The organism is Pedobacter fastidiosus, from assembly GCF_014306625.1.
GTDB lineage: Bacteria > Bacteroidota > Bacteroidia > Sphingobacteriales > Sphingobacteriaceae > Pedobacter > Pedobacter fastidiosus.
The window spans coordinates 204,102-261,772 of record NZ_JACRYL010000007.1; the positions used below are offsets into that span (position 1 = coordinate 204,102).

The 57,671-nt window shown below is 36.4% G+C and carries 51 protein-coding genes (2 of these 51 cut by a window edge); 20 read left to right on the forward strand and 31 right to left on the reverse strand.

Annotated elements, in window-relative coordinates; translation table 11 throughout:
• From H7U22_RS09770 to H7U22_RS09780, 3 genes are all read right to left on the reverse strand, one after another.
• On the reverse strand, nt 1-1,189 hold the 5' portion of the coding sequence (locus H7U22_RS09770; RefSeq protein ID WP_187071173.1) for an alpha-L-fucosidase. 137 nt of this gene lie to the left of the window's left edge; only the first 1,189 of its 1,326 coding nucleotides appear in the window; it begins with the start codon at nt 1,187-1,189; its stop codon lies off the left edge, out of view.
• 27 nt (nt 1,190-1,216) lie between these two features.
• Nucleotides 1,217-2,908, reverse strand: coding sequence for a S41 family peptidase (locus H7U22_RS09775; RefSeq protein ID WP_187071174.1), 1,692 nt, complete (start codon nt 2,906-2,908; stop codon nt 1,217-1,219).
• A 181-nt stretch (nt 2,909-3,089) separates the two neighbouring features.
• A complete protein-coding gene (locus tag H7U22_RS09780) occupies nt 3,090-3,305 on the reverse strand; it encodes a hypothetical protein (protein ID WP_109925480.1) in 216 nt (71 codons plus the stop codon).
• Nucleotides 3,306-3,479: 174 nt separating this feature from the next.
• Between H7U22_RS09780 and H7U22_RS09785 the strand changes: the two genes are divergently transcribed.
• Complete coding sequence (locus H7U22_RS09785) at nt 3,480-4,082, forward strand: porin family protein (protein WP_187071175.1); 603 nt, start codon at nt 3,480-3,482, stop codon at nt 4,080-4,082.
• A gap of 120 nt (nt 4,083-4,202) precedes the next feature.
• On the opposite strand, the gene H7U22_RS09790 is transcribed toward H7U22_RS09785, so the two are convergent.
• Genes H7U22_RS09790 through H7U22_RS09800 form a run of 3 tightly spaced genes read right to left on the reverse strand, consistent with a single transcriptional unit; the run spans nt 4,203 to nt 9,700 of the window.
• On the reverse strand, nt 4,203-4,991 hold the full coding sequence (locus H7U22_RS09790; protein ID WP_187071176.1) for a DUF4397 domain-containing protein: 789 nt from the start codon (nt 4,989-4,991) through the stop codon (nt 4,203-4,205).
• Nucleotides 4,992-5,000: 9 nt separating this feature from the next.
• Nucleotides 5,001-6,584, reverse strand: coding sequence for a SusD/RagB family nutrient-binding outer membrane lipoprotein (locus H7U22_RS09795; protein WP_187071177.1), 1,584 nt, complete (start codon nt 6,582-6,584; stop codon nt 5,001-5,003).
• 14 nt (nt 6,585-6,598) lie between these two features.
• The gene (locus H7U22_RS09800) at nt 6,599-9,700 is read right to left on the reverse strand and encodes a SusC/RagA family TonB-linked outer membrane protein (RefSeq protein ID WP_187071178.1); all 3,102 of its coding nucleotides are present in this window, start codon (nt 9,698-9,700) and stop codon (nt 6,599-6,601) included.
• A gap of 246 nt (nt 9,701-9,946) precedes the next feature.
• On the opposite strand from H7U22_RS09800, the gene H7U22_RS09805 reads away from it, so the two are divergent.
• Entirely contained in the window at nt 9,947-10,693 is a 747-nt protein-coding gene (locus H7U22_RS09805) for a DeoR/GlpR family DNA-binding transcription regulator (RefSeq protein WP_187071179.1), read from the forward strand.
• Between the two features lie 40 nt (nt 10,694-10,733).
• Here H7U22_RS09805 and H7U22_RS09810 read toward each other — a convergent pair whose 3' ends face one another.
• The 3 genes from H7U22_RS09810 to H7U22_RS09820 form a co-directional block, all read right to left on the reverse strand.
• A complete protein-coding gene (locus tag H7U22_RS09810) occupies nt 10,734-12,029 on the reverse strand; it encodes a RagB/SusD family nutrient uptake outer membrane protein (RefSeq protein WP_187071180.1) in 1,296 nt (431 codons plus the stop codon).
• 17 nt (nt 12,030-12,046) lie between these two features.
• A complete protein-coding gene (locus H7U22_RS09815; protein ID WP_187071181.1) occupies nt 12,047-15,169 on the reverse strand; it encodes a SusC/RagA family TonB-linked outer membrane protein in 3,123 nt (1,040 codons plus the stop codon).
• Nucleotides 15,170-15,239: 70 nt separating this feature from the next.
• Nucleotides 15,240-16,436 carry an anhydro-N-acetylmuramic acid kinase gene (locus H7U22_RS09820; protein ID WP_187071182.1) on the reverse strand — a complete coding sequence of 399 codons (1,197 nt, stop codon included), beginning with the start codon at nt 16,434-16,436 and terminating at the stop codon, nt 15,240-15,242.
• 141 nt (nt 16,437-16,577) lie between these two features.
• Between H7U22_RS09820 and nagB the strand changes: the two genes are divergently transcribed.
• The gene (gene nagB, locus H7U22_RS09825; RefSeq protein WP_317172962.1) at nt 16,578-18,509 is read left to right on the forward strand and encodes a glucosamine-6-phosphate deaminase; all 1,932 of its coding nucleotides are present in this window, start codon (nt 16,578-16,580) and stop codon (nt 18,507-18,509) included.
• A 223-nt stretch (nt 18,510-18,732) separates the two neighbouring features.
• Here nagB and H7U22_RS09830 read toward each other — a convergent pair whose 3' ends face one another.
• From H7U22_RS09830 to H7U22_RS09870, 9 genes are all read right to left on the reverse strand, one after another.
• On the reverse strand, nt 18,733-19,179 hold the full coding sequence (locus H7U22_RS09830) for an Hsp20/alpha crystallin family protein (protein ID WP_187071184.1): 447 nt from the start codon (nt 19,177-19,179) through the stop codon (nt 18,733-18,735).
• A 53-nt stretch (nt 19,180-19,232) separates the two neighbouring features.
• Nucleotides 19,233-19,616 carry a glycosyltransferase gene (locus H7U22_RS09835; RefSeq protein WP_187071185.1) on the reverse strand — a complete coding sequence of 128 codons (384 nt, stop codon included), beginning with the start codon at nt 19,614-19,616 and terminating at the stop codon, nt 19,233-19,235.
• A gap of 4 nt (nt 19,617-19,620) precedes the next feature.
• Nucleotides 19,621-19,854 (reverse strand): hypothetical protein, encoded by a 234-nt coding sequence (locus tag H7U22_RS09840; protein WP_187071186.1) that lies wholly within the window; start codon nt 19,852-19,854, stop codon nt 19,621-19,623.
• Between the two features lie 5 nt (nt 19,855-19,859).
• Nucleotides 19,860-20,129 carry a hypothetical protein gene (locus H7U22_RS09845; RefSeq protein WP_187071187.1) on the reverse strand — a complete coding sequence of 90 codons (270 nt, stop codon included), beginning with the start codon at nt 20,127-20,129 and terminating at the stop codon, nt 19,860-19,862.
• A gap of 388 nt (nt 20,130-20,517) precedes the next feature.
• On the reverse strand, nt 20,518-20,865 hold the full coding sequence (locus H7U22_RS09850; RefSeq protein ID WP_187071188.1) for a hypothetical protein: 348 nt from the start codon (nt 20,863-20,865) through the stop codon (nt 20,518-20,520).
• Between the two features lie 11 nt (nt 20,866-20,876).
• Complete coding sequence (locus H7U22_RS09855) at nt 20,877-21,428, reverse strand: RNA polymerase sigma factor (protein WP_187071189.1); 552 nt, start codon at nt 21,426-21,428, stop codon at nt 20,877-20,879.
• Nucleotides 21,429-21,879: 451 nt separating this feature from the next.
• The gene (locus H7U22_RS09860; protein ID WP_187071190.1) at nt 21,880-22,815 is read right to left on the reverse strand and encodes a TolB family protein; all 936 of its coding nucleotides are present in this window, start codon (nt 22,813-22,815) and stop codon (nt 21,880-21,882) included.
• A gap of 222 nt (nt 22,816-23,037) precedes the next feature.
• Nucleotides 23,038-23,802: a DUF4197 domain-containing protein gene (locus H7U22_RS09865; protein ID WP_187071191.1), complete on the reverse strand. Its 765-nt coding sequence runs from the start codon at nt 23,800-23,802 to the stop codon at nt 23,038-23,040.
• Nucleotides 23,789-25,699, reverse strand: a complete 1,911-nt coding sequence (locus tag H7U22_RS09870; RefSeq protein ID WP_187071192.1) for a vWA domain-containing protein — start codon at nt 25,697-25,699, stop codon at nt 23,789-23,791. The genes H7U22_RS09865 and H7U22_RS09870 overlap by 14 nt, the downstream gene beginning before the upstream one ends.
• Nucleotides 25,700-25,804: 105 nt before the next feature.
• Here H7U22_RS09870 and H7U22_RS09875 point away from each other — a divergent pair, with 105 nt between their 5' ends.
• The 3 genes from H7U22_RS09875 to H7U22_RS09885 all read left to right on the forward strand — a co-directional run bounded on the left by H7U22_RS09875 (nt 25,805) and on the right by H7U22_RS09885 (nt 28,773).
• Nucleotides 25,805-26,383, forward strand: a complete 579-nt coding sequence (locus H7U22_RS09875) for an RNA polymerase sigma factor (RefSeq protein WP_187071193.1) — start codon at nt 25,805-25,807, stop codon at nt 26,381-26,383.
• Nucleotides 26,376-28,013: a carboxypeptidase-like regulatory domain-containing protein gene (locus H7U22_RS23395; protein ID WP_187071194.1), complete on the forward strand. Its 1,638-nt coding sequence runs from the start codon at nt 26,376-26,378 to the stop codon at nt 28,011-28,013. Before H7U22_RS09875 ends, H7U22_RS23395 begins: the two co-directional genes overlap by 8 nt.
• 145 nt (nt 28,014-28,158) lie before the next feature.
• Nucleotides 28,159-28,773, forward strand: a complete 615-nt coding sequence (locus H7U22_RS09885) for an FMN-binding negative transcriptional regulator (RefSeq protein WP_187071195.1) — start codon at nt 28,159-28,161, stop codon at nt 28,771-28,773.
• Between the two features lie 436 nt (nt 28,774-29,209).
• On the opposite strand, the gene H7U22_RS09890 is transcribed toward H7U22_RS09885, so the two are convergent.
• From H7U22_RS09890 to H7U22_RS09935, 10 genes are all read right to left on the reverse strand, one after another.
• Complete coding sequence (locus H7U22_RS09890) at nt 29,210-30,220, reverse strand: inorganic phosphate transporter (RefSeq protein WP_187071196.1); 1,011 nt, start codon at nt 30,218-30,220, stop codon at nt 29,210-29,212.
• A gap of 12 nt (nt 30,221-30,232) precedes the next feature.
• Entirely contained in the window at nt 30,233-30,874 is a 642-nt protein-coding gene (locus H7U22_RS09895) for a DUF47 domain-containing protein (protein ID WP_187071197.1), read from the reverse strand.
• A 1,475-nt stretch (nt 30,875-32,349) separates the two neighbouring features.
• Nucleotides 32,350-33,375 (reverse strand): sensor histidine kinase, encoded by a 1,026-nt coding sequence (locus H7U22_RS09900; RefSeq protein WP_187071198.1) that lies wholly within the window; start codon nt 33,373-33,375, stop codon nt 32,350-32,352.
• A 33-nt stretch (nt 33,376-33,408) separates the two neighbouring features.
• A complete protein-coding gene (locus H7U22_RS09905) occupies nt 33,409-34,173 on the reverse strand; it encodes a TIGR03915 family putative DNA repair protein (protein WP_187071199.1) in 765 nt (254 codons plus the stop codon).
• A 127-nt stretch (nt 34,174-34,300) separates the two neighbouring features.
• Nucleotides 34,301-35,557, reverse strand: a complete 1,257-nt coding sequence (locus H7U22_RS09910; protein WP_187071200.1) for a putative DNA modification/repair radical SAM protein — start codon at nt 35,555-35,557, stop codon at nt 34,301-34,303.
• 101 nt (nt 35,558-35,658) lie between these two features.
• A complete protein-coding gene (locus H7U22_RS09915; RefSeq protein ID WP_187071201.1) occupies nt 35,659-36,189 on the reverse strand; it encodes a hypothetical protein in 531 nt (176 codons plus the stop codon).
• A 96-nt stretch (nt 36,190-36,285) separates the two neighbouring features.
• Nucleotides 36,286-36,930: an HD domain-containing protein gene (locus H7U22_RS09920; protein WP_187071202.1), complete on the reverse strand. Its 645-nt coding sequence runs from the start codon at nt 36,928-36,930 to the stop codon at nt 36,286-36,288.
• An 88-nt stretch (nt 36,931-37,018) separates the two neighbouring features.
• The gene (locus tag H7U22_RS09925; protein WP_187071203.1) at nt 37,019-37,297 is read right to left on the reverse strand and encodes a helix-turn-helix domain-containing protein; all 279 of its coding nucleotides are present in this window, start codon (nt 37,295-37,297) and stop codon (nt 37,019-37,021) included.
• A gap of 281 nt (nt 37,298-37,578) precedes the next feature.
• Nucleotides 37,579-38,073 (reverse strand): hypothetical protein, encoded by a 495-nt coding sequence (locus H7U22_RS09930; RefSeq protein ID WP_187071204.1) that lies wholly within the window; start codon nt 38,071-38,073, stop codon nt 37,579-37,581.
• Nucleotides 38,074-38,109: 36 nt separating this feature from the next.
• Complete coding sequence (locus H7U22_RS09935; protein ID WP_187071232.1) at nt 38,110-39,303, reverse strand: THUMP domain-containing class I SAM-dependent RNA methyltransferase; 1,194 nt, start codon at nt 39,301-39,303, stop codon at nt 38,110-38,112.
• A 71-nt stretch (nt 39,304-39,374) separates the two neighbouring features.
• Between H7U22_RS09935 and H7U22_RS09940 the strand changes: the two genes are divergently transcribed.
• The 8 genes from H7U22_RS09940 (at nt 39,375) to H7U22_RS09975 (ending at nt 46,610) form a co-directional block, all read left to right on the forward strand.
• Nucleotides 39,375-39,743: a DUF3127 domain-containing protein gene (locus tag H7U22_RS09940; protein WP_187071205.1), complete on the forward strand. Its 369-nt coding sequence runs from the start codon at nt 39,375-39,377 to the stop codon at nt 39,741-39,743.
• A gap of 204 nt (nt 39,744-39,947) precedes the next feature.
• Entirely contained in the window at nt 39,948-40,430 is a 483-nt protein-coding gene (locus tag H7U22_RS09945) for a hypothetical protein (protein ID WP_187071206.1), read from the forward strand.
• Between the two features lie 106 nt (nt 40,431-40,536).
• Nucleotides 40,537-41,808 carry a cysteine peptidase family C39 domain-containing protein gene (locus H7U22_RS09950; RefSeq protein WP_187071207.1) on the forward strand — a complete coding sequence of 424 codons (1,272 nt, stop codon included), beginning with the start codon at nt 40,537-40,539 and terminating at the stop codon, nt 41,806-41,808.
• 1 nt (nt 41,809) lies between these two features.
• Nucleotides 41,810-42,388 carry a hypothetical protein gene (locus H7U22_RS09955; protein WP_187071208.1) on the forward strand — a complete coding sequence of 193 codons (579 nt, stop codon included), beginning with the start codon at nt 41,810-41,812 and terminating at the stop codon, nt 42,386-42,388.
• Between the two features lie 63 nt (nt 42,389-42,451).
• On the forward strand, nt 42,452-43,063 hold the full coding sequence (locus tag H7U22_RS09960) for a hypothetical protein (RefSeq protein ID WP_187071209.1): 612 nt from the start codon (nt 42,452-42,454) through the stop codon (nt 43,061-43,063).
• A 145-nt stretch (nt 43,064-43,208) separates the two neighbouring features.
• The gene (locus tag H7U22_RS09965) at nt 43,209-43,718 is read left to right on the forward strand and encodes a hypothetical protein (protein WP_187071210.1); all 510 of its coding nucleotides are present in this window, start codon (nt 43,209-43,211) and stop codon (nt 43,716-43,718) included.
• A 194-nt stretch (nt 43,719-43,912) separates the two neighbouring features.
• Nucleotides 43,913-45,745 (forward strand): sensor histidine kinase, encoded by a 1,833-nt coding sequence (locus tag H7U22_RS09970; RefSeq protein WP_187071211.1) that lies wholly within the window; start codon nt 43,913-43,915, stop codon nt 45,743-45,745.
• A 169-nt stretch (nt 45,746-45,914) separates the two neighbouring features.
• The gene (locus H7U22_RS09975; protein WP_187071212.1) at nt 45,915-46,610 is read left to right on the forward strand and encodes a response regulator transcription factor; all 696 of its coding nucleotides are present in this window, start codon (nt 45,915-45,917) and stop codon (nt 46,608-46,610) included.
• Between the two features lie 92 nt (nt 46,611-46,702).
• Here H7U22_RS09975 and H7U22_RS09980 read toward each other — a convergent pair whose 3' ends face one another.
• Together H7U22_RS09980 and mqnB are read right to left on the reverse strand one after the other, a co-directional pair.
• Nucleotides 46,703-47,551: a menaquinone biosynthesis family protein gene (locus H7U22_RS09980; protein ID WP_187071213.1), complete on the reverse strand. Its 849-nt coding sequence runs from the start codon at nt 47,549-47,551 to the stop codon at nt 46,703-46,705.
• A 40-nt stretch (nt 47,552-47,591) separates the two neighbouring features.
• A complete protein-coding gene (mqnB, locus tag H7U22_RS09985) occupies nt 47,592-48,218 on the reverse strand; it encodes a futalosine hydrolase (protein WP_187071214.1) in 627 nt (208 codons plus the stop codon).
• A 100-nt stretch (nt 48,219-48,318) separates the two neighbouring features.
• On the opposite strand from mqnB, the gene H7U22_RS09990 reads away from it, so the two are divergent.
• The 4 genes from H7U22_RS09990 to H7U22_RS10005 all read left to right on the forward strand — a co-directional run bounded on the left by H7U22_RS09990 (nt 48,319) and on the right by H7U22_RS10005 (nt 54,232).
• Nucleotides 48,319-48,729, forward strand: coding sequence for a 6-pyruvoyl trahydropterin synthase family protein (locus H7U22_RS09990; RefSeq protein WP_187071215.1), 411 nt, complete (start codon nt 48,319-48,321; stop codon nt 48,727-48,729).
• A gap of 7 nt (nt 48,730-48,736) precedes the next feature.
• On the forward strand, nt 48,737-49,369 hold the full coding sequence (gene folE, locus H7U22_RS09995; protein WP_187071216.1) for a GTP cyclohydrolase I FolE: 633 nt from the start codon (nt 48,737-48,739) through the stop codon (nt 49,367-49,369).
• Nucleotides 49,370-49,452: 83 nt separating this feature from the next.
• Nucleotides 49,453-50,337: an ACP S-malonyltransferase gene (gene fabD, locus H7U22_RS10000; protein ID WP_187071217.1), complete on the forward strand. Its 885-nt coding sequence runs from the start codon at nt 49,453-49,455 to the stop codon at nt 50,335-50,337.
• Nucleotides 50,338-50,500: 163 nt separating this feature from the next.
• Nucleotides 50,501-54,232, forward strand: coding sequence for a sensor histidine kinase (locus H7U22_RS10005; protein WP_187071218.1), 3,732 nt, complete (start codon nt 50,501-50,503; stop codon nt 54,230-54,232).
• A 17-nt stretch (nt 54,233-54,249) separates the two neighbouring features.
• On the opposite strand, the gene H7U22_RS10010 is transcribed toward H7U22_RS10005, so the two are convergent.
• Nucleotides 54,250-55,152 carry a hypothetical protein gene (locus H7U22_RS10010; RefSeq protein WP_187071219.1) on the reverse strand — a complete coding sequence of 301 codons (903 nt, stop codon included), beginning with the start codon at nt 55,150-55,152 and terminating at the stop codon, nt 54,250-54,252.
• Between the two features lie 211 nt (nt 55,153-55,363).
• Here H7U22_RS10010 and H7U22_RS10015 point away from each other — a divergent pair, with 211 nt between their 5' ends.
• Both H7U22_RS10015 and H7U22_RS10020 read left to right on the forward strand, forming a co-directional pair.
• A complete protein-coding gene (locus H7U22_RS10015) occupies nt 55,364-56,908 on the forward strand; it encodes a glycoside hydrolase family 10 protein (RefSeq protein WP_187071220.1) in 1,545 nt (514 codons plus the stop codon).
• Between the two features lie 128 nt (nt 56,909-57,036).
• Nucleotides 57,037-57,671 carry the 5' portion of a LacI family DNA-binding transcriptional regulator gene (locus H7U22_RS10020; RefSeq protein ID WP_187071221.1) on the forward strand. Its footprint extends 394 nt past the window's final position, so 635 of the gene's 1,029 nt are visible here — the first part of the coding sequence; the start codon lies at nt 57,037-57,039; the stop codon falls past the right edge of the window.

A 57,671-nucleotide genomic window follows, 5' to 3' on the forward strand; every position in this document is an offset into this window, starting at 1 on the left:
AAGGCACAGGCGCATAAGTAATTGCGGTCGTTTTTGGATCTAAAATATGAAGGTATATTTTTTTTCCATTCTGAGTTGAACTCCAAGATTCAGTTGGTTTAGCAAAGCCTGCTTTGGTATTATAAATGCTTTCTCCATAAATTTTAAGCCAATCACCCATCGAGTTTAAGCGAGTTATAAACTCTGGTTGAATTTCTCCATTTGGCATCGGCCCCATGTTAAGCAATAAATTTGCGCCCAAACTACTGGCTTTAACCAGCGTATGGATCAATTCGGTCTTACTTTTATAATTGTTATCGGTTAAATTAAAGCCCCAAGAACCATTCATGGTTACGCAGGCCTCTAATGGCACCTGTGCACTTGCTTCTTGAAAGCTTAAGCCAGATTTATTTTCGCCTGGCAAATCCTGTTCAAACATTTGAAAATCTTCTCCAGGAAATGGCGAAAGGTGATGATTATTGCCAATCATACATTGAGGTTGTAATTTATGAATAAGGCCATAAATTTCGTTGTATTTCCAATCGATACGCGAAGACCGATCTGCAGAACCTTCAGGAGCAGTTTGATCCCAATGGCCGTCGAACCATATCCCTCCAATTTCACCATAATTGGTTAATAATTCTGTTAATTGATTTTTCATAAAAGCGAGATAGCTGGCATAATCGCCATGGCCCTTACGACCGCTAGATTGCCCAGTTTTGCCTGTTTCATGTGGATAATCTTCTCGTCGCCAATCTAGCAAAGAGTAATATAAATAGAGTTTAATTCCTTGTTTATGACATTCATCAGCCATCATTTTTACAATATCCTTTTTGTAAGGTGTATTCATGATGTTAAAATCCGAATATTTGGTATCCCACATACTGAAACCATCGTGATGCCTTGTAATGAGTGTAATATACTTCATACCGGCATTTTTTGCCGTGCTTACCCATTTGGCCGCATCGAAATCGATTGGGTTAAAAAACTTTTCTAAACGGCTGTAACTTTCTACGGTTACTTTTCGCTCATTCATAACCCACTCCCCGCTGCCGGGAATACTAAATGGCCCCCAGTGGATAAAAAGGCCGAAACGAGCATCAGAAAACCATTCTCTTTGTTTTAAATTGGATTCAGTTGGCTTATAATCTTGAGCTTTTAAACATAAATTAAAAAATAGGATAAAGCTTACTAATACTAGTTTTTTCATCAGGAATATTTAGTTTATAGTGAAATGCTAATCTACGGGAGCGGTTTCTTTTGCTGGCTTGCCAATAACTTTATAATTGCCATCGCCTTTTAAAATGGCCAACATTTGGTTTTGATTATTAAACAATGTTTTCGCAGCGGCCAATTCTTTATCGTATTGAAAACTTTGCTCAATTCTGCCCTTTTCGTAAAAATATCTGCTTACAATTTGAGTTTCTAAAACACGCTTAATTTCTGCCTTATGCGTTGCCAAATCAGTTTTTTTAGAAGACGTTAACTTGTATTTTAAGTTTTCTAAATCAGCTTTAACCTCTGTTGATTTATTTTCCTTTTCGGCTTCCAAACGTAAATCAGAAAGTAATCTCTCCGTACGACTTTGGTAAGACAAGTCTTTATCTGCCAAAGAGCTCGCAAAAACAGCGTAATCTGCATCAGAAATTTGAAAGGCCTTTGCAGATGATAAGGTTGGTTTCTCCTTTTTGTACTGATTGGCGTAATTGAAAAACAAGCTTTTGTTAATCATCGAAATCGTAATCGGACTTAGTTTAGCTTGCTCCACTACAACATCTGGGTAAACACCATTACCACTATAAACGTTTCTACCTGCTTTGGTTTGGAACATTGTGATGGTAGAATCTGCGAATTTTTCTGCTACACCCTCGGCGTTTTTATGCGCATAATCTAACTTTTGGATGCATCTACCTGATGGTGTATAATATTTGGCAACGGTTACCTTAACCAAGCTATTGTAAGGAAGATTAAATGTTTGTTGCACCAAGCCCTTGCCATAACTGCGCTGGCCAATTACAATAGCACGATCTAAATCTTGAAGTGAGCCTGCAACAATTTCTGATGCCGAAGCCGAGCCCCCATTTACCAAAACGACTAAAGGAACAGTATTGGAAACGGGCGCAAATTGGGTTTTATAGGCGATTGTTTTTTCTACATTCTTGCCTTTTTGAGTTACAATTAACTGATCCTTATTAACGAAGAGATTTACAATTTTAACCGCTTCCTGAAGAATTCCTCCTCCATTATTTCTTAAATCGAGCACAATACCTTTCGGGTTCTCCTTATTAATTGCAAGCAAGGCATCTTTAACTTCCTGACCAGAGTTTTCTAAAAACTTATCGAGTTTGATGTATCCAATCCCATCACCAACCATTCCCGAATAAGAAACATTTGGTTGTTTTATCTCATCGCGAATTAACTTTTTGGTGAGTTCTTTGCCTTCTCGGAGCACAACCAAATCAACAGGTGTACCTTTTGGGCCACGCAGTAACTGGCTGATTTGAGCTCGGTCTTTTCCTCGAACATCAATCGCGTTAATTTTGATGACCTGATCGCCAGGCTTAATTTCTTGCTTATTCGCCGGATAACCTTCACTTACTTCGTTAACGAATAATTTTCCATCTATAAAAAGTGTACTTGCGCCTATTCCGCCATATTGAGTGCTTACATATTTAAGTCGGTAATCTTCAATCTCCGATTCGGGAACATATTCGGTGTAAGGATCCAAACTATCCAACATGGCGTCGATCCCGGTTTTCATTAACTGTGGAGCATTGGTTTCATCCACATAATTAATATTGATTTCCTTATAAAGCGATGCGAAAATATCGAGGTTTTTAGAAACTAGAAATAAATCTTCTTTAAAAGAGAAAGATAATATGGCGATGCCGAATGCAGCAACCAAAAGACTGTATTTAATTTTCTTCATGCTCCTAATGTTTGTTATTCCTTTTGTTGCCTTTGCATTAAGCACATCTTTTAAAGATTACTTATTGAATAGCACGAAGGTAAATGTACAAAAAGGGATAAAGATTAAAAACAGCTTATGCAAACAGAGCGTAATTAAAGCGTTACTGTATTTAAAAGCAAGGAATTAAGATAAGAAAGGGTTACAGCCTATTTCCTTTGGTATCGGCCAAGGCTTTTTGGATGGTAAATTCGATATAAGTGCGATCGCGTTTTACCAAACGCATTAAATCCTCAATCAGCTGATCTTCTTTACCTGGAGCAAAATCTAAAGGTTCATTAGCAAGATCGCGGTATTTCCTTAAGAATTTTGTTTTTACTTTAAATGCAGTTTCTGCGGTAAGTTGAAAATTAGCCATAGCAAAATTTATTTGTGGCAAAAGTAAAAAATATTTGTGGCAGGTTTATGGCTTTTTAGTGGATATGATAAAAAAAACAGAAATATGTTTATCATCTTAGCATGATAATTGTGTTAAATGTGCGTTATAAAACCTAATTAAGTATTTATACCAAAAAATCAAACCTTAAACACAATGAAAAAACTTATCTTCTCTATTGTTTTCCTAACCATTGGTTGGGCAACATCCCAGGCGCAAACATTTAACCTTGGCATAAAAGCTGGTGTTAACTTAGCCAAAATTAATGCTGATTTTGCCAGTGAAGAAAATCGCTTAGGTTACCAAATTGGTGCTTGGGCACGAATTGGTGGCGCAAGTTTCTATGTACAGCCCGAAGCTTATATTGGCAGCAAGGGAAATAAATTTATCAGCTTTACAAACAACAGCAATACAGAAGTTGCTGCCGAAGGTAAAGTGAAATTTACAACGCTTGATATTCCTGTTTTATTCGGTACTAAGTTCGGCGCCAAGAATTTGAATTTCCGCGTAATGGCCGGTCCGGTAATTTCGTTTATTTTAGATGACAGTTCTACCTTCAGTTCTGCTTATGCACAGGCTACAGATTTTAACAATTACAAAAATCAGGCTTTTGGCATTCAGGCTGGCGCAGGCGTAGATGTTGGCAGCATTTCTGTTGATTTACGTTATGAAGCTGGTTTATCAAACATCAGTAAAAGTGATAAATACAAACAGACCCCGAACTTATTTCAGTTGAGTTTGGGCTTTAAGATTTTGTAAGAGATTAGTTAAAAAAAAACCAAGTCAGAGAACTGACTTGGTTTTAAAACCGAGACAGGTTTTAGTTTGATAGAATAGCTTACATAACAAAAGATCTTTTTTTGATGAATTGCCCTAAATTTATCTATTTGGTGTATTGTCTATAAACGGTCGATTTACGACCGTGCCGGTGTACGGCAGTGTTATGTCTCCTCTTAAGCTAAATGAATAAGTATTCGACTTAATTACACTTACAGCGGTTCTAATTACAATATTTGTGGGCGTTCCAGTGTAGCGTAAAATCAGATCGTAAACCCCTTGTGGAATCTTAGTAAAATTTGAAGCGGTTTTATACGCAACGTTTGTTCCAACTAGAGTTTCTACAGAGGTTGTTGTGTTTTTCATTATCAAATCGAATGCGTTTGCATTGTAGCAGGCATGAACCAACCGAACATAAGCGGTAGAAGAGTCGATTGGAGGAAGGACATCATCAATTATAAATGCATCTGTTTTCTTTGTAGTGGTATTGTATAATCCTGATAAATAAATAGAATAATTTTTACCATCGGCTACTTGTTTATTCAGTGTTGCAATTACCACGTTGGGATCAACCGTAGCTGTGCTTGGCCTTTTAGCCATGAAGTCATAGGTTCCTGCTGGAATAATTGAATATGCATTAGTTGATGGATAAACAGCCGCATAGGCAACACCCGCTGTTGCGCTTTCTACACCAGTTGTAGAAGATGCTGCGGAAACCTTTGTCTCGTTTGCATAAAAATTTATAATTGGAGCGTTAAGCGCAAAATTAAAATATTTAAGTTGTGCACCTCCATTAATTGGTTCAGCTATATTCTGAACAGCATTTTTCTTACAAGAGAAAATTATTGTCGATAGCAGTAGCACTGCTAATAAGATATGTTTTCTTTTCATGTTCTTTATTTAAGGAGTGGTGATCCACATTTCTTTAGTTTGATAATCGGTTGCTAATCCTCCAATTGCATTTAATCCATCTCTATTCCAAATGTATTCAGAATTGTATCTTGGTCTCATTCTCTGTACGACTTTATTTTGATTATCGGGAAACAAAACTAATGGAATTGCAAAACCTAAAAATACTTGATTTCCTGTTACAGGATCTTTATCTATATAATGATATCTCCTTAAATCTGTCCACTGCTCAACATGTGCCCATCCCCATTGTGCGATATATTTCTGACACATAATTTGTGATAATGTTAAAGCCGCTGGTGTTGCTGGTGTAATAGCAGGCAATGCTAAATATGTTGACTTTTCTAGAGCTGTAATTTGAGTTGGTGATTGGCCATCATCGGTATTTCTAGCATTTACGAAATCAAAATGAGCCGAAACACCATTATTATAAGCATTTAAAGCAGTTGTTTTATCACCCTTTTTGTAAGCTGCTTCCGCTTTAATAAATTGTAATTGAGCATAGGTTAAAAAGGGAAATTTACTTTTTCTGGCAAATAAATACCTTGCTGGAGTTGTTATCGCAACATTCGCAGCGGCTTGAGAGGTATATCCCCATAAATTATTTGGTTGTTGGGCAGCTGTTAAAGCACCAATACCGAAATTAGGCTCTAAACCTCTATATAAACCATCGGGTGATGGCGATAGCATTCTACTCAATCTTGGATCAACACCACCTGTAAATAGGGTTCCATCCATTAACGATAAAATAAATTTCGTTTGTCTTAATGTACCAATGTTATTTCTTGTTGCCGATAAGAAATTAGCATCATCATTCGCAGAGCCAACATATTGAATTAATGCATCATCAACATTGCCCACAAAAGAAGCATCGACTGCAGCAATCACAGCATCAGGATTGTATGTGGATTTGTTAGAATAGTGGTTTAATACCATTGCTTTTAATCCATAAGCAAATTTAATCCAAGCAGCTCTTTTTCCCTTATAAACAAAATCAGTTTTGGCAAGATAAGCTTCATTAACACCGCCATCTGTTCTACTTAAATTGGCTATCGCAGCGTCAATCAACCTCAAGGTTTCTTGATAGGCATATTCTTGAGTATCGTATTTAAAAGTGGTTTTACTTGCATCGATTGCTTCTTTAACAATAATTTCGCCATTCGCATCCGTTGCAGTCTCCCAACCCCAAGCCTTTAAAATTTGTGCAACACCTAGTAAATCCCAACGCTCTTCTTGTGTTGCTTTATTAGTCATATCAACAAGATTTTGCCCAAAATCATAATAGGTAGTTTTCCAAATTTGTGCACCTTGATCAGGAGCTGTTCCCCCTTGGTTATGGCCGTGCCTTTCCCAGATATCCGCAGATGAAGTAGATGCCCAGTTCTGTGTATATCTAGCAATGTAAATACCATCATACTGAGGCGCTGTAGCCATCCAATGTAACATTGGAGATAAATATAAATTTGCCTCCACAACCTGAGGTGCATTAGGATTGGTATTAACATCTAAAAATTTCTTACAACCACCCAGAGTTATAAGGCTTCCTAAAATTACTATTATAAATATTTTTTTCATTTTAATTTCTCCTATTATAATCCAATTTTAACACCAAAATTTAACCCTATTGGAATTGGAAAATTGCCGTAATCAATTCCCGATGCACCAGAACCACCAACAGCAGCTGTATTACCATTCACGACCGGATCTAAACCAGAATAGTTGGTTATTAAAAATAAGTCGGTTCCTGTAACGAATACACTTGCGCTTTTAAAGAATCTCTGTTTGCTTAAAAGAGTTTGAGGCAATCTGTATTGAAGCGTTACATCTTTTAATCGAACCCAATTAATATTCTGTTCGATAAATAATTCTTCACTCAAAGATGAGTAATAGGTATTTTGATAAAAAGGTGTTATCGAAATGTTATTAAGTGTTGGGTTGGCTGTATTTTCCTTACCATCCTGTAACACACCGGTAACAATTCTTGGTGTCAATCTATCAAGAGTCATAGTACTTAAACCCTTTTGAGTAAGGTAATTTTGCGTAGCATTCATTACATCGCCACCTTTTCTAATATCTAATAGGAAAGATAATGCGAAGCTCTTATACGTGAATGTATTAGAAATACCAATTGAGAAATCAGGCTGTCTATCGTAACCTTTACCCTGACCTTGGATATACACACTTGACCTTACTGGTAGGCCGCTAGCCGGGTTAATTAAGATATCCCCTCTATCATTTCTCAAATAAAATGTTCCCGTTAATGATCTGGTAGAATAACCGGGTGAGTTTCCGTTCCTAATACTTCCGTATAAGAAAGTATCTGATACGTAAGATTCTGGAAGTGAGTTCGGCAAACTTAAAACTGTTGCTTTAGCGTGTTCGAAGTTTACCAGTACATCCCAATTAAAATCTTTAGTTTTTATAGGCGTACCTCTCATTGTAACTTCTATACCCTCACTTCTTGTTTTAGCTCCATTCAAGTTAAATAAAACATAACCTGTTGCATAACTTCCCCTAATATCATTTACAATTTGATCAGAAGTTTCTTTCCTGTAAACAGCAACATCCAAGCCTAATCTGTTATTAAAAAATGTTAGTTCTGTTCCGAATTCGTAAGAACTTGCAAACTCAGGCTTAAGCGCTAGGTTTGGCCCAGTAAATCCATATCCAAAACCACCGCCTACTGTTGTTTTTGTTTCAAGAGATGGAACGTAAGCATAAGGTCGAGCATCTTTACCCACGTTTGCAAATGCTGCCCTTAATCTACCCGATGTAAATATCTTACTTAAGCTTTCTTTAAATGCTGGAACCTCCGTAAACACAAAACTTCCAGATACTGAAGGATAAAAAAATGAATTTTCACCAAGAGGAATTGTAGAAGTCCAATCGTTTCTTCCCGTAGCCGTGATGTATAAATAATCTTTATAATTTAAAGTTGCTCTTCCGAATAAACTAAATAATCTTCTTTGTGATATTGATGACTTCGCATTCCTAAGCGTTGTCGTGGTATTGTTGATGGATATAAAATTTGGGTCTAAAAACCCTTCCCCGTACTGCGCATCAACGGATGATTTAAGATCTTGAATAGCATTACCTAAAGTTGCATCAAATGAAAGATCTGATGTGATTTTCTGCTTTGTTAAATTGAGCAAATTCTGAATATTGATATTTCTTGTATTATCATTTGCAACATCCATAATACCCTGTTTACTGAAACCCCTTGAACTCTCAGGATGACTCAACAAAAGATTTTTGTTAGCGTAAACATCAAAACCAATATTTGATTTTAGATTCAACCACTTGACTGGCGTGATCGTAAAACCGAAATTTGATGTGATTCTGTTTTGAATGGAGTTAATTTTATTTTTGTTAACGTTAAAGTAAGGATTTTCTACCTCAGAAGTTAAATCTGTTGCAGTAGCAAACTTTCTTCTCGTACCTGCTGATGTTAAGTAATTCCTAGCATCATCTTCCTGAGGCCAAAGTAATAAACCAATTAGTGGCCCACCAGACCCCTTAAATGGCTGATTGTTTACAGCATAAGTATAATTCATAGTTAAATCAACCTTTAACCAATCGTTTACCTTGCCATTTGTAGATCCATTTAATGTAAATCGATCATAATCAGAATTTGGGACAACGCCGTTTTGTGCAGTATAAGAACTTGAAATTCTGTAACTCATATCTTGTCCACCGCCATCGAATGAAATATTATGTTTTTGAGTTAGTGCTGTTTGAAAAAATCCATCAATATTATCATAAAGCACAGTGCCTGGCGCATATGCTGGTCCAAAATATTGTAAAGTTCCGGCAGTAGCTACACCGCCTGTACCTAATCCGTAAACACTTTGAATCTCAGGCTTCGCACTTGTTTTCTCTATTCTAAAACTGTTACTATAATTTATAGATCCCTTACCCGATTTACCTCTCTTTGTTGTGATCACAATTGCTCCATTAGCTGCATCGATACCATATAGTGCGGCAGCTTCTGGACCTTTCAAAACAACAAGACTTTCGATGTCTTCAGGATTTATATCTGCTGCACGATTTGTGAAATCGACCCCTCTATTAGAAAATGCTGTTGTAGAACTATTATCAGAATAAAATGCTGAAGTATTTAAGGTCTTGTTATCAATAGGTAATCCATCTACTACGAATAAAGGTTGGTTACTCCCGCTGATTGAACTTACGCCCCTTATCGTAATTGAAGACGATGCCCCCGGAACACCAGATGAGCTTGTAACTTCAACCCCTGCAATACGTCCTTGAAGAGCATTAATAAAGTTCTCTCTTTGAGTATCTGCAAGGTCTTGTCCCTTAACCTCCTGTTGTGATGTTCCTAATGATTTCTTTACAACTCGCTGTCCTAACGCAGTAACCACAACTTCGTCTAGATTTCCAGCGTCACCCGCCAACGAAACATTAATAGTTGTGTTTGCTCCAATTGGTCTTTCTACGGTTTTATACCCAATGTAAGAGAAAATTAAAACATCGGTTTGCAATGCCTTAATGGAGAAATTGCCATCGCCATTGGTTTGTGCGACAACGGTGGTTCCTTTTACACGAATGGAAACACCTGGTATAGGCCCATCGGTTGAGGAGACCTTACCGGTAACGGTTATTTGCTGCGCTATGGCATGAGCCAGCAACAAAAACGTACCAAGAATAGTTAGTAGTAGTTTTTTTTTCATAAACTGCCTGTTTAGAATGGAATGAATTAGTTAAGTTGATTGTTTGATAGTTGTTTGCTAAAACACGCACAATAACGCATTTTATATATTATTTAGCTAATATCATAAATGTTTTTTAATAAAAAAACAATTTAACAAACTATTTCACAACCCGCAACAAAATTAAATCGCACAAAAACGCAAAAACACGCAAAATTTAAAAAATCACAAAATGTTTTATACATTCGCCTAAACCAAACCTACATTATGCTAAAAAGAGAACGCCATGATTTTATTATGCGCCAGATCAACCTACACAATCGGGTATTAACTTCCGATTTAGTTCAACTGCTAAATGTTTCTGAGGATACCATTAGGAGAGATTTGCAGGAATTGGTTGATGAGGGTTTGCTTTTTAAGGTTCATGGTGGTGCGCTCTCGAAATCTTATCACAGTTCTTTTGATGATAGCACCGTTTATGCCAGAGATAGTAAAATAATTATCGCCAAAAAAGCAACCAACCTAATTAAAGACGGTATGGTGGTTTTAATTGGCGGCGGAACCACTATTCTGGAGTTTGTGAAACAGCTTCCCCAAGGAATTTCTGCCACATTTTTCACAATAAGTCCATTAGTAGCCGTAGAACTGGCAAAATACAACAATGTTGAAGTAATATTGATTGGCGGTTTATTTTCTAAAAATTCGCAAGTTACTTATGGAGGCCACGTCATTTCTCAGCTTTCTGAAATTAAGGCCGATTTATGTTTGATGGGAACCAGTGCGCTCCATCCAGAAGGTGGCTTAACCGATACTGACTGGGAAATTAATCAGCTTAAGAAAGCCATGCTTGCCTGCTCGAAAAAATCTGCAGTGTTGTGTATTTCTGAAAAACTCGATATTACATTAAGGCTCAAGGTTTGCCCAATAGAAAGTATCAGTTATCTGGTTACCGAATTAGATAACAAACATGAGTCTTTGGCTGATTACCAAAGCAAAGAAGTAAATATTTTATAAACAAAAGGCTCGAATTAATCGAGCCTTTTGTTTTGCCTTTCTAAAAAGTTGGATCAGCAGGTGTGTTGGTGTTGTTATCTCTTTCTTGGAAAGGATAAGGGAAAAAGTTTCTTTTCCGATCTGTTAAAGGCTGATTAAACCTTCTCATATCTTCAATTTTTAAACCAGAAGCATACAACTCAATCGAACGGTGCTTGTAAATAAGATCAAGCAGTTGCTGCTGAGTATACGGACCAGTTAATGCTGGAAGTGCCGCTGCAACCCCAAACAAATCTGAAGTTTTGGTAACCACTTTATTCAGTTCAATAAGAGAATTGGTTAAATCTGGCTGTCTTGCATAAACCTCTGCTTTAATTAAGGTGATTTCTCCTGGCAAATAAATTGGAAAAGGCGATGCGGTGGCCGCAGCAAAACCATTCATTCGCAAAGTTGCAGGGCTTCCTACTAATACCGTATAAAAAGGGATTCTTTTATCTGCAGCGTCTGGCACATTTGCGCCTGTAAGCCCCAAATTTGCATTTAATGGCTGAAAAACGTTGTTCGACGAGATAATAGTAAATAGAATATTTGGCGAAGTCGCATCAAATTTAAAGAATGATGTTTTCGTTAAATCTACTGCATTTGCCTCTGTTAATGCCAATGGATAATTTCCTCCAAATAAAGCATATCTAGCTTTTAAGGCATGAAGCGTGTTTACAATATTTACATCAGATGGTACATTACTTGCAAAACTTGCTGAAATTGGGTTAGCAGCAATTACTGAAAGTGCATTATCCAATACCGAAATTGCTTTGGTAAAACCGGCAGCCCTAGTGATAAAGCCTACATTTTTACCTGTTCCATCCGGAATTTTTTCCCAGTATTGAGACATATTGCCAATTGCTAGTGCTTTAAAAATGCTCGAATAAGCAATTAATCCAGAGGCGTAACCTTTATCACCCAAATTATTCGCGTTCGAAATTACCAAGTCTGCATCATAAACAATTTTGTTGGCGCTAGTCCATAAATTAAACAAAATGGTATTTGTTCCATCTACAGAACTTCCGCCGGTACTTAATTGTAGCTCCGGAATGTTACCTGCATTTAATAACGAAAGTTCGTTGGTTACAAAGCCATTTGCTGCAACCGAGTTAAACATAACGCCGGTTCTGCTTAAGGTGTAAACCCGCTGCAAACCAATTGCAACCGCTGTTAAACCTTGTTGTGTGGTTAATGCGACATCTGTTTTTGCTCTCGAGGGATCCTGATATTCTTTTGTACATGAAGATGAAAACAACATCCCAGATAGCGCAAGACAGGTTATATATTTTGAAGTATTATTTCTTAAACTTTTCATAAATTTTCCTTTAACGATTAAAATTTAACTTGTAAACCTAAACTAAAGGTTCTTGGAATTGGAACTGAACCGAAATCGATGTTTCTTAAAATGGTAGATTGTCCGCCAGAATTCAACTCAGGATCATATCCTTTGTAGTTATCCCAAGAAACTAGGTTTCTTCCACTTAAAGTAACTGTCAAATCTCTTAAATACTTAACTTTTCCGATGTTGTAACTCAAAGAAACCTCTCTAAGCTTAACAAAAGAACCATCATCAATTCTCCATTCTTCAGTAGCATAAACGCCAGCAACATATCCTCTTGGCAACTGACCAAGATCTTCTGCTTCGGCTACTTTACCATTACCAACACCTTGGCGAGTTCTCCAATCTGCATTCCAAACATCTCCGCCCTGAACGGCATCTAGCTGAATATGAAGGTTAAATTTTTTATAAGTAAAATCATTCACGAAAGATGCGGTGTAATCTGGATTTGGATTTCCCAAAACTTTACGAAGTGTAGTTCCTGTTGGCAAACCGGTAACAGGATCGCGTTGAGGGGTGTAAGTGGTTGCCGAAGTTTGCGTTCCCTTTTCTAATTGAGGAATGCCCACAGCATTGGTTAACAAACTTCCATCAGGATTGCGAGCGAAGAATGTTCCGTAGAAAACACCAATTGCTTGTCCATCTATAATGGCTACAGGAGCACCAGGATTGGTACTAAAAAGCCTTAATCCACCAACATTAAGAGCCTCATTTCTATTTCTGTTAAATACTATAGTTGTATTCCAGCTAAAATCTTTTGCTTTTAATGGTGTTCCACCCAATACAACTTCAATACCCTTATTTCTTAACGACCCGATATTATCCAAGAAGCTTGAGAAACCAGATGATGGCGCTGTAACACTTGCAATTAACAAATCGCTAACTTTTTTATTGTACCAGTTAAATTGAAGTGATAATCTATTTTTAAAGAACGACATATCCGTTCCTAATTCCAGCTCGCGTTGGCGTTCTGGTTTAACATTTTCATTTGCCAAAGTTGCACTAGAGAATAGCGAAGCTCTTCCCAAAAACGATTGGGTTGAATAAGCGTTAATTCTATCGTAAGCACCAATCCCAGTTAAGTTACCAGATTCACCGTAAGCTGCTCTAATTTTGAAAGTATCCCACCAAGATGAAACGCCAAAATCTTTCCAGTAATCAGCAGATGATAGCACATAACTTGCATTGCCCTTAAAGTAGGTTTGGGTTCTGTTATCAGCTCCAAACACGGTCGATTGATCTACCCTTACCGCTCCTGTTAAAAAGAAATGATCTTTGTATTTAAAAGTCTGCTGTAAATAACCACCGGTAACAGAAAGTTGGGTTCTTCCATCAACACTTGGCAATTGCGTAGCTGCCGCATTAACAGTTTGAATCAATGGCGCAAGTCCGCGACCATTAACCAATTGATATCTTGTTTGTTCATATTGGAAAGAATATCCCAATTGCGTGGTTGAAGAAATTAAATCAGAAATTTTTGCCTGATAAGTTGCGTTAATTTCATTATTAAATTGGAAAGCATTATTGGTTGCCGCACTTGCATAACCATTTAATGTTCCATCTAATGCAGCACCGCCGCCATAAAAATCAGGGTTAACATTGTACGCAAACGGCGGAATGTAAGTTGAGCCATTTGATCCAGAATTATCAGCACCGATTAAGAAATTTAAAGTCAGGTTTTTTACCGGGTACAGTTTTAAATTTGCACTGGCAATAATTCTGTTCGTTTCTTGGCGTTGCTTAATATCTTCAATTACGGAAACCGGATTAACCCTTCCGCGTTCGCCAACAGCTAGCAAATTGCCATTTACGTCTCTTGCAAAAATATCATGAAAATTACCAATAATCGTAACTGCATTCATTGGAGAGAAGAATGAGTTTCCATCAGGTTTCTCATCAGCAGCACTTCTAATGTAATTCATTCCTACACTTAACGAAGCCCAATCAGTAATTTTTTGATCCACGTTGGCTCTTAAGTTGTAACGGCTAAAATCGGTGTTTTTAATGACCCCCTGGTTGGTAAAATAACTTGCCGAAGTATAAAACTTTGTATTGTCCGTTCCGCCACTTACAGAAACTGTGTTATCTGTTCCGTAGCCGGTTTGGAAAATATAATCTTGATAATTATATCGGGTTACTGGAGTTGTATTGGTTAAAGTTGGCGTTAAAATATCCTGAGTTTGTGTATTCACCGAACCTCCAAATTTAATCGGAGCCTGATTTACTTCGATTTGCTTACGCAACTCGCTCATGGTTAAACTGGTACTAAAGCTTACTTGAGCTTTACCACTTACCCCTCTTTTGGTAAAAATCTGAATTACTCCCGAGTTTGCTCTTGAACCGTAAATAGCTGCAGCAGCTGCACCATTTAAAACTTCAATCCGATCAATATCAGCGGGATTAATATCGACCATTCTATTCTGTCCGATACTTCCAACAAAGTTACCGCCATCATAATTTGCAGAAGTATTGGTGACCCGAGTAGTCGAGTTATTTACAATTACTCCATCTATAATGTACAGCGGTTCTGATGATGAATTTACCGAACTAATGCCCCTTAACCTTACCGACATTCCACCGGCAGGATCTCCAGAATTTTGACTAATCTGAGCACCAGCAGTTTTGCCCTGTAAAGATGAAAGTACGTTTCCACTTGGCGCTTTATTTAAATCATCACCTTTAACAGTACTTACATAACTTCCCAATTCTTTTCGGGTTGTACCTGCAGATGTACCAGTTACAATTACTTCATCTAAGCCTACCGCATCGCCAGCCAAAGCTGCGCTCAGTTGAACGGAAGTATCATCGCCCAATGTTATAGATTGTACATTGGCTTTATAACCCACAAAAGAAAATTGAAGCTGATATTTTCCCGGTGCCAAATCTACAGCAAACGAGTAGGTTCCAGTACTGCTTGTGCTTGTAGCCAAGGTTGAATTTAATATTTTAACAACTACGCCTGGGATGGGGTCGTTATTAGAAGCATCGGTTACTTTTCCACTAATGGTATAACGCTTGCTTTGAGCCTGCGCCATTTCTGTAAACAAGAGCAACAGCAATGGCATCATCAAAATAGCTAAAAATTTTGATGACCATTTTAGGTAACATTTTTCCATAAAATTTGGTTTTGTTAGTATTGATTAGGATTTAAACAAAATTAGCAAAATCTGCAACAAAGTAAATTTTTTATTCGGGCAGACTGATCTTTCCCATGCAAACGGAAGGTACACCTTGTCTATTACCAAAGTTTATTGGGCTTCCACATAAGGTTTCGTTCGCAAGAACTGCAAATAGCACTGCTTCTTTTGCATCCGGATTAATATTTAAATCATCTGTTGTTGCAAAGGTAGAATGAGGCAAAGCATCATTTAAAAGTTTAACCAGCAAAGGATTATGCATACCGCCACCACTCATAAAAACCTGTGCTTTGGCATCATTTCCGAAACATTTTTTTATCGCAGCGCTGATGGTTTCAGCTGAAAAGTGGCACAGTGTAGCCATTATATCTTCAGGTTTTAAATTTTCTGTTGATGAAGCTTTTTGCGCTTCGATTAGATAATCGAGATTAAATAATTCTGGCCCAGTTGTTTTAGGAAAATCGAATCCGAAGAAATCACAATCCAGCAAAGCTGATAAAAGATTCTGATTAAAAGTTCCTGTTAGCGCAACAGTTGCATTTTTATCGTAAAATTGATTATAATACTTTTGCATGTATTGATCCATCAAAGTATTCCCCGGACCAACATCGGTAGAAAAAATCTCACTTGCATTTAAGTTTCCTGGCAAATAGGTAAAGTTGGCTATTCCTCCAATATTTAACATCACTCTGTCCTCATCCGCTTTAGAGAACATTAAATAATCTCCATAAACTGCAAGTGGAGCACCTTCGCCACCAGCAGCTAAATGCTTTTGTCTAAAATCTGATAAGGTGATGATTCCCGTTTTTACCGCAATATGGTCCCCATCGCCTATCTGCAGTGTTCCATTAGGATAATCCTCCATTTTATGCAATGATTTTGGCGCATGGAAAATTGTTTGTCCGTGGCTGGCGATAAAATCTACATCTTCATTTTTATAACCCCATTCTTTTAGGGCTTGATTTATTAATTCGGCATGAGTATTGGCAATGTGCTCATTCATTAAGCAAACCAATTGCAAATCGACTTGCTTTTTAGAAAAAACTGCTTTTATCTTCGCTCGGAAATCATCAGTAAAATCTCCCGTTTTAAATTCTAAAACTTCAATATTAGTTTCGGCGCCATTGCCACGAACTCGGCAAAGTGCAATATCCAATCCATCCATCGAAGTGCCACTCATTAAACCGATAATCAATCGCTCATCCTTACTGGCTTTGCTGTATAGTTTTTGTATTTGGCTGTTCATGAGGTTATTTTTTTCAAAACGATCAAACGTTTGTTCTTTACTTTAAGGTGTATTTACAGAAATAGTTGGAATAAAAGTAGATAACCTTTGTTAGAAAGTGAGCATAACTCTCTATATTTACTGCTCCGTACATTAAAATCCATACAAAAAAAAATGGCTAGATTAAATCTACTGGAGGAGACACGCTTCGAAAAACTCCCTGTTAGCGTGTTCGAAAATCCAAAAATTGCTTCTGTTAATGTAGCACATCGCATTGCGAATCTCATTAAAACAAAACAAGCAAACAACGCACCTGCAGTACTGGGCTTAGCAACAGGTGTTACCCCAATTGCAGTTTACGCCGAATTGGTGAGACTGCATAAAGAAGAGGGTTTAAGTTTCAACAACGTAATAACTTTCAATTTGGATGAGTATTATCCAATGCAGCCAACCGCCGCACAGAGTTACGTTACTTTTATGAACGAAAATCTTTTCGATCATATCGACATTAAAAAAGAAAACATCCACATTCCGGATGGGACACTTCCATTAGAAGAGATCCCAGCGTTCTGCTTGGATTACGAAAAGAAAATCGGAGATCTTGGTGGTTTGGATATTCAGATTCTGGGAATTGGCCGTACCGGTCACATTGGTTTTAACGAGCCAGGTTCTGCACCAAATTCTGGAACTCGCTTGGTTACTTTAGATGATTTAACCCGTCGTGATGCAGCTAGAGATTTCGGTGGAAAAACTTTCGTTCCAACCAAAGCCATTACCATGGGAATTGGCACTATTTTTAAAGCGAGAGAAATAATCCTGATGGCTTGGAGCCGTAAAAAAGCTTCAATTATCAAAAAGGCTGTTGAGGGAGAAATTTCTGGAGATGTTCCTGCAACTTACCTGCAATTATCTGAGCATGTTGAGTTTATTTTAGATACGCCTGCTGCTTCAGATCTAACTCGTTTTGATACACCTTGGTTGGTAAAAGATTGTGTTTGGACAGATAGCTTGATTCGTAAAGCAGTAATTTGGTTGGCGAATACATTGAAAAAACCGATTTTAAAGCTTACCGAAGATGATTACAACAATAATGGTATGGCGCAACTGGCAACTGAAAAAGGCCCTGTTTACAACATTAATATTCACATCTTTAACAAATTACAACACACCATTACAGGCTGGCCAGGCGGAAAACCCAATGCAGACGATTCGCAGAGACCTGAACGTGCAGAGCCAGCAAAAAAACGTGTAATTATTTTTTCCCCACATCCAGATGATGATGTAATCTCTATGGGTGGAACATTTATCCGTTTGGTAGATCAGAAACATGATGTTCATGTGGCTTATCAAACCTCTGGAAATACGGCCGTTTGGGATGATGATGCCCTACGTTTTGTTGAATTCAATGTAGATTTTACAGAGAAAATGGGTATGGATAATTCGCATTTGAAGGATCTTTATAACAAGATGAGAACCTTCATCGAGCAGAAAAAACCAAACCAGATTGATACTCCAGAGATACAAACGGTTAAAGGGTTGATTAGAAAAGGTGAAGCCATTGCAGGAGCACGTTATTGCGGACTGGAAGATGATCACATTCATTTTCAAGCACTTCCATTTTACGAGAGTGGAAAGAATCAAAAAAATCCAGTTACCGACAAGGATATAGAGCTTACTATTGATCTTTTACAGAAAGTTAAACCACAGCAGGTTTTCGCTGCTGGAGATTTTGAAGATCCACATGGAACGCATATTGTTTGTTTCAACATTATTCTTGCTGCGCTAACACGCCTTCGTAAAACGGAAAGTTGGGCTCAGGATTGCTGGTTATGGATGTATCGTGGTGCTTGGCATGAGTTTGAAACACACGAAATTGAAATGGCCGTGCCGATTAGCCCTAAGGAATTGGAACGTAAGAAATATGCAATCTTTAAACATCAGAGTCAGAAAGATAGAGCCGTTTTCCCTGGGGATGACTCTAGAGAATTTTGGCAACGTGCTGAAGATCGTAATCGTGAAACCGCAAAAGCTTACGATGAATTAGGCTTAGCAGAATACGAAGCGATGGAAGCCTTTGTGCGCTGGAAATTTTAAATAAAGAGTTTTTTAAAATAGACATTGTACCTCGTAGATTTTTAAAACCTACGAGGTTTTTTATTTAATGATTTTGCTATATAAATTGCAATCTTTAAGACTAAATTTCCACAGCTAAAAGCCTTTGTGTTCCTCGTGTCTTTGTGGTAAAACAGTTTGAGTATACCCAAAAAAGCCCCGACTGCATAACAATCGAGGCTTCAGAAATTATAATAGACGAAACTTAGTTTACTGCAATATCTTTCGCAGGTATATTCGTTTCGGGGTTTTTAGGAAGTGTAACTTTCAAAATTCCATCCGCATATTTAGCTGATATATTTTCGCTAAGTACTTTTCCATTTAAAGCAAAAGCCCTTTCAAAAGCGCCGTTGCTGTATTCTCTTCTGCTAAATTTCTCTGCAGATTCTGCATCCTCTTTTGGCGTGTAAGAAATCGTTAAAACATCATCTTTGGTTACCACTTTCAAATCTTCTTTTACCAAAGCTGGTGCAAAAAGATGAATGATGTAACTTTCATCCGTTTCTTCAATATTTGCAGGCACGCGTCTGAAACCTTTTCCAAACATTTCCTGTGCATGTTGTGCAAATCTTCCACCGTGGTGATGACCACCAAATCTTCCGCCCCAACCTCTATTCATTTTGCCTGTATGGAATCTATTTTCGTTGTACATTTTGTTAATTTATTTGTTTTTAATCTGTTAATTCATCGGCCTAAGCCAATCTTTTAATTGGAAACACCATAATCTGTTTTTGGGATCCCCAATAATTGTGCAATGATATTTGCATATGGATAAGCTGGAGAGAAAACGGCGTAATCGAATTTCAATCCTCTTATTTGCACTACGATATCATCAATAAACTTCATCGGTTCTAATAGCGCCGTAATCAACCCCGATTTAGGTTTTTCGTCATCCTCCGTTGTATTGAAAACATCCAAATCTTTACTGTATGCCTTAAAGTCGGCACCAATATTTTCAATAGGTTGCTTAAATTCATCAGAGCTGAAAAACGTTACCTGCTCGCCACGAGTAATCAATTCACTCGCCAAACTAAGATTTGGGTTAACATCACTTTGTGATGGAACGCTTAAAAATAGAACTTGAGACATCAGCTTATTTATTTAATGTTATGCTATCAATCGGTGTTATCGAAGTATCAATCACTTTTCTATTGTGGTGACTGTAACCTTGGCTTCTATAATGTTCCTGATTGCAATCGTACTCGTGGTAATGTCTGTTTTTGAAATCCAATCTATCGCGGTAACCGTTTTTTACTGCGAATGCGTTTAAGCTATAGAATGTTGCTCCTGCAACAAAAAAGGCTAATAATATTCTAAATGCTTTCATGGCGATTAATAATTTATGTTAACGTTGTGAACCGGACCATCTCCCTGAACCGTTGGTTTGTACCATTGATTATCAATCGGTACTATTGGCGAAAAGTTGTTGCCAAAACCCTCAAATCTGTTCGCAAAATGGCGACGTCCTCCGCCTCTAAAAATCATCTTGAATACAAAACCGATGATCATTACGGCGAAGATAAATTTGAATATAAATGGTATGAAGAAAGCGACTGCACCAAGTACAATCCCGAATCCTATTGATTTTAATATCTGTTTCATTTTTAATTTCTTGTTATTTAATAGAGTAGACGGCGGAAGTTTATTTTTACTTTAAACTTTTTGAAAAATGTTTTTAACCAGCTTAAAAACCTAAGAATATGCGTTATTGGGGCGAATTGGCTAAGCATTTCGTCATGCTGAATTTATTTCAGCATCTTTCATGCTAAACCGCCTTGCTATATAAAAACTCTGAAAGAAGTTCAGCGAGATGACCGTTCCACGTCAAATAATACAAACTAAATCCAATCATTAATTAAACTCAAGTTTATATGAACTTAAATTCCTTATATGGTAAAAAATAAACCATAATAGACATATAAGAAAATATAAGCTCGATGTTCAAACAATAAAAGTTATAAAAAAAGCCAGCTGAAAAGCTGGCTTAAAATTATTCCTTATTCCGATGGCCCCAACCGCCACACCTCCGTTTATACTCCTCCTTAAACTTTGCTCGTTGCTCCTCATTCATACTATGCCACTTCGAGCGCATACCCATCGCCTTTTCACGGAAACGATTATTACCGCCACCACCTTTATTAAAATTGCCAAAAAGCAATCGGCATAAAACCAAAAGCCCAAGTGCCTGCCAGAAATTTAATCTCCCACAGTGCGTAACTTCAGGTAAAATCCAATTCCATAAATACATTACAACAAAGCCCAAAGCTGTAGCAATTAGCGCTACAACCGGGATAAAGAAAATGAATTTTTTGCCTTTACTAAACTTTCTGTTCATCATTTTCAGCTCAATTAATAGTTAATAAATTCTTGATATAAATTTTGTAAACGATTCCGCAAATGTTTCACTGCGTAACCCTTTCTTGATATTAAAGTTTTAATGTTTTCGCCCGTTTCATCGGCAATTTCTTGGAAAGTTCTGTCTTCCAATTCATTCTGAACGAAAATATATCGCTGATTTTCGGGCAATTCTTCCAAGGCTAAAAATAGCTGGTCCCAAAAAAGCTTCTTTAAACTTTCTTCCTCAGGCGAAAAAGATTCTGCCAATAAAATCTCTCTGAAATTGATTTCACCATCTTCATCCTCGTAGCTTAAATCCTCAATAAGCACATCCTTTTGCTTGCGATATTTGTCCGTAATCTTATTCCGAGCTACCCGATACAGCCATCCGCTAATCTGTTCGATGGTTCCAGCCTCAGGCTGATTGCTCAATTGGTACCACACATCCTGCAAAATATCTTCCGCGTCCTCATCCGTATTCACCCGCCCGCGGATGAAACTGAATAAGCGTTTACCATAATTGGCAACCGTAGAAATTATATTTTGGTGTTCGTTTGTCGGCAAAATTTTCGTTTAATAAAGCTGTAAACGGATGAAGCTCAATATTACTTTAAATTTTCTGAAGTTTTTTTATGCCTTGCGAAGTTTGGGTGGAATATGTTGAGGGAAAACTTGGTTAATTTCTTAATTTTTTGAAAATGAAAGGCACGAATTTTTGGCGGAATTTAGCCCTGCTTTTCATTCCAATCTTTTTTAAACTTCTGTCATGCTCCTTTTATCGTCATTGCGAGGAGGAACGACGTGGCAATCTTTTTCGTTACCGACAACAAAAAGTATTTCCACTGCAATCAGGTTTAAATAACAAAAAACAGTATAAGAAACTTGGGTTGCAAATTGCATACTTGGCGCCCAACATTCCCCTCTTGAGGGGTGCCTGCAAGGCGAGGTGGTTTTTTTTCGCATCAGACTTTCGAGGTTACAGCCTCGACTAGCCCTAAAACTTCTAAAGTTAATATTACTTCAAAGTCCCCGTTGGGTTGGTTCCCTTATCTACAACTAGGTTACTATTACCACTTAAATCAGAAACGTAAATCTTATTTTGAATGTAAGGTTTTTCGGAACCGCTATAAAAAATGCGATCATCGGCAGTTACAAAAACATAAGGAACATTCATGCCTTTTGGCGAAATTCTATCTACTTTCTTGCTGGCTAAATCTAAAATATACACTGCTTCACTCGGACCAGTCAATCCATCTAAAACATCTGTATTACCAGCATTAAAAATTAATTTCTGACCATCTTTAGTATAAAAGAAACGATTACTGTTTGCAATGGTAAACTCTTTACCAATTAAGCTAGCAATAGATTTTGCATCAATTAATTTTCCCGAAATATCAAAAGTATAAATGTTTGTCAAATCCTGCCCGATGAGTTCTTTTTCATTTTTCCAAGTTGGTGCATAAACATTAATTTTCGATGCGCTATCCAACATCTCATAGCCCGTATTATCGGTTTTGATAACACCAATCTTCCACAGGTTTTTACCGTTGAAAATATTAAATGCAATTGCATTTCCGCTTGGCGACCAAACCGCTTGGTAATAATTTCCGTTATTTACTTGTAATTGCAACTGACTTTTATTCTCCATATCAGCAACCCAAATGGTTCTATGTCCGGCAGTATCATTTACAGTGTAAGCCAATTTATTACCATCGGGCGAAATGGCTGGGTCGGTTGCGCCACCAAACGAAATCTGTTTCATGGTGTCGATACTTGTTGCCACAATTTTGCTTCCATCCTGATAGGCCAGAGCAAAGTTTTTATTGCTTAAAGAAACGGTATCTAAAACGGCTTTGGGGCTTTCTTCGTCAGATTTATTGTTGCTACAAGAAATAATAAGCGCTAAGCAAGGAATTAGAATAGAAATGATTTTACTGCTGATTTTAGTCATGTACAATTTTACAAATTGTTTTTGTTTTGTACCATTCTAAACATCAGGAAATGGCTATATTTTACTTAATAGAAACTTTGCCAAGGTGTTTTGCATAAAAGCCTTAGCAAGAAGCTAAGACTGACAATAATTTTAAAGACAAATATAAACACCCCGTCCTGCGGACACCCCTCTGGAAGAGGGGAATTGCAAAATGCAGAATTAACATGTCGCTATCAAGACTTAACTCTTTTTCTTATCGGCATAGCCAAACACTTTCTGCAATAAGGTAGAACTGCGAGAACTGAAATTTCCTCTAATTTTAAGTTCCTCTTTTGCTACCTCCAAGAACAAACCATCAATAGCTTTTTGCGTAACGTATTCCGTTAAGTTGGTATTTACAGGCTTAACTAAAGGCAAGCGATTGTACTGCGAAGTTAAATCACTATAGTATTTTGTTGCATTAACTTTATTTAAGCTCGTGGTTACAATCGGACTAAATTTCTGCATCAATTGCGAAGTTGTTACTCTTTTAAAATAGGCTGTTGCCGCATCGTTATTGCCTAAAAGGATGTTTGTGGCATCGGTTAAAGTCATTTGTTTAATTGCCGAAATAAAAATTGGCTTAGCTTCAGTGGCTGCATCTTCAGCAGCACGATTTAAGCTTACGATAACGTTATCACATAGTTTATTCAAGCCGATGCTTCGTAGTGTTTTCTCTACTTTTTGTGCTTCGGGTGGCATTAAAATCTTTACTGCTAAATTGCCTAAAAAGCCATCCTTAACAGATAATCTATCTGCACCAGCAGAAACTCCAATTTGTAAGGCTTCTTTAATGCCTTGTCCAATTTCTAAAGTAGATGGCGTACCTGTTGCGCTTGTTGTAGTTGCGCCTTGTTTTTCGGTGATTTTTTTAAAAATGTTGCTCAATTTTATTTGAGCTTGAACATTTAGGGTTGTAAATAATATTAATGCTAGGGATGCAGATAAAATATTAATTTTCTTCATTCATTATGAGTTTATCTTTTATGCTTAGCAAATCCTTTGCCATTAGTTTGGCCGATTTTACTAAACTTAAAAATTCTGATCGATAACCTTCTTTATCTTTGCCTTTTGCGTTTTCGGCCAAGGTGATTACCTGCTCAAAGGTAGCATTTTGTTTAAAAGAAGACTTCCTCAAAATCATCCCAAATTCTGCAACGGCAGCAGCAAACCTAAAGTTATCGCTAGTGGCGTTAAAACCTAGAGTATTATCATTAATTCCCTTAACCAATAATTTGCTTTTATTGCCAGATGGCTCTTTATAGCGAAGTTTAACTGTTAATATTTCCTCAGAATCTGCAGATTTTACTTTGCTAGTTTTTTGATATTTTAAATCATCAACCGAGCCTGATAAATCGTCTTTTATGCCAATGGGAATAATTTCATAAAGTGCAGTAACTGTATGACCCGATCCAATTTCACCGGCATCTTTTTTATCATCGTTAAAATCTTCCTTATTTAATAAACGATTTTCATATCCAATTAAACGGTACGATTGCACTTTAGCGGGGTTAAACTCTATTTGCAATTTAACATCCTTTGCAACTGTAAATAGAGTCCCTCCAAATTCGTTAACCAAAACTTTTCTGGCTTCTGTTAGATTATCGATATAAGCATAATTTCCATTTCCTTTGTCGGCAAGAATCTCCATTTTACTGTCTTTGTAATTGCCCATTCCATAACCCAGAACGGTTAAAAAAACACCACTTTTCCTTTTCTCCTCAATTAACTTCTGCATCTCCAAATCGCTATTAGCGCCTACATTAAAATCTCCATCTGTTGCTAAAATAACTCGATTATTACCGCCCTTAACAAAGTTCTCGCCAGCAATTTTATAAGCAAGTTCAATCCCTTCGCCACCTGCTGTAGATCCACCTGCGCTTAATTTGTCAAGCGCATCTTTAATTTTGGTTTTTTCATCACCATTGGTTGCGGGCAGAACAACGCCAGAGTTGCCCGCATAAACTACAATCGCAACTTTATCTTTTGCTCTTAATTGATCTGTTAAAAGCTTAAAAGAAGAAACGAGCAAAGGCAACTTATTTGGATTATTCATTGATCCCGAAACATCTATAAGAAAAACTAAGTTGGAGGCCGGCAAATTATCTGTTGGAATTGTTTTTGCCTGCAATCCAATTTGAACAAGTTTATGTTGATTGTTCCAAGGAGCCGGAGCAATTTCTGTAATAATGTTTACCGGGTCGTTACCTTTTGGCTGCTCGTAGTCGTAATCGAAATAATTAATCATTTCCTCAATTCTAACGGCATCAACGGGCGGAAGATTACCACCGTTTATAAACCTTCTTACATTGGTGTACGAGGCAGCATCAACATCTATAGAAAATGTTGAAAGTGGATCGTTTTTGGCTTCATGAAAAGTATTTTCATTAATTGCAGAATAACTTTCATCATTTCGAGTAACAAGGCTTTTGGATCTTTTAGCTCTACCTATAGATAAACCAGGTAAACTCCCTTGCAATGCCGATGAAACTGAAGAAGAGGATACAGAACCCGTCATATCAACCTTTCTTTGTGACCCATACCCTGCCACTATAACTTCAGAAAGCGATTTGGAATCTGGAATTAGATTGATAGAAATTTTATTGCCTTTTCCAATTTTAACAAACTGGTTGACATAGCCAATATAAGAAACCCGAAGTTCGGTATCTTTATTCGTTACAGTAATGCTAAATTCGCCTTTAATATTAGTGGCAACAACTTGTTTGCTATTATTGGTTGCTACTGCAGCCCCAGGCAGAACAGTTGCACCATCTGTAACAATTCCTGTAATTATTCGTGTTGTGGCTGGTTTGAAACTTACTAAAAAAACCAATGCAATTAAGGATAAAAATAACTTTTTCATAATCTTTAATTTTTAAGGATGATGTAGTTAGTCAAGCTTTTCCATATCGATACTCAAAAATATTTTTTATACTTGGGGGATAATTCGAAATAGCTACCCAATTTTTTGAAGTTTATAAAAAATACAGCTGGAAATAACCAGAAAGAAGATGCAGACCTAATTGCCGAGTATAAAAATACTGGCGATTTAGACTCGTTGGGTACGCTGTACAATAAATACATGCATTTGGTTTTTGGGGTTTGCTTAAATTATTTTAAAGATGAGGAGCTGAGCAAAGATGCCGTAATGCAAATTTTCGAGGAGCTGGTAACCAAACTCAAAATACACGAAGTACAAAATTTTAAGAGCTGGTTGCACGTATTAACGCGAAACCATTGTTTAATGGCTTTAAGGAAATCTGCGAAACAAAATAACGTTTCATTAGATGATACTTTTGTGGAAAACAGTGAGTTTGTGCATCTAGATATCGACAACACAAAAGAAACGCAGCTTACCATAATGGAAAAGTGCATGGAAACTTTGCCCGAAGAACAGCGAAAAAGTGTAGATTTATTTTATTTACAAGAGAAATGCTATAAAGAAGTGGCCGATTTAACAGGCTACGACATGCTTAAAGTAAAAAGCTACATCCAAAATGGTAAGCGGAATTTGAAGATTTGTATAGAGAAAAACAATAGTGAATAAGGATTGGTTAGATATTGATGTGCTGGAAGATTACCTAGATGGTAAACTTGATGCCAAAGGTATGCACTTTGTAGAGCGTCAGGCTTTAGATGATCCTTTTGTTGCCGAAGCATTGGAAGGTTTACGCCAATCGCCTAAACGCAAGGAGAATATTTCTATTCTTCAAAAACAATTGCATCAGCGAATTGCAAGTCAGCCCATTAAGCGCAAAATGTGGGGCATTACTACCCAGCGTTTAAGTATTGCAGCTACCGCTACTGTTGCTTTTATTGCCGTAAGCATTTTGTTTTTTATGCGAGAAACCAATCGCAAAAATGCAGAAATCGCTCAGCGTAGAGCAAAAGGTGTAATTGTAAATTTGGATACCAATACGTCAATTGCTTCAAATAAACCTAAGCAAGAAGATACGCAGTTAAATGCAAATGAAAGTATTAAGTCTGCCTTAATCAATAAGGCCGTTGTTGATGCAAAAACAGGCGATTTTGCAAAAAACTCCAAATCTATTCCTCCACCTAGTAATGCAGAATTTAAAGGAAGCGCCTACGCATACAATAGATCATCAGAACCAGAAATAGCTAAAAATCAGGTAGCACCTGTAGTTATGCAGAAGACAGAAGCTTCGAGTACTCTGCGACAAGAAATTGAAGTGCCTGGAGCAATAGCTGCATTAGCTACCCCCACAACAGACAACAAAATTATTAGCGGAAGGGTTGTTTCGGAGATTGATGGACAGCCGTTGCCGGGAGCCAGTATTAAAGTTGCAGGCTTAAATAAAGGAGTTACTTCGGATAAGGATGGATTTTTCAGTCTTGCAATTGACAGCACAAAAGCAAAAAATCTTTCCGTTAATTATCTCGGTTACGAAAATACCATCGCCTCTATTGATCATCAAAAGAATCTTAAAATTGCGCTTAAAGAGGATCAAAATTCCTTAAATGAAGTTGTGGTTACCAATTATGGAAAAGCTAAAAATGCTGCGGCAGCTTCAGCTCCAACCAATGCATCGAATAAAATTGTTTATAGCGGCAATGTTGTGGCTCAAAATGGTGCTCCGGTAAAGGGTGCAATTGTTAAGGTAGCCGGAAGTAAAACCACAACCACAACAGATTCCAAAGGCGCATTTTCTTTGCCGGTTGATAGTAGTTTTAAAAATAAGGATATTCTGGTTAAAGCAGATGGTTACAATGATGTAGCACTTTCTGCAGCCTCAGATCCAAACAGGATTAGAATGGCTTTAACTGGCGATAAATCGATCAATGAGATTGTGGCAGTTATGGGATCTAACGGCCAGAAAAAGGAAAATATCCCTGCGCCTAAAATTGCACTTCGGGCGGTTGAAAATCTCAACGGAAAATCTGCTATCGAAGCTACTAAACCTATTCCTGTTTCTACAATTAACTACGAGCAATATTTAGAAAACAATAATAAATTGTTTAATCCGAAAGGACCAGCGCAGTACGTTAAAATTAGTTTTAGAGTTAAAAAGAACGGACGGCCAACTGAATTTAAAATTGTTAAAAGCCAAAGCAAACAGGCTGATGCTGAAGCAAAAAGATTAATCGAAACTGGCCCAGATTGGGTTTTGCCGAAAAAAGGTACTGATAAGGTTGAGATGAACGTTAAGTTTTAGTTCCTCCATTTAATCAAATCCATTCATAAATTTTTTCATCACTTATAAAATGCTTATCCATTATAAGTTGGTTAAAGCGAAAATTTCCATAAACTAACTGAGATGTCTTTTCAGGCAAATTAGCCACAGTGATTACTTAAATTCCATGTACAAACTACCATATTTTACAACAGATAATCAAGATGAAATTCTTGATTTTATGCATAAAAACACATTCGTAACTTTAGTTGGTTTTGATGGCGAATTTCCTGTTGCTACCCAAGTGCCAATTAAAACAATTGTTGAAGGCGAAACCATAAAACTTATTGGTCACATCATGACAAAAACCAACCATTGCAAAGCTTTTGAACAAAGGCCAAATGTGTTGGCTATTTTCACAGGTGCACATGCTTACATCAGTGCATCTATTTACGAACAACCCGCATCTGCCTCAACTTGGAATTATAAAACCGTTCAAGCAAAAGGGATAATTAGGTTATTATCCTCTGAAGAAACTTATCAGGTTATTAAAGATCTGACTAACAAATATGAAGACCCAGAAACTAGTCCTGCTGCGTTTAATAGAATGGATAAAGCATATATTCAGAAACATTTAAAAGCCATCACAGGATTTGAGATTTTAGTTACGCAAGTGGATCATGTATTTAAGATGAGCCAAAACCATTCAGCTAAAAACAAAAAAAGTATTGTTGAGCATTTGGAGAAAACGGGTGATGTTTTGTCGCAAGAAGTTGCAGAAGACATGAAGCGAAATTTATAGTTCTTTTATACCCTATGATTTAATTTAAAAAAACTTGCGAAGTCTTTCCCACACTTTTTGCCCTTACGATTTCGCGAGTTAAACCAATCGACTTACGAAGTTTTGATGGATTGATGTGTTGGGAAACTTCGTAAGTCTAAACAGTCGATTTTTCTATCAAAAAACAAACCTCGTAGGTTTTTAAAAACCTACGAGGTTTAAAAGTCCTCTGCAACTTCGTAGGTGCACTCGCTAGAAACCAAGCCAAGTTGCACCAAACCGAGTAAAATAAACCAGATAGAATGAATGCCATTTTTCTTGGCAGAAATGATAGCTCCATGGGAGTGCCTTTGGCACGGATGCGAATCTATTGTAAAGCCTTCTGCAACTGCTTTAACAAAAAAAAGACTAAAGCAATCTGCCTTAGTCTTCTGAGTATATTTAAAGGATTTTGTTTTTACTTGAAGTAATAAATGGCTGCATAAATAATCGCAGCTAATGTTGCTGAAACTGGAATAGTTAAAATCCACGCCCAGATTAAGTTGATGGTTACCCCCCAACGCACTGCCGATACACTTTTTACAACCCCCACCCCTACAATCGAACCAGTAATGGTATGCGTAGTAGAAACTGGGATTCCAAAATGCTCTGTAATTCCTAAGGTAATTGCACCAGCACCTTCTGCGGCTACACCTTCCAATGCGGTTACTTTAGTGATTTTTGAGCCCATTGTTTTTACAATTTTCCAGCCACCACTCATGGTACCTAAAGATATTGCCGAATAACAAGATACCGGAACCCACCAAGGCATTGCCTCGAAATTTGGAATAACTTTAGCCGCAATTAAGGCGGTTGCAATAATTCCCATTACTTTTTGAGCATCATTACCCCCGTGGAAGAAACTTAAAGCAGCAGATGATACCAACTGTAATCTTTTAAACCATTTTTCGGCCGTTGAAGGCTTGGCGTTTCGACAAATATTAATGATAATGAGGGTTAAAACAACCGAAATGACCAAACCAATTATTGGCGCAAGGACAATAAATGAGATGATTTTGATTACATAACCCATGTTTACGGCATCCAGCGGACTAGCGCCAGTAATTAAGGCATAAGTCATACCTGCGCCTGCAAAACCCCCAATTAGAGTGTGAGATGAACTAGAAGGAATTCCGTACCACCAGGTTAAAAGGTTCCAAATAATTGCCGCAATTAAACCAGCAAGAATTACCTCTAATGTAATATAGTGTTCTATAACTGTTTTGGCTACCGTGTTAGCCACTTTATGATCGGTAAAATAGAAGTAGGCAGCAAAATTGAAAAGTGCAGCCCACAAAACCGCCTGAAAAGGCGTAAGTACTTTTGTAGAAACAACCGTTGCAATCGAGTTAGCGGCATCGTGAAAGCCGTTAATGTAATCGAAAGCAATGGCCAGAATTACAACAACAACCAATAAGGTAGTTACCATGTTTGTTTTTTATTAAGCGTTTTTAACAAGGATAGTTTCAAGTACATTCGCCACATCTTCACATTTGTCTGTCGCTTTTTCTATCGTTTGTAAAACCTCTTTATGTTTAATTAATTCAATCGCATTTGTTTCATATTCAAATAAACGAGCAACTGCTAAAGTGAAAACGTAATCAGCCTGATTTTCTCCACTGTTAATGCGAATACAAGCATCAGCAATAACTCGGATATTTTTGAAACTGCGTAATTCTTTAATGGCTTTATCAATATCTGTACACATTTCTACCAAAAGCTCTGCAATTTTAACAATTGGCTCACTAATTGTATTCATGTTATACATCTGCATGCGGTTTGCCGTACCGTAAATATAATCGGCAACATCATCAACGGCAGTAGCCAATTGGTGAATGTCCTCTCTATCAAAAGGAGTAATGAAATTCCTACTCAACTCAAGAAAAATCGAATGGGTAATGTCATCTCCAACGTGCTCTAAGCGCTCAATTTCTTTAAAAATTGTTTTTCTGCTTTCTGCATCGCCAGTACTAACCATTTCTAAAAGTGTTTCAGAAATTTTTAGGGCATTGCTACCAGCTTGTTCAAACAGGGGATGAAACTTTTTATCTTGCGGGGTAAAGAACTTAAAAATATTGTTCATGTTAATTTTTAATATGTTGCAAAGCTACAAGCCCAATGTTAAGTTAATGTTAAGTTCTAAATTATATTAAGGCTTTATTTCGGCTTATCGTCATTTTAATCTCTTTTTAGATGATTGAAAATGAACGATTAAGATTTGGAAATTGGCATTCTGTGGCTTTTCGGAAATAGTAGTTCCACCAATAGCCCATAACCCTCCCCCATTCCCCCTCATAGCTTGAAATAACCCGAGCTTAATTTTCCTATATGTCTTATATGGTTCAAAACCTTTGCGCCTAAAGATCTAACCGCAAAGGGCACAAAGCTTTCGCAAAGAAGAATTAAGTAGGAATTACGACCACATGAACTATGAGCTTATATTTTTCTTATATGTCTAAATGGTTCAAAACCTTTCCCCCTAAAGATTTAAGCGCAAAGGACACAAAGCTTTCGCAAAGAAGAATTAAGTAGGAATTACGACCACATGAACTATGAGCTTTTTTTTCCTATATGTCTTATATGGTCGAAAAATTCTTCAAATAAGTTTTTGTTCGGGATGAACCCTCAGGTTTAAGAACGAAGATGGGATATGCTTGTTAAGGTGTTTTGGGGTCATAATCCTCCCCCTGCCCCCTCCAGAGGGGGAAACCCCTCATAGCTGCAAATAAACCAAGCTTATATTTTCTTAAATGTCTCATATGGTTCAAAACCTTTATGCCTAAAGGTTTAACCGCAAAGTACACAAAGCTTTCGCAAAGAAGAATTAAGTAGGGGTAATTACGACCATATGAACTACGAGCTTACATTTTCTATATGTCTAAATGGTTCAAAACCTTGCGCCTAAAGGTTTAACCGCAAAGGACACAAAGCTTTCGCAAAGAAGAATTAAGTAGGGGTAATTACGACCACATGAACTACGAGCTTAATTTTCCTATATGTCTTATATGGTCGAAAAATTCTTCAAATAAGTTTTTGTTCGGTATGAACCCTCAGGTTTAAGAACGAAGATGGGATATGCTTGATAAGGTGTTTTGGGGTCATAATCCTCCCCCCGCCCCCTCCAGAGGGGGAAACCCCTCAGAGCTGCAAATAAACCAAGCTTATATTTTCTTAAATGTCTCATATGGTTCAAAACCTTTGCGCCTAAAGATCTAACCGCAAAGGACACAAAGCTTTCGCAAAGAAGAATTAAGTAGGGTTAATTACAACCGTAGGAACCTATGAGCTTATATTTCCTATATGTCTTATATGGTCGAAAAATTCTTCAAATAAGTTTTTGTTCGATATGAACCCTCAGGTTTAAGAACGAAGATGGGATATGCTTGATAAGGTGTTTTGGGGTCATAATCCTCCCCCTGCCCCCTCCAGAGGGGGAAACCCCTCAGAGCTGGAAATAATCCTAGCTTATATTTTCTTATATGGTTCAAAACCTTTGCGCCTAACTCTACGTGCTTTGTGAATTTCTCCGTGAACTCTGTGGTTAAATTATCAACCTAATTAACTCCCCTTTTGTAAAGTAAAGGCAAATGTAGTCCCGATTCCTGGTGTACTTCGAACAGAAATCGTTTGTTCATGAGCCTCCAAAATATGCTTTACAATAGCCAAGCCCAAACCTGTACCTCCAACTTCTCTAGCTCGGTGATTATCTATTCGGTAAAAACGTTCAAATAACCTAAATAAATGCTTTTCTTCAATCCCGATTCCATTGTCGGTTACTTCGATTAAAAATTGATCATGGAGTTCGAAAATCTTTATTGCAGTTTCCCCGCCATCAATACCGTATTTAATACTGTTTACCATTAAATTGATTAATACTTGGCGAATTTTTTCACGATCGGCCATAACAGCTGTAACAGCAGTATATTTATCTTTAAAAAACAGTTTAATATTTTTGGCCTTCGCTCTGTCTTCCAAATTATCCATTACTTCTTTCGCCAAAGAAACGAAGTCGAATTTTTGGTAATCAATGGGTGCTTCGCCAGTCTCTAGTTTTGCGATGGCATCTAAATCATTAATCAAGTAACTTAAACGCTCCACGTTGCTTTCGGCTTTCTTTAAAAATTTTAAAGCCATTTCTGGGTCATCAATCAAGCAATCCTGTAGTGTTTCTACATAACCTTGAATGGCAAAAAGTGGCGTTTTAAATTCGTGAGAAACGTTAGAAAGAAATTCTCTTCTAAACTGTTCTTGTTTTTTAAGCAGGTCGATTTCTTTTTTCTTAGCGCCAGCCCACTCTTTTACTTCTTGTTCAACATCATTAATCGGATCAGAACTTACGTATTCACCAAGCGCATCTTTTAAATCTTTGCCTAGTTTAAGGTTGTGGATCAGTTTATAAATAAGCTTAATTTTTGTGTAAATATATTTTTCAAGTAAATAATAAAAAACCAAAAAGCTACTCAAAAAGGATACTCCAAATGAAATGGCGAGATAATACCAGCTGTGCTGAAAATAAAAGTTTACCATCCCGATGGAAAGGCCAACCGCCAGAGCAGTAAATAAAACCAGCACACTTAATTTCATGTTGCAATTTAGTGGTTTTATGTTAATCGAACGTTAACTCAATTGCTTTTCAGTTAAATATTTCCAATACCTTCTAGGCACATGCTGAACATGCAATTTAGTATTTTTTCGAGCAACGATGTTGGCGCTTTTAAAATAATCTTTCCATAAAACGGCATAAAGTTCTTCCTTTTCATCCATTACTGATGGAGCAGGTTTTTGTTTATTTATACCTTCAGTAAAACTAATTGTGATTTCCTCAACCGTATTCAGATTATAATGCAGGCCATATTTCCGCTTTAAATCATAGATAATCCATTGTTGATCGGCATAGCGATTTTTAAAATGATTGGAAATTAAAGGCAAAACATTAAAGTCTGGATCTATGCTGGTGTAAAAAATTCCATCAGCTGTATGCTGAAAACGAATAAAGGCTTCCATTCTGTGTTTTTCTCTTTCTACACTTTTGGCAAACTTAGCTAAAGCGATAACATGCTCATTTCCATAATTGCTTTCTGCGCCCTTTTCATTTTGAAAAATATAGAGTGTAAATTGAAAAAGATGATTGTATGCTTCGGGAATTTCTGATAAATAACTACAGTAAAATTTGAGAAGCCAATCTTTCTTTAATTTTTTTTGCAATCCCGCCCAAACTCGATCGGCTTTTTCTGAATTTGTAGTTACGGTAAAACTTTCAGCAAAAGCTTCTGGTTGAAAAATTTCGATGGACTTGAGCACAACTTTTCCAGGCTTTCGTTCAAACCATTCAAAAACTGCAGTCAATAATCCTGGTAAAGAGCCGTCGAAAATGTAAGTCATTAAATATGTATATCAATAATTAATATGCGTTGGTTATTTTGACCGTAGTGGAGAAATGTTTTAAAGTCAAAGATTTCTCCGTTTCGCTATGCTCCAGTCGAAAGGACGGTTTTTGCTAAATATTTATCTAAAACAAAATCATCTGATTGCTATCTGTCTTCAAATATTTACTCTGACTCTCGGCCATAATAAATGCCTTAATCTGAGTTCCTTGATAATCCCTTAACTGATAAGGGCTATCCGCACAGGTAATAAAATGCTTGGCACGATTGTAAGAAACACCAATTTTTTTTAATTGATCTATTCTAAGTTTTCCAAATTTTCTGGCTTGAACAATTTTTTGTGCAGACATTACCCCAATTCCAGGAATTCGTAAAATCATTCTATAATCTGCTTTATTAATATCCACAGGGAAATGTTGCATATTTCGAATGGCCCAACTTAATTTAGGGTCGATATCTACATCCAAGTTTGGGTTTGCATCATTTAAAAGCTCTTGAACTTTAAAGCCGTAAAAACGCATTAACCAATCGGTTTGATACAATCTGTTTTCTCTTAAAAGCGGGGGCTGAGTACCCAAAATAGGCATTCTGCTGTCGTTACTAATCGGCACGTAGCCAGAATAATAAACACGTTTTAAAGCGAAATTTTTATAAAATGCATTTGCCGTGTACATGATATCCTTATCGCTTTCTGGCGTTGCGCCAATTACCATTTGTGTACTTTGGCCAGCTGGTACAAACTTTGGAACGTGCTTAATCAACTTTTTATCCGCAGCAAACTGAACTATGTTTTGCTGAACAAAACCTAAAGGCTTAATCACATCTGCATGGCTTTTTTCTGGCGCCAAAAGTTTCAGTCCAGCTTCTGTAGGCATTTCTAAGTTAATACTCATCCTATCAGCGTATAAACCAGCTTCTTTAATCAATTCATCACTAGCGCCAGGAATTGTTTTTAAATGAATATAACCATTATAACGTTGTTCTAACCGGAGTTTTTTGCAAACCAAAAGCAGGCGTTCCATTGTGAAATCTGCATTTTTAAAAATCCCAGAACTCAAAAATAACCCTTCAATGTAGTTTCGGCGATAGAAATTCATGGTTAATTCTACCACTTCATCAACGGTAAAGGCCGCACGTTTTACATCATTGCTCTTTCTCGAAACGCAAAAAAGGCAATCGTAAATGCAATGGTTAGTGAGTAAAATCTTGAGTAAAGAAACGCATCGACCATCTTCTGTATAGGTATGGCAAATGCCTGATGTATGACTGTCGCCTACACCTTTATTATCATTTTTCCGAGTGCCACCACTTGATGAACATGAAACATCATATTTGGCGGCATCAGCAAGAATATTTAATTTTTCACGAATTCGATCAGACATAGTTAGGAAGATTTACTAACAAAAATAGTAAATTAAAACTAATTAAGTTAGCAAAAACACGCTAAATGATATTCTTTATTGAAGTATTATTAGGTTATGCATTAAACCCAAATATTAGGAGAATATTCTTGTTTCCGTTGTTTCGGTAATTTATTTAAACTATAAGTTTCTTGAAAATATCGAAGTTCGGTGTAAAATTTTTCTGCTTCTTCTTCACCACCATTAAGTGCGTTAAAGTTGGCGTTGAAAGATGGATTTTTAAAACTTACCTGATAGTAATAACTACCGTTTCTGCCATCAAATTTTTCTGTGATGTGATTTACGTTTTCCCAGCCAGCAAAAAAATCCTTTGGTTTATAAAACAAACTAGGCTGATCTATTTTGAGGTTAATTCCTTTATCGTTTACTTTTACAGCACACCTTACAATAAGCTGTGTATTAATCATCCAAAACAAAAATGCAACCATTAAAACCAGAGAGGAACACACCATAATGAGCATTGCCCACTCTGGTAAAGATTGTGGCAGGTTAGATAGAAATGCAAACATGATGGTTGCACAAACAATAGGAAAACCAATCATTGTAATTAGCAACAGACTGTTCTTGTGGTATTTAAGTTTGTAAGATTGCATGGGATGTAGATTTACCACTAATTTACGGGCAAATCACATAAAATCAAATACTTAGAAATCAGTATTCTTCCGTAAGTATTTAATTTAGAAATAACTTTAGTTTCCTTCCCATTCATTATAAAAATGATCAAGATATTGGAGCATAAAATTGTGTCTTTCCAAAGCGATGGCTCTTCCAGCATCTGTATTCATCATATCTTTAAGCAACAAAAGTTTTTCGTAAAAATGATTGATGGTTGGCGCAGTTGTATTTTTGTAACTCTCTTTGGTTAGATGTTGCTCTGGCTTAATTGCAGGGTCGTAAAGCACTCGGTTTTTATAACCACCATATGTAAACGCTCTAGCAATGCCGATTGCACCAATGGCATCTAAACGATCGGCATCTTGCACAATTTGCATTTCTTTTGAGGTGAAACCTGAACTATCAAAGCTATTTTTGAACGACATATTTTGAATAATGAGTTTAACGTGAGCAATTACGTCTTCATTAATCGAAATTGATGTCAAGAAATCTTCTGCTACTTTAGGGCCAAGTTCTTCATTGCCATTGTTAAATTTTGGATCGGCAATGTCATGTAACAACGCTGCAAAAATTACAACCTGCTCATGCCCTTTTTCTTTTTCATTAATATTTAATGCCGTTTTATAAACGCGTTCTATGTGAAACCAATCGTGGCCTGCTTCAGCATTTTCCAGCGTTTTTTTAACGAAGGCAATGGTACTATTGATGGAATTTTGCATAACTATTTCTTTCAACCCAAAGGTATTCGAAAATACTTTAGGCCGAAAAAAATGTTAATACTTTTAATTTAATTTTTGGCAATCTGAATTATCCAACTGCCACTGATTTATCATCTGGAGTGATGATTTTAATCAGATCTGTATGGTCAAGTGTCAATAAATGAGTCACTTCAACCTCTAAGATGGATGCGATTTGAAATAAACGCTCAATAGTTAACTTGCTGTAACCAAGTTCTATTTTACTATAAGCATTTTGAGAAATCTTTAATTTTGCTGCAAGATAATCTTGAGTGTAATCTCTATATTCTCTAATTTTTCTAATATTTCCCGCAACATTCTTCGTCTTTAAAGCAAATAGATCTTCCATAGGGATAGGATAATTTTATTAAATGTTCACTATTATAAACGAAACTAAGTGGCAATTGGATTTTTACAAATTTTTCTCTTGTGTATTAAAGGTACACGCGTGAACGTACTACTTCGAATCTTAGTACATACAATTTAACAACCAAATTGTTTAACATATTCTGTTTAGTTGTTCAAAATCAGAGGTTTGTAGTAACAATTAATAAAAATTATTCGAAGGATTTAATTTAACAGATTGAGGGACATTATTTTTGGAAATGATAATGGCCTAAGTCCGGAAGCTTAAAATAAACCCCAATCATCTTCAAATTCATCTTTTTCAAAGTGCTTAACCCATTCGATAAATAGCAGGCGGAATTTGTTTATTTCGGCTAAAACAATCTCTTTATATTCTGGATTGCAGATTTCGAAAAGTTCAGCAGCCTTAACCTGGGTTTCCATTTCTCTACAATTTGTTCTAATAATCGAGGCATTTTCCATACGTAAAGAATACAGATCTGCTCCCTCTGCGCCAACAATTTTCGGACAAAGCATTAATGCATTTTGCATAATTAAACTGCTCGTTAATTCGGCCATTTCACCTTTTAGAGTTTCGCAAAATAGAGCAGCGTATTTGTAAACTGCTCTAGCTTGGTTGTATAAAGCTTTCGCACGAACAACTTTTAATCTATCTTTTTCTGTATTTAACGAGAATTGGTTTTTATCTTCAGCATCATTTAGCCTATGCCGGGTAAAGTAATCCCAGTCTGGCATGTGGTCCATATCATCAAATTCCATAGTAAAGGCCTACGTTTACAAAAAAAGATTAGGTTGTTATTCGCTTTCTGGTTGAGTTTCGGTTTGTGGAAGTCTGCGAGAACCATCATACAACTCATACTCCAGCATTCGGCAATCTAATTTACCATTGTAAAACTCGATTTTTTTCGAAGCTTTTAAGCCGATTTTCTTAGCCAAATCAGGATTTCCGGTAAAAATATAACCTGTATAGCCCTTGCATTTGCTCTTCATAAAATCGCCCATTCGTTTATAGGTGGTTTCTAATTTACTGTGAACCCCTAAACGCTCGCCATATTCTGGATTGAAAACCACAACACCTTTTGCATCTTCCGGAACTGGAGTAAGTTCGAAATCGCAAACTTCAAATTCTATAATCGTATCAACACCAGCAGTTTTTGCGTTTCTACGAGTTACCTCAACGGCATCTTCAGAAATATCGGAAGCAATAATTTTTAAATCGACATTTTTAATTACCTGGTCCTTCAAGATTCTGCGCTCTGCAAAAAACTCTTCTTCATTATAGCCCAAAATGTGCATAAAAGCATAATTCATTCGGTATAAACCTGGCGCACGATTGGTTGCAATTAATGCTGCCTCAATGGCTAAAGTACCAGAACCACACATTGGGTTAATAAAGGGTGATTTTTTATCCCATTGGGTAGCGTAAATTACACCAGAAGCTAGAGCCTCCAACATTGGTGCTTTCCCAGGTATTTTACGGTAACCATGTTTGGCTAGTGTTTCGCCAGATGTATCTATAAAAATATCTGCTTCAGCATCTTTCCAATATAAATGTACTACAGCTTTATTGGCATCAGAACCAGAATTTGGGCGAATGCCCTTTTTTTCTTTCATGCGATCAACAATGGCATCTTTTACCTTTAAATTGGCAAAAAGTGGCGTTGTAATATTTGGGTTATCCACATTAGAAGTTACTGAGAAATAACCTGCAAAATCAATCAATTCTTCCCACTCAATTTCCTTTACCTCGTTGTATAAATCATCGGGCGTAATGGCCTTGAAACTTTTTATCGAATACAAAATCTGACTGGCGCAACGCAAGTTCAAATTAAGCTTAATACACTCTGTAAGGGTGATATTTAGCTCAACACCCGTTTGAAATGATCTTTCGATTGTATAACCTAGTGCGGTAACCTCATCTTGTAAATACGGAGAAAGGCGCTTGTTGCAGGTAATAATTACCTTGCTTTTATTGTGGAAAACTTGCATCATAATATATGCGAAGTTATCAATAAAATTATTGAGATTTGATGTTTATAGTACATTAAGTAGTATTAGATATGGAAATTAAAGGAAAAGTACACGAAGTAGGTGCCACTCAGCAAGTAAGTGAAACGTTTAAAAAACGTGATTTAATAGTAGAATACGCAGAAAATCCAACATACCCGGAATATATCCGTTTTGAGGCATTACAAGATAAAGCTGCATTATTAGATACATTTAAAGCAGGCGATGAGGTTGAAGTTTTCTTTAATTTACGTGGTCGCCCTTGGACAGACAAAGCGGGTAAAACATCATATTTTAACAGTTTGGTTATTTGGCGTATCAATGCTGTTGCAGCAGGTGCACCAGCAGCAAACACCCCAGCTTATGCAGCTCCGGTTGATGTGAGCAGCACACCAGGAGAAGATGATGATTTGCCTTTCTAAATAAAGAATCTTTTTTAAAGCAAACAATTTTGAACCATGCCGGAATTTTTATTCCGGCATTTTTTTTGCCCTTTTTTCTTTAAAATAATGTCGTTCATGACACCACGTCTGTCGTTCATGACATTTCAACCATTATAAATATTTTATTTCCTATATTGTGATTTCATCATCCCTAAAATAACTGCAAAATTATTTTAAACCTATATGATGAATCCGTTAGCAATCTCAAAAGGCAAGGCTTTGGCTTTCCTTATTTTCTTATCTCTTTTTATTGTGCAGGGATGCCGAAAAGATATAATCCAGCCAAATTCTGGCGTACTTAAAAACTCGCTATCCATTGCGGAAGCCAAAGCTTATTTTGATGCAAACTTGAGGCAGGGCACAAAGCCAGAAAAGCTGATGTCGACCAGCGAAGTAGGCAACGGAGTAACTGCAGATAACTATTTAACCAATAAACAGCCGATTTGGAACCAGACATATCAAAAAATGCTTGCTAACGGTAATTCGGTAAAGATGCCGATCGACTTCGGGAATGCTTATGCTGTAGTTAACGAAGCCAAAAATGAACTAATGCCATTGAGTGCACTCAACTATCTTTTTATGTATAAAGACAGTTTGCAGGTTATTCATGCTGAATGGGTAATGCTATTGCCGGACTCCGCCTTGGCTTCACGGAAGCAGAAATAATTATTCAGGCCGTATCATAGTAAAGGATTGGTCGGGTAAAACGATTAGGAAACTTGTATATAATCCGATTGGATCGCCAAATACATCATCTATTATTAAGAGCAGAATGTTAAGTTCGGATGGGAAAATGCAAAATTCTAGTTTGGACGGTGAGGACCAGATTGGCGGTGCGATAGGTTTCTGTACGAGATGGCCAAATGGAAAGTGTCCAAAAACAGGTGACTGCAGTATTAAATGTGATCTGTGCCTAACGGTCTGTGCAACGTTGTCCTGTACTTTTTTCGATTGCAGACCTGTTTGTGATCTACCTTCAGAACCGGGAACTGGTGGAGGAGGTGGTGGTGGCGGTGGAGGCGGCAATCCCGCAGCACCAGGTGGAGGTGGAGCATATCCACCAGATGATTGCGGAGGAAACGGCCAGATACCAAGGGCTCCAAAAACAAATGGCGATCCGGGAGCAGATGCTAATTCTGTTCCAGTACCTCCATGCATCCCTAAGCCAATCCAGCTGAAATTGGATGTGATCGCCAATTTCTTGGCCATAACCGATGCCGACAAACAAAATTTCCTGTTGGCACACAATAATATTTATGATGCCTTGGTAACCTATTTGGTAATACATGGTGATACCCCAGAAAATAAGGAGTTTGTAGATTGGGCGGTGGGATATCTGATGATTAATCCAGCAATAAATTTCAATGATTTCAAAAGTCAATTTTTACCCACAACAGAAGTAATATCCAATCCAGATGAAGATAATTGGACAGATCCCGATGATGTTGTATTAACAGATCCTGACCAAACTGTATATCAACAATATCAAGATAATCAGCCATGGCCTATTATAAAACAAGTTATAAAATTTGATGATTTTGTTCCTAACCGCTATGTTGCAGGATCAACTACTGAAACAGTAAATTGCTTAATTTTGGCAAAAGAGCAAATGGCAAAGAAAGGTTATACAGTTTCAGGCTTTTATGTTGGATCGCCTCAGATTTTTCAAACTTATACTGAAACTGGAGAAGTGAATTTGACAAAAACAAAGCAAGCTATTAGTTATATGATTGAAAAACTGAATAATGGAATCCCGGTTTTAGTTGGAATTGATGCTAAAGCTGGTGCTCCATTGGCAAATAAAGATCATTCAACAGATCATTTTATTGTTATAATTGGAACAGGTACCGACATAAAAGGAAAATATTTTCAATTTATGGACAGTTCTACTAATTGGCCATCATTAGGCGCTAGTCAAAATAATAAATTATATTTTGATTCAGTAACAGGAAAAATAACAGGCAAAACAATGAGCCAATATGGAATTAGAAGTGGCCGACATGATTTTATTGTAACCCAAGTTAGAAAAAGTATAAAAAAATAATATGAAAAGGTTTCCATTTTATGTTTTAATGTTTACCATTAATTTTTGTTCAGCACAAGTTAAATTATCTCAAGAGAGCACAATAAAAAATAGGATTGTGAATTTTTTAGCTTGGCATAAAAAAGGTGGTGAAAATATTCAGGGTCCAGCATATTTTGTACCCAGATATGACGAATTAGATTCAACGAAAACTTACTTCGATATAGATAGCTTAGAAAGATATTATAATGTTTTTCGTAAAAGTAAATTTGTATCTGAGCAGTATATCAATCAACTAAAAGATTATTTTAATTATTACGGAAAATTTATTGGCCCAAAAAGAAAACCGAATGAAATTATTAAAATTGATGGCCTCGATCAGGATATTATTCTCAATACATTCGAACCTGAGCTTATTCTAGATAATTTAACTAGAGTAACAATTACTAAATCTTTGATAATTTATAACAAAGCTCTAATAGGAATGAATTTTACCAAAGGTGTTGATATGATTTTTATTTTGACAAAGCAAAATGATGATTGGGAGATAGATTATATTGGCCCGAATAATTCAAGTATGCAAAGTCTATTTAGGCAATAGTTTTGGTAAGGTTTTATGCTGATATTATTACTCAAGTTCGTAAAAGCATAAAAAAATAATATTATGAATAAGTTAATATTAATACTCATTTTTTCATTATTTTTTAGTCAAGGTTATGGACAAAAAAAAGAAAATGGAGAGATAGTAAAAATTAAAGGAACAATTATAAATTTTTTAAAATGGTATCGCTTGGATCAAATTGTTGATACAGCCAAACAAGTTGACTCAGGTATAAAATATCATCCAATTATTGTTTGGAAACAGATAGACACATTGATAAAAGTAAATATAGATATGAAAGCTGTTGAAAGCTATCTGGTACATTTGAGATCAAGCAATTGTCTTTCGGAAAGTTTTATAAATGATTTAAGGCAATACCATCAAAAAATTGCAGATGAAATAGAATTAGTAAAGCCTTTTCCGGCTAGGGAAGGGGAGTTTGCTATTCCAGGCCTTAATTTAGACCCTATTTTTGGCTTCGAGCCGGAAGATATTTTGGACCATATAAAAAAAGGGAGATTTACAAAAATTAATATAATATACGATAAGGCAATAGTGAAGTTTGACATTACTAACATTAACCAATACATTTTTACGCTCACCAAAGTTGATAATAGATGGTTGATCGATTATTATGGTTTAGATAGAACAAATATTGATCGAATAATTAAATAATTGATAACTAAGTCGTAGCATATCGGTGCGCCTTCAAATCCCCTCCCCCAGTCTGGCTTAAGCTTACTCTAGCGCAAGCGTCCGCTTGCGCTAGACTGTGGCATAGAAGAATAGCACGAAACTTTAAGCTGAATTTTTACTAAATATGAAACAAATTACTTTTCAGGATAATACATTAATTTTAAAGGTTGGTAAATCTCCCATAATCATTAGAATAATTTTATTTCCTACAGCGTTTTTGTTTTTTATTTTGCCAGCCTACGGGATTACTTCAAATTTATCAGATGGTAGTGGAATTACATTTCTCACAGTCATTATGATTGCGTTTTTTTTCTTATTGGGCTATTATTTACTTAGAATTTCATTGTGGAATACTTTTGGAGAAGAAGTGATCACGTTAGGACCAGAAAAAATAATTTATGAGGCAGATTATGGTTGGTTTAAAGGTAACAAGAAAGAAATATCTATTGAAAATCTTAAATGCTCCATAAAGCCGGGCGAATTCGAAAATAAAGATAAGGGTGTGCTCCTTTTCGATTCTGATCAATCACAAATTGAATGTGTTGCACTAATTCCAATTAAGGAATTGGAAGCTTTGATAATCGATCTTAGCAAGATACTACCCCAAAAAATAGAGCCGAAACTTGCAGATTAACAATTCTGCTTTTACTTTTCAGTTCCTACAAGTGATTGGTTCTAACCTATTAACCCTTCATTAACAGGCTTATAGTCCGTTGTTAAAATATGTTAAAAACAAACAGGTAACTTAGCTAATAAGTATTTTTGATAGCTAATTGCTTTTAAAGGTGATACCCTAATCTTTTAAATCGCAATTAACCACTCATTTTAATGAAAAAAAGAAGTTTTTGGATTATTACCGTTTTAATGACGGTGGCTTTACTTGGCGTATTTGTAATGCAATTGTATTACATCAGGGAGTCTTATAATCTAAAATCTCAGCTTTTCGATGAGCAAGTTAACCAAACCTTAAGTGATGTTGTTAATAAAGTTCAAAGGCGAAATGCTGCAGAGCACATCAACAAAAAAGATGCTGAAAATAAGTTGCAACAACTTCAAAATTTAAGGCAACGAACTTTAGATGTTAAAGATTTAAAGCAACAATATGTTCAGGAATCTGAGATTCGCCAAGAGGAACGTGAGGTACAAATTGAGCAATATTTGAATAATCAGGATAGTATTATTCGGGTTTCTTATAGAAGGCCACAAATGCTATCAGAAGTAACCTATAAATCTTTAACAACCGAAGAAACTCCTTTGCCGGGCGGGGCAAGGTTAGATGTACAGATGGATGCCATGGTTGATAAAGACTTTAAATTGCAATCGTACAGCATGCGTTCGAAGTTATTTGAACCAGATTCGAAAACCTTTAATTTCCGTACGCCTCAAAGCTTGCCAGATACCATTCGTTATCTTGTTAACGATCCAATAACTGGAAACCCGCTATTGGTTGGCCTACCTAAAATTTCTGATGATTTAGCCCTTAAATTTAAAAAGGAAGATCAGATTGCTAAAAAGAAACTGGATTTAAAAATTGCCGCCTTAGGCAAAGATACCACTCCATATACTAGTTCTCGTTTGTTGGAAGATGTGGCCAATGAAATGAAAGAGGTAAATGTTCCAATTTATAAAAGGATAAATTATAATGCTTTAGGCTCCTTGCTTAAAACTGAATTGCTCGCCCACAACATTACGCAGAAACCCGCTTATAAAATTTCGCTAGCCAATAAAGATTCGGTTTTATTTATAGAAGCTTCGCACACAAAAGAAGAGTTCTTGCCAAAAAATACGTATAAGGTCCCCATTTTTGGTAACGATTTATTTCGCGATCCAGGAACGTTAATCGTTAGTTTTCCAGATAAAAATGCAGCAATAATTTCCAATTTAGGAGTTACCTTAGGTTCTTCTGTAGGGCTTTTATTGGTTCTAGTTTTTATATTTTCTTACACGCTTTATGCAATTTTAAAGCAAAAGAAATTATCAGAAATGAAAACGGATTTTATCAATAATATGACGCATGAGTTTAAAACTCCCGTTGCTACGATTATGATTGCCAGCGAAGCACTTAAAGACCCAGAAGTAACGGAAGATAAAGCCCGACTGAAACGTTTGGCGGGCATAATTTACGATGAAAACGTGCGTTTGGGAAATCATATTGAACGTGTTTTAAGCATTGCCCGTTTAGAAAAAAACGAGATGAAAATGGAAAATAGTGAGGTAGATATGAACGATCTTATCCTCATTGTTTTAGACAGCATGAGTCTGCAACTTCAAAAAAGAAATGCTATTTTAACTGTAAATACGGATGCAGAAAATGCAATCATTTATGGTGATGAACTGCATCTATCAAACGTGCTTTACAATTTAATAGATAATGCGAACAAGTACAGTGCAGAAACGCCCGAAATAACCATTACTACAAGAAATACAGCGAAGAACTTAATTATCGAAATTGCTGATAAAGGAATAGGGATGACAAAGGAACATTCGAAACGAATTTTCGATCAGTTTTACCGGGTTCCGACAGGGAATTTACACGATGTAAAGGGCTTCGGGCTTGGGCTAAATTACGTTCAAGATATTATCAAACAACTAAATGGCAGCATTAAGGTAAGTAGCGAAAAAGATAAGGGAACGAAGTTCGAAATATCTTTACCTTTATAAACCGACCAACCATCGGTACAAAAGGTTGCTTTATCGATACATTGTGATTTTGCAGGTGTAAAATGGTTAATATAGTGGCTTAATAACTTGTTATCCATAAAATTATATCGTTATGCAGAATCAAACTTTAAGTGTAGGCCATGGTATATACGTGAATAAATTAAAGAAAATGAAAAAATTACTTCTGGTAGAGGACGATCCTAATTTAGGTTTATTGTTGCAGGATTATTTGCAGTTGAAAGGCAAGTTTGATGTAGTGCTCTGTACCGATGGCGATGAAGGATTAAAAGCTTTTAACAAGCAAAACTTTGATCTTTGCATTCTGGATGTAATGATGCCTAAAAAGGATGGTTTTACATTGGGAAAAGACATCAGAAAAGTAAATGCTCAGGTTCCCATTATTTTTGCAACGGCTAAAACCATGCTCGAAGATAAATCTGCGGCATACGATTTAGGTGGCGATGATTACATTACAAAACCTTTCCGTATTGAAGAACTTTTGTTGCGTATAAACGCTATGTTTAAACGCGTTTCCAATAAGGCTGATGGAAGCGAAGAAGCGACAGAAACTCAATTTTCTATCGGTAAATACGATTTCGATTATACTACACAGATCATCACCTTTGGCGGTCTGCACCAAAAATTATCAACCAAAGAAGCAGAACTATTGCGTTTATTGTGCTTAAAGAAAAATACAGTTTTAACTAGAGAAGAAGCTCTGTTAAGCATTTGGCATGATGATAACTATTTCAACGGACGCAGTATGGATGTGTTTTTAAGTAAGTTGCGTAAATATTTAAGAGAAGATCCAAGCGTTGAAATTATTAACGTACACGGAAAAGGCTACAAACTTTTAGTCAGCTAGAAAAATTATTCGTCATATCGAACGGAGAGAAAGCTATCAGAATCTTCTTGCAGATTTCTCTTCGCAAAGGCCCTTTCGAAATGACGATTTATTTATATATACAAGTTCTGTTGAAGCGCAGGAATGATACCTCTTTCTTGCGCTAAGTTAAACAGGGTGTCAATCGCTTTGCGACCTTCTTCTCCTAAATTGATGCTGTATTTATTTACATAAAGCTCAATGTGTTTGTACATTACAGCTTCATCCATCGCCTGTGCATGTTCGCGAATAAATTCGATTCCAGATTTTGGATGAGCGAAAGCATATTCTACCGATTGCCGGATCAAACGATTAACTTTTAACTGAATTTCACGATCTAAATTTCTGTTGATTACGATACCGCCAAGAGGTATGGCACAGCCTGTCAATTTCTCCCAGTAATCGCCCAAATCAACAATTTTGGTTAAGCCTTTATCTTGATAAGTAAAGCGGTTTTCGTGAATAATTAATCCAAGATCTATTTTATCTTCTAGCAAAGCAGATTCGATTTCAGAAAAAACCAATTCTTGTTTATTTTGAAGTTGCGGATAGGCAATTCCCAAAAGGAAATTTGCGGTGGTATATTTCCCGGGGAATCCAACTCTTAAATCGCTGGTTTCTGCTTTAAGGTGCTCGGCAAGGGTTTCGGGTGTAAACTTATCGCTAATTAAAAGCGGGCCAACGCCAAAGCCCAATGCACTTCCTGCATCTAGCAATGCATATTGATCGGCAACATAAGCGAAAGCGTGAAAACTTAGTTTGGTAATGTCAAGCTCGCCACGTAAAGCTTTCTGATTTAGAGTTTCTACATCATCAAATAAAACTTCAAACTCTAAACCTTCAGTATCAATTTTATGGTGAATTAAGGCATCGAAGATAAACGTATCATTAGGGCAGGGCGAAAAACCAAGTGTAAGTTTCATAAATCAAAATTAAGGACTCCGATAAATTACTTCGTCATAATCAATTCATATCTGTAATAAAAGCAATTGCCCAATCATTTAAATTTTTAATGGCGAGACCAATTTTCCATTTTTCCTTATTTCTGGGTTCAACATAGTTGGAAATACTTCTAATTTGCAGGCAATCTATATGCTCTTGTTTACAGGCATAAAAAACAGACGCACCTTCCATGCTTTCCGTTGTTGGATTTAGCCTTTTCACAAGTTTATCAATACTTTTTCCGTTGCCACTTACGCAGTTTACGGTAACGCTTTTCGCCTTTGGCAAATCAATTTTTATGTTCGATTTAGAGTGAAAATGATTTTCGCCAAAGCCCAAATCGGTAATGGTTAAAAAATCATCTCCATTTTCTGCACCCAGTTCGGCAAAAACATCCTCGGTAATGTTTAGTAAACTTCCCAACTCAATGGTTCGATCAAAACATCCGGCTATGCCGAAATTAAGAACAAGGTTATATTTTGATGCTTTTAAATGTTTTCCCAAAGAAAATGCAGTTGCTACCATTCCAACGCCTGTAATGAGCAAATCGAAATTTTTTGCTTCGATAAAATCGCCTTCTGGCAAATTAAAATGCTGATAAAAAAAAGTAAGTTCAGCTTTTGTAGCGGCAACAATCAATGTTTTCATAAGGTAAATTTAGTAGATTGTTTTGATTAAAGTGGGTTTCTTTAAGCTTTGATGTTTAGGCTTTAAGCTTTATCAGTATATTTGCGCTTTATTTTTTATTATGATTTATATAACGAGAAAAGCATCATTTAACGCAGCGCATAAACTGGCTCGTACCGATTGGGATGATGAAAAAAATGCTGAAGTTTATGGCAAATGCGCTAACCCAAATTGGCATGGTCATAATTATTGGTTGTATGTTACGGTAAAAGGTGAGGTAAATCCAGAAACGGGTTTTCTTGTTGATTTAAAGTGGCTTAAGGATGTTATGAATACTTATGTTGTAGATTTGGTTGATCATAAAAACTTAAATCTTGATGTAGATTTTATGAAAGGGAAACTGGCCTCGACAGAAAATTTAGCCATAGCAGTTTGGGAACAACTTATAGCCCCAATTGCGGAGAGTGGTGCAACTTTACACTCGGTTAAAATTTACGAAACAGAAAATAATTACGTAGAATACTTTGGCTAAAACCTAAATGGAAAAAGACTATTTAAAAGGAGAATCGAGAGACGGGTATGTAAAAATAGACCGTTATAACGAATCAAAAATTGAGGCTGTAGCATCACATTATAAAGATATTCTTGGTCAATTGGGTGAAAACCCTGAACGCGAGGGATTATTAAAAACACCTGAGCGTGTTGCAAAAGCCTTGCAATATTTAACGCATGGTTACGATTTGAAACCTGATGAGATCTTAAAATCGGCCATGTTTGAAGAAGATTATAGCCAAATGGTTGTAGTTAAGGATATTGAGGTTTACTCTATGTGCGAACACCATATGTTGCCATTTTTTGGCAAAGCACATATTGCTTACATTCCTAATGGACACATTGTTGGGTTAAGCAAAATTCCGCGTGTAGTAGATGCTTTTGCACGTAGATTACAGGTACAAGAACGCTTAACCAACGAGATTAGAGATTGCATTCAAAATACGTTGAGCCCAATGGGTGTTGCCGTAGTATTGGAATGCAAGCATTTATGTATGGCCATGCGTGGCGTTCAAAAACAAAATTCGGTTACTACAACATCTGCTTTTACAGGTACTTTTTTAAGTAACGATAAAACAAGAGCAGAGTTTTTAAGGTTGATAACGGCAAGTTTGGATTAGCCCCCAGCCCCTAAAAGGGAGCAAGGGTATTAAGAATTAATAGTTTTACAAATAGTAATTTCCCCTTTAGGGAATTAAGGCGTATGAGAGCATATATTTTTCCCGGTCAGGGAGCACAATTTGTTGGTATGGGTAAGGATCTTTATGAGAACCCATTAGCAAAAGAATTATTTGAAAAGGCGAATGAAATTATCGGTTTCCGCATTAGTGATATTATGTTTGGCGGAACGGATGAAGAACTGAAACAAACTAATGTAACCCAGCCGGCAATCTTTTTGCACTCGGTTATTTTAGCCAAGGTTTTGGGTGATGATTTTAAACCTGATATGGTTGCAGGACACTCATTGGGTGAATTTTCTGCACTTGTATCTGCAAATGCGTTAAGTTTTGAAGATGGTTTAAAGTTGGTTATCGCTCGTGCAAATGCAATGCAGAAAGCTTGCGAAGCACAACCATCAACCATGGCAGCAATTTTAGGCTTAGCTGATGATGTAGTAGAAAAAATCTGTTCGGAAATTGATGCTGTTGTGGTGCCTGCAAATTATAATTGCCCTGGTCAGTTGGTTATTTCTGGTAGTATTGAAGGAATTGATTTGGCCTGTGCAAAGCTAACCGAAGCAGGCGCAAAAAGAGCCTTAAAACTAAATGTTGGCGGTGCTTTTCACTCTCCATTAATGGAGCCAGCTAAAATAGAATTACAAGAGGCAATTGAGAACACAGCCATTTCGGCACCAATCTGTCCTGTTTATCAAAATGTTGATGCAAAACCTTACACTGATCCAGCTCAAATTAAAGAGAATTTAATTAAACAATTAACTGGAGCAGTACGTTGGACACAAACGGTTGAAAATATGCTTGCAGGCGGTGCTACAGAATTTGTAGAAGTTGGTCCGGGTAATGTTTTACAAGGCTTAGTTAAAAAGGTTAGTCGCGAGGTGCAAACCAGTAGCGCAACAATAGTAGCCTAGAATAATATTTTATGAGGGTGTTCTAAAGGCACTCGTCTTGCTGATTTTCAGAATCTCTTAAGTTAAGCACAGTTTTTGCGCATGAGATTTTAATTAGGGATGACGAGTTGTACTGAAGGACACCCTTTTTATTTATCTAAATTTAATATCTTTATCAAAATCGATGAAATTGAGCTTTGGTGTAAAAATAAGATTTCTACTGCTTGTTTTGGGTTGTTGCCTAATCGCAACCTCGATTTCATTAAGTCGATTTACCTCTAAAAATGAATTGTTGGAGCGAGATGCACAGCAACTGCAGGAAAATCTATCAGCCAAAGAAAGAATTGTAGAGAATTTCATATCTGATAAGGAGAAAGTCTTCAGCGCAGAAAACTATCACCTAAATCCAAATGAGGCATTAAGTTTTTTAGAAGCTTATCGTACAAAGGAGGGCATTAATCTTTTAACCTATCAAAATAGCAAACTTAAATTCTGGAGTACATTTAATGTTTCAGATATAGATCCATCGAATATAAAAGAGGGTACTTCTGTTCTTTTCCTTTCTAATGGCTGGTACGAAACCATTAAGAAAACCCATGGAGACTTTAGCTTAATATTCTTAATTGCGATTCAAAATCAATATTCAATAAAAGAAAATCAATACTTCAAAAACGACTTAAATCCACTGCTGTCAAATTCTAAAATGTTAACCTCCGCATCGTTCACCGATAAGGATGTTTACACGATTAAAAGTCTTGATAATAAATTTCTTTTTGGATTAAAAATCAAACCCGGCTATATAGATAAATACTATTCGCCAACCCAGCTGTGGCTATTTATTGCAGGTTTGCTTTGCATTTGTATGTTTTTTAATTCTCTTGCCTCATTGGTTGCAAGAAAAGGGCATATTATGTTGGGTACGCTCTTGTTACTCAGCTTCTTCTTAATATTTCGGTTAACAGATTTGTCTTATGGATGGTTTAATCATCGTTTTATAGTCGATTTATTTGATCCAGTAATCTATGCTGAGAGTTTCTTAATGCCGTCACTAGGCGACTTTTTAATGAATGTTATCGCATTAACTTGGGTATTATTATTTGTTTATAATCACAAAGAACAATACAAATTTGGAGAATGGGTTAAGCAAAATAAGTTTATTGGTATTGTTATTCACATTGCAATGCTGGTATTTATAGGGTTTATTACCGTATTGGCAGATGATGTGTTTTTTGGTTTAATCTACAATTCAAAAATCAATTTCGATATCGTAAACATTCTTAAACTAAGTGGAACAAGCTGGGTAAGTATTGTGATTTTGTGCTTGGTTTGGTTTCAAATTTATTTGGTTACCATTATTTCCACATCGGTAAGTAGGCAGTTAAACGTAAACAATTCTGAAAGGCTCACCATATTCATCATCGGATTTTTGGCTGTTTTTATCTATAAATTGAGCACAGATTTTACAGCCTTTTTTATTGTTTTCGCATTAGTTTTCTTTATAATCGTTCGGAGTGTTTATTTAAAAGAAGTTCGCTTTTCTATAGGCGTACTTGCCATTGTTTTTTTCTGTTTAGCGTTTAATACTTCTATTAAATATATCAAGTACAAAGACATTACAGAAAGGAGTTTACGAGAACCACTTGCCCGTAAAGTACAGTCATCTGACGATCCGAGTGCTATTATCGCTTTAAATGGCTTGGAGAATCAGCTCTTAACGGATAACTTTTTGGTTAAATTTTTTACGGAGAGCGATAGTGGCAAATATGCTGTATTAAAAAACCACATAAAAGATTATTTGGATGGTTATTTAACCCGATATGATTATCAGATTTATCCTTACAATAAGTTAGAAAAATCTATAAATAAGAGCAATTCTCAACCCATAGAAAAATATAAAGATTTGGTAGAAGCCGGATCGGTAAAAATAGATGGATCAAATTATTTTTATCAGGTAAATAATACATTTGGCTATCAGGATTATTTCGGAATCATCCCCGTATTTAGCAAAAATAGTTTACAGGGAACGCTTATTCTGGAGCTTCGATCAAAGCCCTACAACTATAACAATCGCTTGCCAGATTTATTGGGAGATCAAAAATTAATCAAGAATGATGATTTTAAAGGCTACTCGATTGCCCTATATAGCAACAATAAACTGCTTAATCAATCTGGAAATTACACTTACCCTTTAAATGGGAGCATTTTCAAAGGCGTTAAAGATGATTTTGTTAATAGTAGTGATGATGAACTGCACTATAGCCATTTAATTTATAAACCGTCAGACAGTAAGATGGTTGTAATTAGCAAGGAGAAAGTAGGTTATGTAGAGCGTTTGGCTGCGTTATCATTTTTCTTCATTGTATTTATTATATTTTCTTTACTCCTTTACGGTCTTGTTTGGCTAATTAAAAACTTGGATGATGATCGGGTTGGCTGGTTTAGCATCAATAGATCGTTAATGATTAATGCCAATAAGATTTTATATAAAACAAGAATTCAATTATCTATTGTACTTTCTGTTGTTGCCACCCTGCTAATTGTGGGTTGGACAACTTATTATTACATGAATAATGAGTATAGAAGTCAGCAGGATATTTTGATTAAAGACAAAATAAGAAAGGTTCAGCAAAACTTTGAAAAGCAGGTTTTTAACAATGGAATTATATCAAACGATGAAAATTCTGTTGCAGATTTTAACACTTTTGCCGATATAAATAACGCTGATTTAAATCTTTATGATACCCGAGGAGATTTGATGATGACAACCTATCCAAAGCTCTTCAATTTTAAAGTGATTGGGCGGAAAATGGGGCCAATGGCCTACATCTATCTGCACGATTTGCAACGTTCAGAATTTATCAATTCAAAAGAAAAAATAGGTTCTTTAACCTACGCAGCCGCATACGCTCCAATAAGAAATGCGCAGAATAAAACCATCGCTTTCATCAGTTTACCAAACTATTCTAACGAGGAAGAATACAGCGATAAAATTGCACTATTTGTAAGTAATCTAATCAATATTTATGCCCTTGTATTTGTAGCGATTGGGGTATTGGCGGTATTCTTGGCCAATCAAATTACAAGTCCACTAACCTTTATTCAAGAAAGCATTAGTAGAACAAAAATTGGCCAAAGAAACGAGCCGATAGTTTGGAGAAGACATGATGAAATTGGTTCCTTAATTAAGGAATATAACAATATGATTGCGGCTTTGGAAGATAGCGCATTAAAACTAGCACGATCTGAACGTGAAAGTGCATGGCGAGAAATGGCCAAGCAGGTAGCGCATGAGATTAAAAACCCCTTAACACCCTTAAAATTGGGTGTGCAGTTGCTAGAAAAATCATGGAAAGAGAAAGATCCAAATTTCGAAATCAAGTTTAATAAGTTTAGTAAATCATTTATCGAGCAGATTGATAGTCTTTCTAAAATTGCATCAGAATTTTCAAATTTTGCAAAGATGCCGGATACCCGTTTAGAGAAATTGGAGATTTTGCCTATAGTAGAACGTGCCCGCGAAGTTTTTAAAAGTACCGAAAATGTGGAAATTGATATTCTCTACAAAGCCACTTTTACCCTACATATTCTTGCCGATAGTGATCAGTTACTTCGCACTTTTAACAATCTTTTTAAAAATGCAATTGAAGCTATTGATGGAGATTCTAAGTGTTGTATAACAGCAGTTCTTTATAACGATAACGATAATGTTTACATTGAGATTAAAGACAATGGAAAAGGCATAGACCCCGTTTTACACGATAAAATATTTGTTCCAAACTTTACCACAAAAACCTCGGGTACTGGTTTAGGATTGGCCTTTGTGAAACAGGCAACTGAAAACGCAGGTGGAACCATTACTTTTACCTCGGTTATTGGCGTTGGAACCATCTTTTATTTAACGTTTCCATTGGCTTAGTGGAAATTTAAAGGCTATTATTTTAAATCGATTTGCGCTTTGCCCAGCGTACTGCCATCAGCATATAAAATTACGGTATAAATACCTTTTATAAATGGCCTAGGGTTTGCCCAATCGATAACGTAAGTACTTTCGTCATTGTTGTAATTAATGAAGATAGAATGGCTGTACTGCATTTCCTGTCCATCGGCTTCGAAGCGATTGCTTTCATCAGCGAGCAGATTGCCAGCCGGGTCAAAGACTCTTAAATAAATATTATGGTGACCTTTTTCTGCTAGTTCATTAGGCACAATGTTAAAGCGAACGCTTAGTTTTTCTGCGCCAGAAGATTTTGTTACTTCAATTTTTTTACCGCTCGATTTAGTTCTAAAAGCAATAATTTCTGCTGTTTGAAGCTTTAGTGCCGCAGCGGTTTTAACTTTTGCATTTAAGTTAGAATTCTCGTTTTCAAGATTGGAGGCCCTTCCTGTCATGCTTTTTAATGTGCTTTCAAGACTATCGCGACTGTTTTTCAAAAAAATATTATCGCGTTGTAATTGAAGGATTTGCTCGTTATAGTTTTTTACAAAAACTTTTAACTCATTAATTTGAGTGTATGCTTTATCCAATTCGCCTTGCGTAATTTGACCTTTTTCTAAAGAAACTTTGAGCTCGGCAATTTTTTCTCGTGCAAGCTTTTGCTCCGATTCTAACTTCTCTCCAAGATCAAGATTCAATGCGTTTACCTTATCTAGCTCAACCTCAATCTTTTCAACTTCTAGGCGCAACTTGTCTTTTTCGGTACTTACTGTAACAAACTTTTGGCTCTGCTGTCGATCTTTAAAAAATAGGAATGCGTTGGTTCCTATTAAGGCTACAATAACAATAACTAGAAAGTAAATTTTGTTTCTATCGCCCTTATTAACGTTTTGTGGTTCCATTTTTAATAATGCTGTATCTTCTCAAATTAATATAATTTTGGATTTCCATAGGTAAATGGTGGCACACAATTTATTTTTAAATAGGGATGCAAATTAAAATTTTTAACAAAAATTATATGACTTTTTAAAAAAAATCGTTTACTTGCTAATGTTCAATTTGTATTCAAATGAACACAAACACACATCCTGAATAAAAAACAAGACAGAAATAATGCTTAAAAACTTTCTATACGCACTTTTAACTTTAATTGTAATACCTTTTATATTAAATGCTCAAGCATTATCAAAAATTGCACCAAAAAGAGAGTTTAGAGGCGTTTGGGTGGCCACTGTTACCAATATTGATTGGCCATCTAGACCGGGGTTAAGCGTAGATCAGCAAAAACAAGAACTTATTGGAATTCTGGAAAGACATAAAAGCCAAGGGATGAATGCCATTATTTTACAAGTTAGACCAGCGGCCGATGCCTTTTATGCAAAATCTCGCGAACCTTGGAGCCAATGGTTAATGGGCAAGCAAGGCTTGGCACCCGCACCCGGATATGACCCTTTAGCTTTTGCAATTAAAGAAGCTCACTTTAGAGGAATGGAATTACATGCATGGTTTAATCCATATCGAGCCAGCATGGGTTCTAGCACAGTTTTTAGTGCCGATCACGTTACTAAAAAACATCCTGAATGGTTTTTTAATTACGGAGGAAAGAAACAATTTGATCCGGGAATACCTGAAGTAAGAGAATATATTGTGCAAGTAATACTAGATGTTGTTAAGGAATACGATGTAGATGGGATTCATTTTGATGATTATTTCTATCCCTATCCATTAGAAGGACAAAAAATTAATGATGGCGATACCTTTTATAAAAACCCAAACAACTTTTCGGATATTAAAGATTGGCGGAGAAACAATGTCGATTTACTAATCAAGGAGCTGGACGATAGCATTCATCACTACAAAAAATATGTAAAGTTCGGAATCAGTCCATTTGGAATTTGGCGCAACAAATACGAGGATCCTGAGGGTTCTGCCAGTAGTGGTCTTTCTAATTATGCCGAATTATACGCCGATAGTCGGAAATGGGTTAAGCAGGGTTGGGTAGATTATATTAATCCTCAGGTTTATTTTACTTTTAGCAGAAGAGTTGCACCTTATGCAACCTTGGTAGATTGGTGGAGCAATAATAGTTATGGGCGGCATGTTTATATCGGTCAGGGGGCTTATTTAGTAAATTCGAGAGCTGAAATGGCTTGGAAAAATCCTTCAGAAATTCCAAACCAGATTAGATATTTGAGAGAAAGTAATCGAATTCAAGGAAGTGTTTTCTTCTCTTCAAAATCGTTAAGTACAGTAGCCCGAGCAGTTGGCGATTCTTTAAAAACCGATTTATACAAATATCCGGCATTGCCTCCACAAATGCCATGGCTGGATGAAGTTCCACCGAATCAGCCACAAGCTTTAACAGCCGATGCTTTGAAAGATGGTGTTCATTTAAAATGGCAACTTCCAACAAAAGCCAAAGATGGAGAAACCGCATCGGGCTTTGTGGTTTATAGATTTGGTGAGGGTGAAAAAATCTCAATTTTAGATCCTAAAAACATCGTTAAAATCAGTTTCGAAGATTACGTTACTTTTATTGATACTGGCGTAGAAAGCGGAAAGCGTTATAGTTATTTAGTAACGGCACTAGATCGTTTAAAAAATGAAAGCGAACCTAGCGGACCAGTTGGCGTAGAAGTTCCATTAGCAAAAGAATAGCTGAAATCTAGACCAGTTTCTGATTAGGGAAAATAATTTTGTAAAATTAATGCAACCGATTGCAATTTTATAAAATTAACCTTACTTTAGTCATACCAAATATTAGAACTTTATGTTCAGATTCGTGTATGCAAGATAAAGAGATTACAATTTACGATTTAGCGGAGAGATTAAATATTTCGGCAACCACTGTAAGTAGAGGGCTGCAAGATCATCCTGCAATTAATAAAAAAACAAAAAAGAGAATTTTTGATCTTGCCACCGAACTTGGATACCGCTCCAATAAGTTCGCAAGCAACCTCCGTAAGCAAAAAACAAATACTATTGGGGTTATCGTTCCGCGGTTAAATAGTCTTTTCATGTCTTCAGTTTTATCGGGGATAGAAAAGATAGTTAATAATGCCGGTTATAATTTAATTATCAGTCAATCTTTTGAGCAAGAGGCAAAAGAGAAAACAAATACGACAACCATGTTTAACAGCCGAGTTGATGGGTTAATTGTTTCATTGGCTTCGGATACGCAGGATTTTAGCCATTTCGATACTTTTATAAAAAAGAATATCCCAGTTATATTTTTCGATCGGATTGCAGAAAGTATTCAATCTACCAAAGTATTGATTGATAATTTTAAAGCAGGATATAAAGCAACCGAGCATTTAATTGAGCAAGGCTGCAAGGAAATTCTTCACATCACTGGAAATACAGCTAGGAATGTTTACATGGATAGGTTTGAAGGCTATAAAAAAGCGTTATCAGATCATAA

What these genes read in the sequence shown, in the direction of transcription:
- H7U22_RS09775 (WP_187071174.1), bottom strand. Translation starts at nt 2,908, where the DNA reads ATGAAGAAAATTAAATACAGTCTTTTGGTTGCTGCATTCGGCATCGCC.
- H7U22_RS09780 (WP_109925480.1), bottom strand. Translation starts at nt 3,305, where the DNA reads ATGGCTAATTTTCAACTTACCGCAGAAACTGCATTTAAAGTAAAAACA.
- H7U22_RS09785 (WP_187071175.1), top strand. Translation starts at nt 3,480, where the DNA reads ATGAAAAAACTTATCTTCTCTATTGTTTTCCTAACCATTGGTTGGGCA.
- H7U22_RS09790 (WP_187071176.1), bottom strand. Translation starts at nt 4,991, where the DNA reads ATGAAAAGAAAACATATCTTATTAGCAGTGCTACTGCTATCGACAATA.
- H7U22_RS09795 (WP_187071177.1), bottom strand. Translation starts at nt 6,584, where the DNA reads ATGAAAAAAATATTTATAATAGTAATTTTAGGAAGCCTTATAACTCTG.
- H7U22_RS09800 (WP_187071178.1), bottom strand. Translation starts at nt 9,700, where the DNA reads ATGAAAAAAAAACTACTACTAACTATTCTTGGTACGTTTTTGTTGCTG.
- H7U22_RS09805 (WP_187071179.1), top strand. Translation starts at nt 9,947, where the DNA reads ATGCTAAAAAGAGAACGCCATGATTTTATTATGCGCCAGATCAACCTA.
- H7U22_RS09810 (WP_187071180.1), bottom strand. Translation starts at nt 12,029, where the DNA reads ATGAAAAGTTTAAGAAATAATACTTCAAAATATATAACCTGTCTTGCG.
- H7U22_RS09815 (WP_187071181.1), bottom strand. Translation starts at nt 15,169, where the DNA reads ATGGAAAAATGTTACCTAAAATGGTCATCAAAATTTTTAGCTATTTTG.
- H7U22_RS09820 (WP_187071182.1), bottom strand. Translation starts at nt 16,436, where the DNA reads ATGAACAGCCAAATACAAAAACTATACAGCAAAGCCAGTAAGGATGAG.
- H7U22_RS09830 (WP_187071184.1), bottom strand. Translation starts at nt 19,179, where the DNA reads ATGTACAACGAAAATAGATTCCATACAGGCAAAATGAATAGAGGTTGG.
- H7U22_RS09835 (WP_187071185.1), bottom strand. Translation starts at nt 19,616, where the DNA reads ATGTCTCAAGTTCTATTTTTAAGCGTTCCATCACAAAGTGATGTTAAC.
- H7U22_RS09840 (WP_187071186.1), bottom strand. Translation starts at nt 19,854, where the DNA reads ATGAAAGCATTTAGAATATTATTAGCCTTTTTTGTTGCAGGAGCAACA.
- H7U22_RS09845 (WP_187071187.1), bottom strand. Translation starts at nt 20,129, where the DNA reads ATGAAACAGATATTAAAATCAATAGGATTCGGGATTGTACTTGGTGCA.
- H7U22_RS09850 (WP_187071188.1), bottom strand. Translation starts at nt 20,865, where the DNA reads ATGATGAACAGAAAGTTTAGTAAAGGCAAAAAATTCATTTTCTTTATC.
- H7U22_RS09860 (WP_187071190.1), bottom strand. Translation starts at nt 22,815, where the DNA reads ATGACTAAAATCAGCAGTAAAATCATTTCTATTCTAATTCCTTGCTTA.
- H7U22_RS09865 (WP_187071191.1), bottom strand. Translation starts at nt 23,802, where the DNA reads ATGAAGAAAATTAATATTTTATCTGCATCCCTAGCATTAATATTATTT.
- H7U22_RS09870 (WP_187071192.1), bottom strand. Translation starts at nt 25,699, where the DNA reads ATGAAAAAGTTATTTTTATCCTTAATTGCATTGGTTTTTTTAGTAAGT.
- H7U22_RS09885 (WP_187071195.1), top strand. Translation starts at nt 28,159, where the DNA reads ATGTACAAACTACCATATTTTACAACAGATAATCAAGATGAAATTCTT.
- H7U22_RS09890 (WP_187071196.1), bottom strand. Translation starts at nt 30,220, where the DNA reads ATGGTAACTACCTTATTGGTTGTTGTTGTAATTCTGGCCATTGCTTTC.
- H7U22_RS09895 (WP_187071197.1), bottom strand. Translation starts at nt 30,874, where the DNA reads ATGAACAATATTTTTAAGTTCTTTACCCCGCAAGATAAAAAGTTTCAT.
- H7U22_RS09900 (WP_187071198.1), bottom strand. Translation starts at nt 33,375, where the DNA reads ATGAAATTAAGTGTGCTGGTTTTATTTACTGCTCTGGCGGTTGGCCTT.
- H7U22_RS09905 (WP_187071199.1), bottom strand. Translation starts at nt 34,173, where the DNA reads ATGACTTACATTTTCGACGGCTCTTTACCAGGATTATTGACTGCAGTT.
- H7U22_RS09910 (WP_187071200.1), bottom strand. Translation starts at nt 35,557, where the DNA reads ATGTCTGATCGAATTCGTGAAAAATTAAATATTCTTGCTGATGCCGCC.
- H7U22_RS09915 (WP_187071201.1), bottom strand. Translation starts at nt 36,189, where the DNA reads ATGCAATCTTACAAACTTAAATACCACAAGAACAGTCTGTTGCTAATT.
- H7U22_RS09920 (WP_187071202.1), bottom strand. Translation starts at nt 36,930, where the DNA reads ATGCAAAATTCCATCAATAGTACCATTGCCTTCGTTAAAAAAACGCTG.
- H7U22_RS09925 (WP_187071203.1), bottom strand. Translation starts at nt 37,297, where the DNA reads ATGGAAGATCTATTTGCTTTAAAGACGAAGAATGTTGCGGGAAATATT.
- H7U22_RS09930 (WP_187071204.1), bottom strand. Translation starts at nt 38,073, where the DNA reads ATGGAATTTGATGATATGGACCACATGCCAGACTGGGATTACTTTACC.
- H7U22_RS09935 (WP_187071232.1), bottom strand. Translation starts at nt 39,303, where the DNA reads ATGCAAGTTTTCCACAATAAAAGCAAGGTAATTATTACCTGCAACAAG.
- H7U22_RS09940 (WP_187071205.1), top strand. Translation starts at nt 39,375, where the DNA reads ATGGAAATTAAAGGAAAAGTACACGAAGTAGGTGCCACTCAGCAAGTA.
- H7U22_RS09945 (WP_187071206.1), top strand. Translation starts at nt 39,948, where the DNA reads ATGATGAATCCGTTAGCAATCTCAAAAGGCAAGGCTTTGGCTTTCCTT.
- H7U22_RS09950 (WP_187071207.1), top strand. Translation starts at nt 40,537, where the DNA reads ATGTTAAGTTCGGATGGGAAAATGCAAAATTCTAGTTTGGACGGTGAG.
- H7U22_RS09955 (WP_187071208.1), top strand. Translation starts at nt 41,810, where the DNA reads ATGAAAAGGTTTCCATTTTATGTTTTAATGTTTACCATTAATTTTTGT.
- H7U22_RS09960 (WP_187071209.1), top strand. Translation starts at nt 42,452, where the DNA reads ATGAATAAGTTAATATTAATACTCATTTTTTCATTATTTTTTAGTCAA.
- H7U22_RS09965 (WP_187071210.1), top strand. Translation starts at nt 43,209, where the DNA reads ATGAAACAAATTACTTTTCAGGATAATACATTAATTTTAAAGGTTGGT.
- H7U22_RS09970 (WP_187071211.1), top strand. Translation starts at nt 43,913, where the DNA reads ATGAAAAAAAGAAGTTTTTGGATTATTACCGTTTTAATGACGGTGGCT.
- H7U22_RS09975 (WP_187071212.1), top strand. Translation starts at nt 45,915, where the DNA reads ATGAAAAAATTACTTCTGGTAGAGGACGATCCTAATTTAGGTTTATTG.
- H7U22_RS09980 (WP_187071213.1), bottom strand. Translation starts at nt 47,551, where the DNA reads ATGAAACTTACACTTGGTTTTTCGCCCTGCCCTAATGATACGTTTATC.
- mqnB (WP_187071214.1), bottom strand. Translation starts at nt 48,218, where the DNA reads ATGAAAACATTGATTGTTGCCGCTACAAAAGCTGAACTTACTTTTTTT.
- H7U22_RS09990 (WP_187071215.1), top strand. Translation starts at nt 48,319, where the DNA reads ATGATTTATATAACGAGAAAAGCATCATTTAACGCAGCGCATAAACTG.
- folE (WP_187071216.1), top strand. Translation starts at nt 48,737, where the DNA reads ATGGAAAAAGACTATTTAAAAGGAGAATCGAGAGACGGGTATGTAAAA.
- fabD (WP_187071217.1), top strand. Translation starts at nt 49,453, where the DNA reads ATGAGAGCATATATTTTTCCCGGTCAGGGAGCACAATTTGTTGGTATG.
- H7U22_RS10005 (WP_187071218.1), top strand. Translation starts at nt 50,501, where the DNA reads ATGAAATTGAGCTTTGGTGTAAAAATAAGATTTCTACTGCTTGTTTTG.
- H7U22_RS10010 (WP_187071219.1), bottom strand. Translation starts at nt 55,152, where the DNA reads ATGGAACCACAAAACGTTAATAAGGGCGATAGAAACAAAATTTACTTT.
- H7U22_RS10015 (WP_187071220.1), top strand. Translation starts at nt 55,364, where the DNA reads ATGCTTAAAAACTTTCTATACGCACTTTTAACTTTAATTGTAATACCT.